This is a genomic window from Azospirillum baldaniorum, assembly GCF_003119195.2.
GTDB lineage: Bacteria > Pseudomonadota > Alphaproteobacteria > Azospirillales > Azospirillaceae > Azospirillum > Azospirillum baldaniorum.
In genome coordinates this window covers 505,001-562,671 of sequence record NZ_CP022262.1, presented here as the reverse complement: position 1 = coordinate 562,671, position 57,671 = coordinate 505,001, and the positions used below count along the sequence as shown (strand labels likewise).

Sequence of the window (57,671 nt, the reverse complement as noted above, 5' to 3'; positions counted from 1 at the left end):
ACCTCTACCGTCGCCTGATCCCGGAATGAGGCGGTTAGGCTAGCCGCAGGCCGGCACCTGCAGGGCCGGCAACCCGTTCCACAGGATGGCGACCAGCGAACCCGCGGCGGCGAGTCCGGTGAACAGGCGGATGAAGCGGCGCGGGTCCTCGCTGGTCCGCCGGCCCGGCGCGGCGCCCCACAGCGCCGCCGCCAGCACGCCCGCGGCCAGCAGCAGAGCGACCGCCGTGGCGCCGAGGATCAGCACCACCGCGACGGGGTGGCCGTACAGGTCCGCCCCGTCCCACTCGCGGGCGCAGATCAGCCCGTTGATGCCGTAGATCGCCGCGAAATGGACCGCCCAGATCAGAAAGGCCGACATCATCCCGGTGAAGGTCGCGGTAAACGCCGTCCTTTCCATGGTCCACCTCACACGGCCAGACGCGGAAACAGATGCACCAGCAGGAGGGACACGATCCCCTGCCCGCAGGTGTAGAGCCACACCAGCATCACATTGTCGAAGGTGACGCGGCGCCGCGCGTGCAGCCGCCCGGCGAAGGAGCGCGCCAGCGTGAAGCCGGTCATCAGGACCAGGATCACGACATGGAAGACCTGCCAGGAGGCCAGCATGTAGACGATGGCGCCATAGGCGCTCTCCGACGCCACGAGACCGCTGGCGATGCGGTTGTAGGGCTCGGCCACCGCGGCGGCCAGCATCAGCAGGACACCGGCGAGCAGGAGGCCCCGCATCGCCCAGGAGCGGTTGCCGGCAACGGCGCGGCTCGCCAGCAGCATCGCCCCCGCCGCCACGATCCAGAGCGCCACCTCGCCGAACAGCCACCCCAGCCCCGGCAGGGAGTCGGTGCCCACCGGCCAGACGTCCGGGCTGACCGTCCACAGGAAGACGTAGGTGAAGCACAGGCAGGCGAAGGCCGTCCCGTCCACCAGCAGCAGGACCGCCGTCCCCCACCAGGAATGGTTCTCCGATCCCTGGAGATAGACCGGCACGCGCCAGCCGCCGCCGACGTCCTGCGGCGGATGGTCGGCCCCCTTGTCGAGACTCCACACCCACCAGAAGACCGAGGCGATGGCCAGCACCCCCGGCACCAGCGACACCCAGTAGAGCTGCACAGCCAGACAGATGAAATGGGCGGCGGTGAACAGCCCGGCCAGGAAATGGCTCCAGTGCGGTCCGGGCATCGGCATCAGATACTGCGGCCGGGCCTCGATCGGGCTGGTCACGATGGTCTCGCGCCGGCGGGTCGGGGCGCCGGGCAGGTAATGGGCGCCCTCCTGCACCTCGCGCGACAGGTTCGGGTTGTCCCACAGCGGGTAGAGCGAGCGGACATGCGGGATGCTGCGCGTCGCGTAGTCGTCGTTCGGAATCCACTCCAGAGTCCCCGCCTTCCACGGATTCTCCGGCGCCGGGCGGCCCCGGCCGAAGGCGTCGCGCGCCATGTCGATCAGCACCAGCAGGACGCCGAAGGCCATCACGAAGGCCCCGACGGTCGAGACCATGTTCAGGACGTTCCAGCCCAGATCCCCCGGGTAGGTGTAGACGCGGCGCGGCATGCCCATCAGGCCGCTGACATGCATGGGGAAGAAGGCGACGTTGAAGCCGATGAACATCATCCAGAAGGCCCAACGCCCCAGCCGCTCCGACAGCATGGTGCCCTTCATCGTCGGCCACCAGTGATACAGCCCGGCGAAGACCGGGAAGACCATGCCGCCGATCAGCACGTAATGCAGGTGCGCCACCACGAAGTAGCTGTCATGGGCCTGCCAGTCGAAGGGAATGACCGCCACCATCACTCCGGTCAGGCCGCCGGCCACGAAGATGAACAGGAAGCCCAGCAGGAACCACGTCGCCACCGTCCATTGCAGCCGCCCCTTGCCCAGCGTGGCGATCCAGGCGAAGACCTGGATTCCGGCGGGCACCGACACGGCCATGCTGGCGGCGGAGAAGAAGCTCAGGCTCAGCGGCGGGATGCCGGTGGCGAACATGTGGTGCACCCACAGGCCGAAGCTGAAGAAGCCGGTGCCGACCAGCGCCACCACCACCCAGTCGTGGCCGACCAGCGGCCGCTGCGCCAGAGCCGGCACCATCATCGACACCAGCCCCGCCGCCGGCAGGAAGATGATGTAGACCTCCGGATGGCCGAAGAACCAGAACAGGTGCTGCCAGAGCAGCGGGTCGCCGCCCCGCTCCGCGATGAAGAAGGGCCAGTCGAAGGCGCGCTCGATCTCCAGAAGCGCGGTCGCGATGATCACCGCCGGGAAGGCGAAGACGATCATCCCGGCCATGACCAGCATCGACCAGCAATAGACCGGGATCTTGTCCAGCGTCATGCCGGGCGGGCGGGTGCGCAGGATGCCGACGATGATCTCGATGGCCCCGGCGATGGCCGAGATCTCGATGAAGCCGATGCCGAGCAGCCAGAAATCGGCGTTGATGCCCGGCGAGAACTTCATGCTGGTCAGCGGCGGGTACATGAACCAGCCGCCGTCCGGCGCCACCTCGAAGATCAGCGAGCAGAAGAAGGCCAGCCCGCCGAACAGATAGGCCCAGAAGGCGAAGGCCGACAGCCGCGGAAAGGGCAGGTCGCGCGCCGCCAGCATGGAGGGCAGCAGGAAGACGCCGATGGCCTCGACGATGGGCACGGCGAACAGGAACATCATGCCCGTGCCGTGCACGGTGAAGAACTGGTTGTAGAGGCTGTGCCCCAGAACGTCGTTCTCCGGCACGGCGAGCTGCGTCCGCATGACCAGCGCCAGCGTGCCCGAGATGACGAAGAACAGCAGCGCCGTGGCGATGTACATCACCCCGATGATGTTGTTGTTCACCTCCTTCAGCAGGCCGAGGCCGGAGGTCGGCTTCCAGGCGCGCTTCAGCGCCTCCAGCTCCTCCTTCGGGCGCGGCAGGCGGTTGGGCAGGGCGGCATCGTCGAGCGGCGGGGTCATTTCAGGCTCTCCAGCCAGACGGCGATGGCGTGCAGATCGTCGCCGCCCAGGATCGGGAAGGACGGCATGCGGTTTTCCGGCTTGATGTGCTGCGCCCCGGCGATCCAGCCGGCCAGCGCCTCCGGCGTGTTGGGCAGCGTCCCGGCGGCCAGCGCGTCGCGCCCGCCGACATGGGTCAGGTCCGGCCCGGCCGCCCCGTTGGCCGACGTGCCGCGCACCGTGTGGCAGGACCCGCAGCCGGCGCGCAGGAAGGCGTCGCGCCCGGCGGCCTGCTGCGGCCCGGCAGGTTCGGCGGCGGGGCGGCGCTCGGCGGCCAGCCACTCCTCGAAGCGGTCGGGCGGCTCCACCACCACGTCGAAGGCCATCAGCGCGTGCTGGGCGCCGCAGTACTCGGCGCACTGGCCGCGGTAGGTGCCGGACCGCTCCCCGACCAGGATCAGCCGGTTCTCGTGGCCGGGGATCATGTCCATCTTGCCGCCCAGGCTGGGCACCCAGAAGCTGTGGATGACGTCCGCCGCGGTCACCACCACCTCCACCGGGCGCCCGGCCGGGATGACGAGGCGGTTGGCGATGCGCAGGACCTCACCCCCTTCCACCCTCACGTCGGGATAGCGGACCTCCCACCACCACATGTAGCCGGTGACCTCGATGCGCAGCGGCTCCACCCCGCCGGTGTCCGACAATTGCCGGGCCACGGCGAACTCGTAGACCTGAAGCGCGGTCAGCGTGACGATGGGAAAGACGAGGCCGCCGCCGATGATCCAGGCGCGGCTTCCGGGGAAGCGCTCCGGCCGGGCGATGACGGCGTACCCCGCCAGCGCCATGACGAAAAGGAAGATGACCCCACCCCCGGCGACGAGAATCAGCGTCAGGTCGAGGATCGCCTCGGCGTTGCGTCCGGCGGGGTGAAGCGCGGATTGCGGCCCTCGCTCGCAGGCCGCCAGGAGCCCCATTCCGCCGGCCAGGGCCGCCCCCCGCCACTTCCGTCTGCGTCCCTCGCTGCGGCCAGACCTGCGGTCCATGCACCCCCCTCGCGGCGTTGGCCCGCGGCGGCGGGCGTCGTCGTTGCACGGCTAAACTCACGGCAAGGCCGCAGGTTCCGCCGGAACTTCGGTCAGCGGGGGAGCATTCATTCGGGGACGAACACTCACAACCGGCGGAGCGTCCCATCCATGCGCAGAGTTCTGACGATCATCGGGCTGGTTCTGGGCGCCCAAGCGGTGGGGGGCTTCCTGTTCGCCTGGTCGGGGCTCTACAGCATCGCCGCCAGCAAGGAGCACTGGCCGCCGGTCCACTGGTTCTTCAGCATGGCGATGCGCAGCTCCATCGAGACGCACGCCGCCTTCGTGAGCGCTCCGCCCGACCTGGACGACCCGGCGCTGATCCGGCGCGGCGCCGGCCATTACGAGGATGGTTGCGCCCCCTGCCACGGCGCGCCGGACGTGGGGCGCAACCCGATCTCGCGCCACATGCTGCCCACCCCGCCCTTCCTGCCGGGCCATGCCGGGGACTGGACGGACACGCAGCTCTATTGGATCACCTACAACGGCATCAAATACGCCGGCATGCCCGCCTGGCCGGCGCAGGCGCGCGACGACGAGCCGTGGGCGGTGGCCGCCTTCCTGCGCCGGCTCGACGGCATGAGCGCCGAGGAGTACCGCCGTCTGGCCTTCGGGGAGACACAGCCGGACGGCGACCGCTCGGCGCTGAGCGATCTGGCGATGCTGGACGGCTCCGCCCGCGAGGTGCTGGACAATTGCGCCCGCTGTCACGGCTATGACGGCGCCGGGGGCGGCGCCGGGGACAGCGCCGCCGCCTTCCCCCGCCTGTCCGGCCAAAACGCCGACTATCTCTTCCACGCGCTGAAGGCCTACGCCGAAGGCGGGCGGCACAGCGGCATCATGCAGCCGGTGGCCGCCGGGCTTGACGATTCGATCCTGCGCACCCTGGCCAACCACTATGCGGGGCAGACGGCGGCGCCCTATCCGCCTCCGCCCGCCGACGCCGCTCCGGCCCTGCTGGAACTGGGCGCCCGGCTGGCCGAGTCCGGCGACCGCGGCACTGGCGTGCCGGCCTGCTCCGGCTGCCACGGCGAGGACCGCGACCCGCGCTACCCCCGCCTCGACGGGCAGCACGCGAGCTACATCGCCGACCAGCTCCGCCTCTGGCAGAAGGACGCGCACGGCGACACGCCGCTGTCCAGGATCATGGGCGCTGCGGTGCGCAACCTGACGGAGGAGCAGATCCGCGCCCTGTCGCTGCACTACGCGCTGAGCCGCCCACGGGAGACGGCGGAGGCGGAGGGAAAGCGCTGAACCCCACCCCTCGAGGAGGCGCCGGCCATTCAAGCGCAACAATGGTTAGTTTTACTGATTTTCCGTATCACGGAATAATTCGCGCATTCCTCTGACGGGCGGGATGAAGCGGGACCTATGGTTTTGCGCCCACGGAGCACAGGCCGCGAAGGCAGTCCGCGGGCGGATCAATCATGGGAGGAACCGATGTCCAAACGCTTTTCCCTGCTGCTGTCCACCGCGGCGGTTCTGACGATGCTCGGCACGCTGCCGGCCTACGCCGCCGATCCCGCCCTGGAAGCCAACGTCCGCAAAACGGTGAGCCCGCAGACCCAGACTTGGCTCGCCGACCCGGCGGTCGTCGACGCCGTCAAGGCCCAGAACGCTCAGAACAAGGGCCTCGACCAGGCCAAGATCGACGCCATGGACAACGACTGGAAGGCGGCGGCCAAGGCCAAGTCCGCCAACCCCACCTACGACAAGATCGCCGCCAACGCCGTGACCAAGCGCCTGAAGGAGGTCACGGACAAGAGCAACGGCCGGATCGTGGAAATCCTGCTGATGGACAACCGCGGCCTCAACGTGGCCCAGACCGGCGGCACCTCCGACTATTGGCAGGGCGACGAGCCGAAGTGGCAGAAGGTCTACAGCGGCGGCTCCGACCTCTACATGACCGACCCGGAGAAGGACGCCGAGACGAACGCCATGCTGACCGAGGTCAGCGTTCCGGTGATCGATCCGGCCAGCAAGGAGAAGATCGGCGTGGCGATGATCGTGCTCGACACCAACAAGCTCGGCAACTGACGGGGCGCGGCTTCCCGTCGGTCCGCTCCATTCGGACAGCGGCCAGCCGGGGAGCCGCTTACCCAGCGTTCTCCACCAGGAAGCGCTGGAAAGCGTCCACGTCCAGCGGGCGGCTGATCAGGAAGCCCTGGATGCGCGTGCAGCGCTGGCGGCGCAGCATGTCCGCCTGCTCCTCCGTCTCCACCCCTTCGGCGATGGTGTCGAAGCCCAGGCTGTCGGCGAGGTTCACGATGGTGTTGACGATGGCCGGGTCGGTGGAGGACTGCACGATGTCGCGGACGAAGCTGCGGTCGATCTTCAGCGTGTTGATCGGGAACCGCTTCAGATAGGCCAGGGAGGAATAGCCGGTCCCGAAATCGTCGATGGACAGGCGGATGCCGATCCCCTTCAGCCCGTGCAGGATGGTCACCGCCTTCTCGATGTCGCCGATCATGGCGCCCTCGGTCAGCTCCAGCTCCAGCCGCTCCGGCGGGACGCCGCTGCGCTCCACCACGTCGCGCACGAAATTCACCAGACGCGCGTCCTGGAACTGGCGCGGCGACAGGTTGACCGACACCGACGCGATGTCCAACCCGGCGGCCAGCCAGCCGGCCAGCCGGCCGCAGGCCTCCCTCAGGGTCCAGGCGCCGATTTCCCAGATCAGGCCGGTCTCCTCGGCCAGCGGGATGAACTCCGCCGGGCTGACGAGGCCGCGCACCGGGTGGTGCCAGCGGATCAGCGCCTCCGCCCCGATCACCCGGTGGAAGCCGCGCTGCGGCATGTCCACCTTGGGCTGGAAATGCAGCGCGAACTCCTCGCCGGTCGCGGCGGCGCGGCGCAGGTCGCTTTCCAGCCCCAACGTGAAGCCGGTGCGCTCCCGCATGCCCGCCTCGTAGAAGACGAACTTGCATTCCGGGTTGCGCTTGGCGTGGTACATGGCGAGGTCGGCGTTGCGCAGAAGCTGGTCCGCCGTCTCGCCGTCGTCGGGGAAGAAGGCGACGCCGATCGAGGCGCCGCAGAAAAGCTCCTGATTGTGGACGGCGAAGGGCTCGCCCATCGAATAGAGCACCTTCTCGACCAGCCGGGCGCCGGCGGCGCGGTCCACCGCGTCGGGCGCCACGATCAGGAACTCGTCGCCGCCGAGCCGTCCCACCGTGTCGGACACGCGGGTGCAGTTGCGCAGGCGCTTGGCCACCAGCTTCAGCAGGTCGTCACCGGCGTGGTGGCCCAGCGTGTCGTTCACCTGCTTGAAGCGGTTGAGGTCGAGGAAGGCCACGGCGACCTTGGTGCGCATGCGCTGGGCGCGCACGATGGCCTCCTCCAGCCGCTCGCAGACCAGCCAGCGGTTGGGCAAGTCGGTCAGCCGGTCGAAGCTGGCCTGATAGCGGATCTGGTGTTCCTGGTACTTGCGCTGGCTGATGTCGGCGAGCGTCAGCACGTAATGCTCCAGCGCCCCGCCCGGCGCACGCACCGCCGTGACCGACAGCGAGGCCGCGAAGGCGTCGCCGGAATGGCGGAAGCTGGTCACCTCGCCCTGCCAGCGCCCCTCCGTGCGCGCGGTGCGCCAGATGTCCTCGATGAAGGCGCGCTCGTGGGAACCGGGGGCGAAGATCACCAGCGGGCGGTGGAGAAGCGCCTCCCGCTGGAAGTCGGTCATCACCTCGTAGGCCGGGTTGACCGCCTGCACCGACAGATCGGGGTCCACGATCAGGATGCCGTCGGCCACGCTGTCGAAGACGGTGGCGAGCAGCCGGATCTTTTCCTCGTGCTGCTTGCGCTCGGTGATGTCCTGGACGGTGCCTTCGTAATAGCGGATGCGGCCCTGCGGATCGCGCACGCAGCGCGCGTTCTCCGAAATCCAGATGATCGAACCGTCGTTGCGGAAGACCCGCGCCTCGAAGCTCTGCACCACGTCGCGCTCGGCCATCAGGCGGGCAAAGGCCTCGCGCTTGCCGGGATCGACGTAGAGCTGGCCGGCGATGTCCGTCAGGTTGTCGATTAGGTCGGCCGGCGACCGGTAGCCGTAGATGCGCGACAGCGCCGGGTTGACCCGCAGATAACGCCCGTCCACCGTGGTCTGGTAAATACCTTCGACCGCGTTCTCGAAAATACTTCTGTATTGCTCTTCCGTCTCTTGGCTCATGGACCGGGCCTCATCTGGCGCGAGAGCGTTGGCCTCAGGAAAAAGCATGCGAAGGACCTGAGCGGGCAATTGCGATGGACGCCTCTTTTGCGCCGCAAAAAAGTAGAAGGCGGATCGCGACGCGCGTCAAGGCGGTTCGTTTTATATTTTTCACAATTGCAATAAAAGAGGCATATGACTCATCCCGCCCGGACGTTGCATCGCCACACCGCCGGGTGGCGGAAAGGCCACAGAATCGAGCTGAACCACCGGTTCGGACCGCCGGCAAACAAAAAGGGCCGGATCGCTCCGGCCCTCGCTGCGCGCGGGATTTCCGCCCTGTAAGAGACTCCGCCGGACTCAGTGCCCGTGCGTGCCCGTCTTCGCGCCTTCCTTCAGGACGAAGTGGCGCGAGCAGTAGGGGCATTCGACCTTCCCCTCGGCGCTCAGCGTCAGATAGACCAGCGGGTGGCCGAGCGCACCGCCGCCGCCGTCGCATCCGACGGTCAGGGTCTCGACTTCGATCGTTTCAACTGGCTGCATGGCAGACATCCTCCACTTTGACACACGCGCGCGTTAACGCCATCGTTAAGATGCCCACCGAATGAGGCACGCGCGCGGGGTCGGATCATACCCAACGCGCCGGACGGATCAAGTGATTGGACAGTGATCGCCCCCGTGGGTTCGGACTCGGGGCACGACCGGAAAGGCCCTTTCAATTCCATGGTTGCGCACGCCCCGCTGAACGCCGCCGCCCTGCCCGCCTCCACCTTGCCCACCCACGCCGTCCCCGCCTACGCCGTGGAGGTCCGCGGCCTCACCAAGACCTATCAGGCCGCCGGCAAGGCCGGCCCGAAACAAGCCCTTAAGGGCATCGATCTGGCGATTCCCCGCGGGGCGGTGTTCGGGCTGCTGGGGCCGAACGGGGCGGGCAAGTCGACGCTCATCAACATCATGGCCGGGCTGGTCAACAAGACCGGCGGCACGGTGTCGATCTGGGGAACCGACATCGACGCCCATCCGCGCCAAGCGCGGGCGTCGATCGGCGTGGTCCCCCAGGAACTGAACATGGACCCTTTTTTCACCCCTCGGGAAATGCTGGAGCTCCAGGCCGGCCTCTACGGCGTGCCCAAGGCCGAGCGGCGGACCGAGGAGCTGCTGGAGGCCGTGGGGCTGCGCGACAAGGCCGACGCCTACGCCCGGTCGCTGTCGGGCGGCATGAAGCGGCGGCTGATGGTGGCGAAGGCGATGGTCCACACCCCGCCCGTCCTGGTGCTGGACGAGCCGACCGCCGGCGTGGACGTGGAACTGCGCATCCAGTTGTGGGAGCATGTGCGCAAGTTGAACCGCGAGGGCTCGACGGTGCTGCTGACCACTCATTACCTGGAGGAGGCGCAGGAGCTGTGCGACTCCATCGCCATCATCAACCACGGCACGGTGGTGGCCTGCGAGCCGACCGCCACTCTGCTCCGCCGGGTGGACGCCAAGGCGCTGACCGTTCTGGTCGACCGCGACCTGGCCGCCGTGCCGGCGGAACTGTCCGCCTTCACCGCCGAACTGGCCGAGCCGCGGCGCCTGATCGTCCGCTACCAGCCGAGCCGCCAGAGGGTGGACGGCATCCTCGCCGCCCTGGCCGGGGCGGGGCTGGGGGTCGTCGATCTCAGCACCGAGGAATCGGACCTGGAGGACATCTTCCTGCAATTGACCGGCGGCGCGCACGCCCGGAAGGAGATCGCACACGATGCGGCGTAGGCCGGCCGGCCGGATGGCGAAACTGATCGTCGGGATCGGCCTTCTGCTGTCCGGCTGCACCGCGGCCTATCAGCCGATGGGTTTGCCCATGACCCAGCCGGCCCTGACCGACAGCGCCCTGATCGCCGCCGACGGCTTCGAACTGCCGCTGCGGCGCTGGCTGCCCGAGGGCGGGGCGCCGCACGCGGTGGTTCTGGCCCTGCACGGCTACAACGACTACTCCAACGCCTTCGACGGGGCTGGGCGCAGCCTCGCCGCGCGGGGGATCGCCGTCTACGCCTACGACCAGCGCGGCTTCGGCGCCACGCGGAACACCGGCATCTGGCCGGGCACCGACACGCTGGTGGCCGACCTGAAGGCGGCCGTCTCCCAGGTCCACGCCCGCCACCCCGGCCTGCCGGTCCATCTGATGGGCGAGAGCATGGGCGGTGCTGTGGTGCTGGCGGCGATGACCAGCGCGACTCCGCCCGACGTGAACGGCACGATCCTGGTCGCCCCCGCCGTCTGGGGCCGCGACGCGATGGGCTTCTTCCCGCGGGCGCTGCTCTGGCTGAGCTACAACACGGTTCCCGGGATGGTGGTGCACCCGCCGAAGGACCTGAAGATCCAGGCGTCCGACAACATCGAGATGCTGCGGGCGCTGGGCCGCGACCCGCTGGTCATCAAGGGCTCCCGCGTCGACGCGCTGGAGGGGCTGACCGACCTGATGGGCACGGCCCTGGCCGCCTGCGGGCATCTGTCGGTCCCGTCCCTGGTGCTCTACGGCGCCCACGAGGAGGTGTTGCCGAAGACCCCGGTCAACCGCGCGGTCGAGGATTTCGAGTCCGGCGGGCGGCATGTGGTGGCGGTCTATCCCGACGGCTGGCACATGCTGCTGCGCGACCTGAAGGGCCAAGTGGTGGTCAACGACATCGCCGCCTGGATCGAGAACCCCAAGCAGCCCCTGGCGAGCGGCGCCGACCGCAACCGCAGCCTCCTGGCCGCGAAATAAGCGTGGATGGGCGGCCCCGGCGGGGTGTGAAAAAATGTCGAAAGGAGTGTTTGCACTGGCCGAGGCTTTTCGCTATGGTGCGCCTCCGCTGATGATGGACCCGTAGCTCAGCTGGATAGAGCGCTGCCCTCCGAAGGCAGAGGCCGATGGTTCGAATCCATTCGGGTCCGCCAGCGATTTCCCAAGCGCCCCAATAGGTTGGGCGCGCTGGGAAATGCTAAAAATCAAACAAGCACTGATTTCGTGCCGCAACATTGGCACCCTGCACCCCCTGCGAAGTAATTCAACAGAAATGGGGCCAGATCATGGATCAAAACCCTATTTCTATTGACTAAAAAATACCAATTTTCTTGAGAGCTCGATTGGTCTCCAATCCCGCAGCTACGTCATAGAAAAGTAACGTTTATAGATGGGGTCTTGTACATTATTCAAAAGATATAATTTTAGTTTTTGCTTTTCATCATAATTAAATTTTCCCGATTGCAAAACATCCATGCATATAAGGAATTTATGCAGCGGAAAGGCTTTGTTTGCTACTTCACCATGTTTAAAGTACGACATTTCTGGCTTCTCAAATTTTTCTCGAGTCCGAATGTCGTCAAGGTTCTTTATCACAGAAGCAGCGTCGTTGAGCCCACGCTCACTAATCCAACGCTCTACCTGCTGGCAAAAGTCAGGTAATAAACGCAATCGAGGAAGCGTCGCCGCGACTTGTCGCGCAAGATAATGAGTTGAAAGCCACCTATTTTTATTATGGTTGATAAAATTTCTAAGCTCTCCTGGCGCTGAGTACTTTGCATTTATCCAGATAGGTCCAACCAAGTTATGCCTGCGCTCTTTCTCCATCTCATTGGCAAGCCAGCGAATACGATCTGCGCCTTCGCTCTCCCAATCCAGTTTCCAACCTATAAGTACTCGTACGGCAGAAAACATTGATACATCATCAATACAATGCTCACTTGTTAGATAATTTACTATTTGTTTCAATCTATTATCTGAATATCCAAGAGATGAATAATAGCTGAATATATTGTCTCTAACTGCTGGAAAATTCGATAGCAAATCCGGGAGGAATGACTCGATATAGTTATCATTAGTTTTAGAGAACAAGCCAATATATCTTTTCAGCACCTTATCCCAACGACCGCTCCTTGATTCACAGAAAAATTTGTCAAACCTTGCCTGGAGCGCTTCATTAGGAACATTCTGATTATCAGCTTTTGTTTCCTTTATAGCCTCTTCGATTAAATCAAGATTTTTATTCTCATCGGAGAAAAGATACTGCTTTGCTAATTCCGCATTTAGAATCTTTGTTTTTGAGCCATTAAGCCTTAATCCTCTGGCATTTAGTATTTCATCTAGCCGACACAGGAGATGTTTGCATGATTCCTCAGAGTCTGCAGGAATATCAATGTCATCCATCCATCTAACAAAGTTATCATCAGTACACTTTGCAATCTCTTTGTCTAGTTCAAACAAAAAAGCATGTCCAAGCAATCGAGGAGCATCAAAATCCACCTGAGGCAGGCCCCTTCCTGGCGCAGGCAGGTAGTCAGAACGCCAACGAAATTCGTCTAATATATTAAAAAGAATATCCATTATCACCTCTTTTATTTCACCCATTGATGAAATAGAGTTGCGAAGAGACGACAATTCAATATTATCAAAATAATTTGCTACATCAGTCACTAAAAGGAAATTACTTGTTGATGCAAATTCTTGAAGGCGGTTTGCAAATTTCTTATATTGGACAAACCATATATAGTCAGCCTCAATATCTATGCGAGGCTTTTTGTTCTTATGACTTCTACTATAATATGCATTTTTTGAAGGGGCTTTCTTTATTATTGAAGGGCTTATGCATTCAACAATTGTTTGCAGAACAACAGCGTCTTCAGCCGATGGAACAGATAACCGTCGACATATTCCATTAGCCTTCTCAAGTCTAATAGACATTGGCGGCTCAGGACGATATTGTCCGTCGAGAATTCTTTGCCTTAAACTAAGAAGTACAGCTCCTCTGTTTCTATGGAAATCATAATGATCATGAAGATCAATCCAATATTGGCTCCTCATTCCGCCCATTACATATTTTTCCCAGGAAGATTTCATTGCGTTCACAGTAAAAACATCACTAAGATCTTCCCTACGCTGGTCAAGACGGGCAGTGTGTGACGAGCTATGTATGACATAGCTTTTCTTTGTTAAATTATTTGTTTGAGAATGGTTTTTAGAGCTGGTCTGTACCTTTTCCAAAGGTTCGGCAGCATTCTGCTCATTAGTATCGTTCATTGCTCAGTCAGCCACATTACACTTGTTGCGAGAGTGTGTTGCCGCTGAAGTTACCACATCTCACAGAAGTTTCTAGAGGTTCTCTTAAATGCCGTTTTAGAATAACCGACGCTCAGAAAAACGGGTGATGCCACAACCATCACGGCGCTTAAATTGTAATCGTAATGCAAGATTACTATTTAGTTATCAAAATTTAAAACCTTTAAATTTCATTAAAATAAAAATAAAAAAACGGGATTACAATGAATTTTTCCTGAAGATTGCTGAATACGGTAGACTGAATATTTAACATTAATAAATGAAATACTTTAGTGTCATTAACAGTTACAACCATTTTGTTTACATTTGCGCCAAATCGGCTCTAGCCTTCCCGCTCATCAAATACGCAGCCGTGACTCCCGTAACCCCTCCCCACACCACATGGGCGGCCAGCATCAGGCTGTTGCGGGCGCGCGGATGGCGGGTCGCGGGGGTGAGGATGCGCATCGCCGGGATCCAACCGAGATAACTGGCACCCCAGACCGCGAGGCCGTAGCCGATTCCCGTCACCGCCGCCGGTCCGCCAACCCGCTGCGCGACCGCCGGATACAGCGCTCCGGCGGCGGCGCCGTAGCCGTAATGCAGGGCGAGCGTCAGGTCGCGGCGCTCCGGTTCGTCCAGCGCGTCCATCAGTCCGGTCGGGCCGACGACGCGGTCCGTGATCAGGCGCGGCGGCAAGGGGTAACGGTCCTTCTCCGGCAGGGCGCGGAACATCGCGCGCATGGCCGCCGTCATGGCGACGGTGCCGGCCAGTCCGGCGATGGCTCCGGCGACAGGGTGGTTCATGGGAAATGGACCAGAGGTTGTTGTGGGGAGCCTTCAATCAACAGGACCCCGCCTTTCAAGGTTCCTGGCGAGGCTTCGGGGAGAGCGGGGAAACCTCTTGCCTGGCCAAGCGTTGACGGACCAGGGCGTGGCATCAGAATCCGTGGCATCAAAAAAAGGTGCAGCACATGCGTCGCTTCCTGCGGGACAACGGGTTGTCGGTCGCCTTGTTCGGGCTGTTCCTCGTCTCGATCGTCGGGCAGGTGCTGGCCGGATGGCGCACCCTGGCGGAGGAGCTTCGCCTCCACGCCCAGCCACCCGTCGGCTTCCTGGATTACCTGACCACCGGCCATTTCCTGTCGGCGACCTTCGAGAACTGGGAGAGCGAGTTCCTCCAGATGTCGGTCTATGTGCTGCTGACCGCCATCCTGGTCCAGAAGGGCTCCTCGGAATCCAAGAAGCCGGGAGAGGCCAACCCGGAGGACGAGGCGCCCCAGCGGCGGCGCGGCGACCCCGACGCGCCCTGGCCGGTGCACCGGGGCGGCCTGCTGCTGCGGCTCTACTCCCACTCGCTCAGCATCGCGCTGGTGACCCTGTTCGTGATGTCCTTCGTCCTGCATCTGGCGGGCAGCACGCGGCGCTCGAACGAAGAGGCGGCGTGGCACCACCAGCCCACCAAGACCATGGGCGAAACCCTGGCCGATCCGGAATTCTGGTACGAGAGCTTCCAGAACTGGCAGAGCGAGTTCCTGTCCATGGGCGTGCTGGTCGTGCTCGGCATCTATCTGCGCGAGCGCGGCTCCCCCGAATCCAAGCCGGTCGCCGCCCCCAACCGCCAAACCGGCGACTGACCGCCCGGCCCTTCACGACCGGCCTTTTCAGGGGCGTCGGGCGCTCGACTCTCGGGCCGCCTTCGGCCATGGTATCGCCCCGAAGGGAAGAGGCCGCACCACATGTCCGACGAAAAGACCACCGACACGCTCCAGACCGCCACCGACGCCCCCGCGCCCGCCGGGGACGGCAGCGGCCTGTATCTGGTGGACGGGTCGGGCTTCATCTTCCGGGCCTTCCACGCCCTGCCGATGCTGAACCGTCCGGACGGCACGCCGGTGAACGCGGTGCTGGGCTTCTCCAACATGCTGCTAAAGCTGCTGGCCGACCTGAAGGCCTCCGCCGTGGCGGTGGTCTTCGATTCCAAGCGGCTGAACTTCCGCAACGAGTTCTATCCCGAATACAAGGCCCACCGCCCCGAGCCGCCGGAGGAGCTGAAGCCCCAGTTCGCCCTGATCCGCGAGGCGACGGAGGCCTTCTGCCTGCCCTGCCTGGAGTTGGAGGGCTACGAGGCCGACGACCTGATCGCCACCTACGCGCGGCTGGCCAACGAGGCCGGGCGCGAGGTCACCATCGTGTCGTCCGACAAGGACATGATGCAGCTCGTCCGCCCCGGCGTGCGCATGCTCGACCCGCTGAAGAACAAGCCCATCGGCCCCGATGAGGTGTTCGAGAAGTTCGGCGTCGCCCCCGACCGGGTGGTGGACGTGCAGGCGCTGGCCGGCGACAGCGTAGACAACGTGCCGGGCGTGCCGGGCATCGGCGTGAAGACCGCCGCCCAGCTCATCACCGAATACGGCGACCTGGAATCGCTGCTGGCCCGCGCCGGCGAGATCAAGCAGCCGGCCCGCCGCCAGAAGCTGATCGACTTCGCGGAGCAGGCGCGGATCTCCCGCCGCCTCGTCCTGCTGGACGACCACGCCCCGCCGCCGAAGCCGCTGGAGGAGCTGCGCGTCCGCGAGCCCGACCACCAGAAGCTGATCGACTTCCTGCGCGCCCAGGGCTTCCGCACCATCGTCAGCCGCGTCGAGGCGGAGATGCGCAAGGACGGCACCATCGCCGACGGCGCGGTCCCCTCCTCCGCCACCCCGGCGGCGGAGGTCGGCGCGCCACGCAGCCGCCCCGCCCCGCCCACCGACGTGGAGCAGCGCTACGAGCTGGTGCAGGACCTCGACGCCCTGGCCGTCTGGCTGGAGCGCGCCCGCACCACCGGCGTCCTGGCCGTGGACACCGAGACCAACTCGCTGACCCCCGCCACGGCGACGCTGGTCGGCATCTCGCTGGCGACCGAGCCGGGGCTGGCCTGCTACATTCCCCTGGCGCATCAGGCCCCCAACGCCGCGGCCAGCGGGGAGCTGTCCTTCGAGACGCCGGAAGCGCCGAAGCAGATCCCGGCGGAGGACGCGCTGAAGGCCCTGAAGGAGGTGCTGGAGGACCCGGCGATCCTGAAGATCGGGCACAATTTCAAGTTCGACCACCAGCTCTTCGCCCGCCACGGCGTGCGCGTGTCGCCGGTCGATGACAGCATGCTGATCTCCTACGTGCTGGAGGGCGGCGCCCACGGCCACGGCATGGACGAGCTGGCGGAGCTGCACCTCGCCCACACGACCATCCCCTATAAGGAGGTCTGCGGCACCGGGAAGAACCAGATCACCTTCGACCGCGTGCCGCTGGACAAGGCGCTGGCCTACGCCGCGGAGGACGCCGACATCACGCTGCGCCTGTGGCGGGCGCTGAAGCCGCGGCTGGTCGACGAGCGGATGGTCACCGTCTACGAGACGCTGGAACGCCCGCTGGTCCCGGTGATCGCCGACATGGAATCCTGCGGCATCCGCGTGGACCGGGCGGCGCTGGCCCGCCTGTCCCAGGACCTCGCCGTCCGCATGGCGGAGATCGAGAAGGAGGTCCACCAGCACGCCGGGCGCAGCTTCAACATCGGCTCGCCCAAGCAGCTCGGCGAGATCCTGTTCGACGAGATGAAGCTCGGCACCGGCAAGAAGGGCAAGACCGGCGCCTACTCCACCGATTCCAGCGTGCTGGAGGAGCTGGCGGAGCAGGGCCACGTCATCGCCCAGCGCGTGCTCGACTGGCGGCAGCTCGCCAAGCTGAAGAACACCTACACCGACGCGCTCCAGGCCCAGATCGTCGAGGGATCGGAGCGGGTGCACACCGCCTTCGCCATGGCGGCGACCAACACCGGCCGCCTGTCCTCGACCGACCCGAACCTGCAGAACATCCCGGTCCGCACCGAGGAGGGGCGCAAGATCCGCCGCGCCTTCGTCGCGGCACCGGGGCACAAGCTCATCTCCATCGACTATTCGCAGATCGAGCTGCGGCTGGTGGCGGAGATGGCCGACATCGCGGCGCTGAAACAGGCTTTCCAGGACGGCATCGACATTCACGCGGCGACCGCCAGCCAGGTCTTCGGCGTGCCGCTGGACCAGATGACCTCAGAGATCCGGCGCAAGGCCAAGGCGATCAACTTCGGCATCATCTACGGCATTTCCGGCTTCGGGCTGGGCCGCCAGCTCGGCATCGCGCCGGGCGAGGCCAACGCCTTCATCAAGGCCTATTTCGAGCGCTTCCACGAGCTGAAGTTGTGGATGGAGGCGACCAAGGCCTTCGCCCGCCAGAACGGCCATGTGGTGACTCTGTTCGGGCGGCGCTGTTACATCCCCGGCATCCACGACAAGAACGCCGCCCGCCGCGCCTTCGCGGAACGGCAGGCGATCAACGCGCCGATCCAGGGCACCGCCGCCGACATCATGAAGCGCGCCATGGCCCGCGTGCCCGGCGCCCTGAAGGAGGCCGGCTTCGACGAGGTCCGCATGCTGCTCCAGGTGCACGACGAACTGCTGTTCGAGGCGCCGGAGGATCAGGCCGAACGCGCCGCCGCCCTGGTGCGGCAGGTCATGGAGGGGGCCGCGACGCTCGGCGTGCCGCTGGTGGCGGAGGCCGGCATCGGCGGCAACTGGGACGAGGCACACTGAGATGTCCAGCAAGGAAACCAGCGCCAAGGACCCCGTCGACCCCGAATTCGAGGCGCTGATCCGCTACATCCAGGAAAGCCGCGGCCTCGATTTCCGCGGCTACAAGCGCACCAGCCTGCAACGGCGCATCCGCCGCCGGATGGAGGAGGCCGGCTGCGAGGATTTCGCCGCCTATCACGGCCTGCTGGAAGCCGACCCGCAGGAATTCATCCATCTTCTGAACACCGTGCTGATCAACGTGACCTCCTTCTTCCGCGACACCGACTCCTGGGACGTGCTGCGGAAGGACGTCGTCCCGCAGATCCTGGCGCAGCGTTCCGACCGCGATCCTATCCGCATCTGGAGCGCCGGCTGCGCCTCGGGGGAGGAGCCCTATTCCCTCGCCATGCTGCTCGCCGAGGCGTTGGGCAAGGACGCCTTCATCAACCGGGTGAAGATCTATGCCACCGATCTGGACGACGCGGCGCTGAACACCGCCCGGCACGCCATCTACTCGCCGCGTGACGTGGAAAGCGTGCCGCCCCCGTTGCTGGAGCGGTATTTCGAGCGCACCAACAACCACTACGTCTTCCAGCGCGAGCTGCGCAAATGCGTGATCTTCGGGCGGCACAATCTGGTGACCGACGCCCCGATCTCGCGCATCGACCTGCTGGTCTGCCGCAACCTGCTGATCTATCTGGAAAGCGACACCCAGAACATCGTGCTGCCGCGCCTCCACTACGCGCTGACCAGCGATGGCGTCCTGTTCCTCGGCAAGGCGGAGACCCAGCTCGCCCGCTCCAAGATGTTCGAGCCGGTGAACCTGAAGAGCCGCATCTTCCGCAAGGTGCCGCAGGAATGGCGGCGCAGCCTGGGCGGCAGCCTGACCATCGCGCCGGAGCACAACAACCACCGGCAGAGCTTCCAGAGCCGGCTGATGGAAGGCATCGTGGACAGCAGCGCCACCGCCTATCTGTCGGTCAACAGCGACGGCATCCTCGTCTTCGCCAACGCCATGGCCCGGCGCCTTCTCGACGTGGGCGAGATCGACATCGGCCGCCCGTTCCAGGACCTGTCGATCTCCTACCGCCCGGCGGAGCTGCGCTCGCGCATCGAGGAGGTGCAGAAGACGGGGCGCGTGGTGCGCATCGAGCATCAGGAATTCGCCCGTCCGCCGGGCGAGCCGATGCGCCTGAGCATCGAAATCTCCCTGCTCTACGGGCGTGACGGCAAGCCCTTCGCCACGCTGCTCGGCTTCACCGACACCAGCCGGCACTTCCAGGTGCAACAGGAGCTGGAGGCCGCCCAGGAGAGCCTGGAGACGACGATCGAGGAGCTGCAAAGCTCCAACGAGGAGCTGGAGACGACCAACGAGGAGCTTCAGTCCACCAACGAGGAGTTGGAAACCACCAACGAGGAACTCCAGTCCACCAACGAGGAGCTGGAGACCATGAACGAGGAGCTGCGCTCCGCGAACGAGGAGTTGGAGGTCGCCAACGAGGAGCTGCGCCGCCAGGGCGAGGAGTCGGGGGAGTTCCGCCGCTACTCGGAATCGGTTCTGCGCAGCATGGACGTGGGCATCATCGTTCTGGACCAGAATTTGCGCGTGCGCTCCTGGAACCGCTGGGGCGAGAACATGTGGGGCCTGCGCGCCGAGGAGGTGCAGGACGAGGAGTTCCTCGACCTCGACATCGGCCTGCCGGTGCACCGGCTCCGCCTCGATCTGGAGAGGGTCCTGCACAGCGAGGCGCCGCAGACGCCCGTCATGCTGAACGCCGTGGACCGGCGCGGCCGCGCGGTGACCTGCCGGGTCCGGCTCTCCCCGCTGCTGTACGAGGCGCGGGAGGCCCGCGGCGTCGTCCTGATCATCGAGGACGTGACCGAACAGACCCGGACCGAGGCCTTCGCCGGCTATCTCGGGCGGATCATCGGCGAATCCCTGAACGAGGTCTATTTCCTGGACCCGTCCAGCTTCCATTTCCTGCTGGTGAACCGCGGCGCCGAGACCAAGCTGGGCTACAAGCTGGAGCATCTGAAGCAGCTGGCCGTGCACGACCTGATGCCCGAGGTGCCGGCGGAGCGGTTCCGGGCGCTCGTGGCGCCTCTTCTCTCGGGCGACAAGGAGGAGGTGGTCTTCGAGACGGTGATGCAGGGCAGCCAGCGCGGCCCCCATCCGGTCGAGGTCTGCCTTCAGCATTTCGGCGGGGAACAGCCGCCGATCCTCGTCGCCATCGTGCACGACACCACTGAACGCCAGCATCTCGGCGCGGAGGGCGGCGAAAAGGCGGAGGTAGAGTAAGGGGCCGAGTATAAAGGGCGGGTCAGAACCGGTCGGGCGCGCCGCCGCTTCCGGGGTGGAAAGGTGGGCGAATCCACTCCTCGCCCAGGAAGCGGATCAACAACTCCGCGCGCTCGCGCGCCTCGCGCCCGGCCTCGTCCCACCGCTTGGCGGACAGCCCCTGCCCCATGCCCTGCGCCGTCTCGGCAAGGCGCAGGCACAGGGCGGCGCGTTCGTTCAAGGCCCGCAACGCCACCTCGAACGCCTGCTCAACCATGTGAAGCTGCGCCTCCTCCATGCTGTCGGCGCCGTAGCGGTGGCCGATGTGGCAGGTGAAGTAGGGCAGCGTGTCCACCTTGGTCTCCCGGAGCGCCCCTCCGCAATCCGGGCAGGTCAGGGCGGCCGGCCTGTTCAAATTGTACATGCCTTCCATAGGCGCCTCCTTGGATGCCGCGGGCGGTGCGGCGTCCGCATCGCGTTCCGCGGCCAGCCGGCCGAGCAGCGCACCCATGGCCGCCGCCGGCACGCAGTGATCGACCGCGACGTGGTCGAGCGCGCTGCGCGGCATGCCGGGATACCGCGCGTCCGTGGGGTCCTGCACCACGGCGACGCCGCCCCGCCGCTTGATTTCGGCAAGGCCCGCCGTGCCGTCGTTCAACGCCCCCGACAGCACCACGCCGATGACCGCCGGTCCGCAAGCCCGCGCGGCGGACCGGAACAGCGGATCGACGGCAGGCCGGGTGCTGTGCTCGCGCGGCCCGCGCAACAGGCGCAGGCACCGGGGCGCTTCCACCACCAGATGGCAACCCGGCGGCGCCACATGGATGTGGCCGGCGCGGAGCGGCTCCCGGTCGCGGGCGTGGCTGGCCGGAAGCGGCCCGGCCCGGTCGAGGATCGACGGCGCCGCGGTGGGCCGGTCGCCGATGTGCAGGACGATGCACACCGCCGCCGGCAGATCGGGCGGCAGGTCCCGGACCAGGGCTTCCAGCGCCTCCAGCCCGCCCGCCGACGCGCCGATCACGATCAGGGGGCCATCCGTCATGGGACCCCAGCCTTTGCCCGTTCCGCATCGGCTGGAGTTCGTCCCATCAATCCTCTCCTTCCTCGGCCAGGCTGCCCGCCAATTCCTGCCCCTGTTTCGACAGCACCTCCTTCAGCATCGCCACGGTCCGCTCGGCCTCCTGCGCCGACCGGGTCCAGTTGGCCTCGACGGTGGGGTGTCCATGTTCGCGGGCCCGCCCGGCCAGGCGCCGGAACATGATGGCGCGGTCCTGATGGGTGCGCAGGGCGACCCAGATGGCCTGCTCGATCGACTCCCGATGGGACTCGGCCAGCGCCGCGGGACCGTAGGCGTGGCCGACCTTGCAGCGGAAGCGCAGCAACGGCCCGTCCTCGATCTCCACCAGATTGCCGCCGCAATCAGGGCAGCTCAGCGTGCTCGGCTTGCCGACGGAGGCGGTGAGTTCCGGCACCGCGTCGAACTCGTTCTCCGGGACGCGCGCCTCCATCGCGATGTCGTCGGGAACCGGCACCGGGGGGCCGCAAGGTTCGGCCAGCCGGCGGGCCAGCAGCGCCGGCAGGTCGGACAGCGGGGCGCAGGCGTCCACGGAGACATTCCGCATGGCGTTGCGCGGCATGTCCGGCCATTCGGCGTCGTCCGGGTCCTGCACCATCGCCAGCCCGCCGCAGCGCTTCACGGCGCGCAGCCCGGCGGTTCCGTCGTCCAGCGTGCCGGTCAGGATCAGCCCCACCGCCCGCACCCCGTAGGCGACCGCCACCGACCGGAACAGCGGGTCGATGGCCGGACGGCAGCGGTTCTCCCGCGCGCCGCGGCGCACCAGCGCGCAACCGTCCTTGACGAGAAGATGGTGATCGGGCGGGGCGACATGGATCCAGCCCTCCCGCACCGGCTCCCCATCCTCGGGATGGAAGGCGGGAAGCCAGCCGGCGCGCGACAGCAGGACCGGCAGCACGCTGTGCGTGGCGCCGACATGCTGAACGACGAAGACCGTGGCCGTCACATCGCGCGGCATCGCCGCGAACAGCCTCCGCAAGGCGGTGATTCCGCCGGCAGAGGCCCCGATGGCCAGGATGTCCCTCTTATCCATGGGTCGGAAACAACAGTTTGTGTATGCGCTGTGACAACAGGGCGTTGACCAAGAAATTCCGGCTTTGGTCCTATAACTTTTCCACGCGCGCAGTGTTGTGCGGTCTGTGCAATCATTCGTTCCCAGCGAGGGGGAAGCTTGGACAGATCGGCATCCATCCGCGCGGGGAGTGAGACTCGCGAGTCCGAGCGCGAAGTGTTGCTCCAGCGCGTTGCAGAGCTGGACCGGAGCCTGGAACAGGCCCTGGTGACGGCGGAGGACGCCCAGGAGGAAGCCCGCCTTCTCGCGGCCGACCGGATTCAGATCGAAGAGGAAATGACCGCGCAGCGGCATGAGATCGCCGCGTTGCGCGAACGCCTCACCGCGTCGGAAACCCGCCGGGCGGAGCTGCTCGACGCCCTGGCGGATTCCGACCAGCGCTTGAACACGCTCCGCCGGGACGAAACCCATCTGTCGGAAGAACTCCAGACTTCCTACGAGGAGCTTCAGGTCCTCACCGAGGAGCTGGAGGAGGCCAACGCCGCTCTGGAACAGCGGGTCGAGGAGCGCACCGCCCAGCTCACCGAGAGCGAGCGGCGGTTCCGCACCCTGTTCGAGGCGATGGACGAGGGGTTCCTGCTCGCCGATGTCCTGTTCGATGGCGACCGGCCGGTGGACGTCCTCTATCTGGAGATGAACCCCGCGGCACGGCGCATGGCCGGGGAGGATTACGTCGGGCGGCGGATGCGCGAGATCAGCCCGGCCTTCGAGGATTTCTGGTACGAGGTGTTCGGCCGCGCGGCGCGCGACGGGGAACCGACGCGGACGGAGCTGTATGCCGGGCCGCTGGAGAAATGGCTCAGCTTCTACGTCTTCAAGGTCGGCGCCCCCGAGCAGCGCCGCATCGCCGTGATCTTCCGCGACGTGACCGAGCGCAAGCGGACGCAGGAGCAGCTCAGGCAAGCCAAGGAGACGGCGGAGGCGGCGAACCGGGCCAAGACCAAGTTTCTCGCCGCGGCCAGCCACGACCTGCGCCAGCCGATCCAGGCGGCGGCCCTCTACGCCCATGTCCTGCTCGGGTCGGTCGGCTCTGACCCGATCGCCCAGGAATCGCTCAACCGGCTGAAGGCGTCCATCGACAGCCTGAACGGCATGCTGAGCGGCCTTCTCGACCTGTCCCGGCTGGAGGCCGGCGTCATCGAGGTGTCGGTCAGCGACTTCTCGCCCACGGCCCTGATGACCCGTCTGGCCGAGGAGTTCCGCGGCGTGGCCGAGGCCTCGTCCATCGACCTGCGCTGCCGGCCCAGCCGCCTGGCGGTGTGCACCGACCCGCATCTGCTGGAACGGCTGCTGCGCAACCTGCTGTCCAACGCCATCGCGCACGGCCACTCCAAGGAAACGGGCGCCAAGGGGCGGGTGCTGGTGGGCTGCCGCCGCCGGGCGGACGGGGTGGAGTTCCAGGTGTGGGACAACGGGCCGGGCATCCCCGAGGACGCCCGCGAGGCCATCTTCGAGGAGTTCCGCCAGCTCAACAACCCGGAGCGCAACGCCACCCAGGGCTTTGGGTTGGGCCTGTCCATCGTGTCGCGCATCGCCCGCCTGCTGGGAACGGAGGTGACGCTGCGCTCCTGGGTCGGGGTGGGTTCGGTCTTCTCGGTGACGGTGCCCTACGCCCGCAAGCCGGAGGCCGGCGCCGTGGCGGTCCCGGTCGCCAACCGGGAGCCGCGGCTGAAAGGGCGCACGGTGCTGCTGGTGGAGGACGACGAGCAGGTCCGCCGCAGCATGACCATGATGCTGAAACGCTGGGGTCTGAAGGTGGTCGCCGTGTCCTCGGCGGGAGAACTGGCCGCGGCGCTGCCCGGCCTGCGGCGCCCCCATGTGGTGCTGACCGACTACCGTCTGCCGGGCGGCGATTCAGGGCGCTCGGTGGTCGAGCTGGTGCGCCAGCGCTGGCCGGTGCCGGGCATCATCATCACCGGCGACACCGCCCCGGAACGGTTGCGCGAGGCGATGTCGCTCGGTTGCCGCCTGCTGCACAAGCCGGTGCTGCCCGCGGATCTGGCCGGGGCGCTCGGCGAGGTTTTGCCCTCCTGATTTTGCCCTCCTGGGGTTGCGCGCCGACGCGGGGGTGCGACCAATGGTCCCTTGTTCCTTCGGCTTAGCCCGATTAGCCTAACCCCTTGCTCGGATAAAGGGGTTCGCCCGGAACATGCCGGCTTTGTTAGGAAGCATCGGACGCAGGCTGGGCCGCGCCGCCGTGATGGCGGGCGGGGTCGCTTTGCTTCTGCAGCTTCTCGGCTGGGCCTTCCTGATTCCGGTGGCCAACGCCGCGACCGGCGAAACGGTCATGATCTGCACGCCGCAGGGCATGGCCTCCATCGCCCTGCCCGACGGCCCTCCTCCTCAATCCCTGCTTCCGGACGGCAAGCCCACGCTGTCCATGGGCGAGGACTGCCCGGTCTGCGGGCTGGTCGCTGGCCTCACCGCGCCGCCGCCGCTTCTGACGGTGGTGCTGCCGGTCTCCGTCGTCGCCCACAGCTCCATCGGGCTGCCCGGCCAGCACATCGCCGCCGGCTGGTTCCTGTCGCGGCTGAAGGCCCGGGCGCCCCCGGCCCTCGTCTGACCACCCTCGGCACGCGCCTTGTGATCGCCGCGCCCGGCTGTTGAGCCCGGCGGCGCGGCCCTCCCGGCCGTGCCCACACCATTCCTCACGCCAGCCTCCGCACCGCAACCCGCCGGTTCCGATCCCCTGCGCCGATTGTCGCGGGATCGACGGCCGGGCGGAACGGCACGGCTGTGCCGATCTCCCCTCGTCCGATTCGAGAACGAGCGCCTTATGATTTGCCTGTCCACCGCCGCCTCCGCGGCGAACGCCCCCCGCTTGTCCAACCGCCTCCTCGCCTCCACCGCCCTTCTGACGGCGGTCCTCGCCGCGCTGAGCGCGCTGCCGGCCCAGGCACAGACCCCGCAGGCCCTGCCCGCCGTCCCGGTCGAGACGGAGACAGCACCCGCCGCCACGGTGCCGGAGAAGGGGCTGTCCCGGCCGCTCGGCGCCGGCACGCTCGACGCCGCCGAGATCGCCAGTCGCAAGCTCGCCAGCCCGGACGCCGCGGCGCTTCTGCGCAGCCTGCCGGGCGTGTCGCTCTACAGCGCGGGCGGCTTCTCCAGCCTGCCGGCGCTGAACGGTCTGGCCGACGACCGCGTGCGCGTCCAGCTCGACGGCATGCCGATGACCGCCGCCTGCGCCAACCACATGAACGCGCCGCTGTCCTACGCCGACCCCGCCGTCATCGGCGCCATCGAGGCCATCGCCGGCGTCACCCCGGTCAGCAAGGGCGGCGACAGCATCGCCGGCACCGTCGCGGTGACCAGCAAGCCCCCCGTCTACGCCCAGCCCGGCGAGCCCATCCACGGCGAGGGCAGCCTGTCCACCGTCTACCGCTCGAACGGCAACGGCACCACCCTGTCCGGCACCGCCACCGCGGCGACCGAGCGGTTCAGCCTGCGCTACACCGGCGCCTGGAGCCGTGCGGACGATTACGAGGACGGCAATGGGGACAAGGTCCGCTCCACCCTCTACAACGTGCAGAACCACGCGCTGTCGGCCAGCGCGCGCAGGGACGGGCACGAGATCACCCTGTCCGGCGGCTATCAGTATTCGCCCTATTCCGGCTTCGCGAACCAGCGCATGGACATGACGCTGAACCGCGGCACCACCCTGAACGGCCATTACAAGGGTGAATTCGACTGGGGCACCCTGGACGGCCGGGCCTTCTGGCAGCGCACCGTCCACGCCATGAACTTCCTGCACGACAAGGGCGGCGCCGACCGCGGCGGCATGCCGATGAACACGGACTCGCACGAGATGGGCTACGCCGTCTCGGCGGAGGTGCCGCTGTCGGCGCAGGACACGCTGCGCGTCGGCAACGAGCTGGTCCGCTACCGCATCGACGACTGGTGGCCGCCGGTCGCCGGGGCGGCGATGATGTCGCCGCTGACCTTCGTGAACCTGAACGACGCGCGGCGCGACCGGCTGGGCACCTTCGCCGAGTGGGAGAAGCGCTGGACCCCGGCCTGGACCTCGCTGCTCGGCGTGCGCAACGACGTGGTGTGGATGGAGAACGGACCGGTACAGCCCTATTCCTGGGCCAACACAATCGGCATGGGCATGATGGGCATGGCAAACCCGGACGCGGCGGCGGCGCGGGCCTTCAACCGGGGAGACCGCTCCAAGACGGACGTGAACATGGACGCCACGGCGCTGCTCCGCTTCGCGCCGTCCGCCTCGGAACGCTACGAGCTGGGCTTCGCCCGCAAGACCCGCTCGCCCAACCTGTACGAGCGGTTCGCCTGGGGCACCGGGGGCATGTCCTCCACGATGATCGGCTGGTACGGCGACGCCAACGGCTATGTCGGCAACCCGGACCTGAAGCCGGAAACCGCCTACACGGTCGGCGCCACCGCCGCCTGGCAGGACGCCGAGGCCAAGCGCTGGTCGGTCAAGGTCACGCCCTATTATTCACACGTCGAGAACTTCATCGACGCCGACCGCATCGGCACCCTGTCGAACGGCTTCGTCCAGCTGCGCTTCGCCAACCACACGGCGGAGCTGTACGGCATCAACGCCGAGGGCCGCAGCATCGTCCACCAGGACGAGCGCCTGGGCGAGTTCACGGTGGGCGCCGTGGTCAGCTACGTCCGCGGCCGCAACCTCGACACCGGACGCGACCTCTATCACATCATGCCGCTGAACGGGACGATCGACCTCGGCCACCGGCTGGGCGACTGGAGCAGCGTCCTGGAGTTCCAGATGGTCGGGCGCAAGTTCCTGGTCGATTCCGGGCGGAACGAGCCGGAAACCCCCAGCTACGCCCTGGTCAACCTGCGCACCAGCTACGTCTGGGGCAACCTGCGCGCCGACGTCGGGATCGAGAACCTGTTCGACGCCCAGTATTACCTGCCGCTGGGCGGCGTCGATTACGGCGATTTCCGCGCCAGCGGCAACCGCCAGCCGATCGGCGCGCTGGCCGGCATGGGGCGGTCCTTCAACCTCGGCCTGACCATGGCCTTCTGATGGAGGCCGGCTGACGAGGCCCCCGCCTTGCGCGCGATCCGCCTGCATGAGCGTCCCCAGCCGGCCCGCCGGCCGCTGGGGGCGCTCGCCCTGTCCGGGACGCTGCACGCCGGCGTCCTGGCCGTCCTCCTGTCCGCCGCCGGAGCGGCCCCCGGCACGGTCACGGAGGAGACCGGCGCCGTCAGCCTCAACGACACCATCACCCCGGTGATCGAGGTGATGTTGGTGGCGTCCGAGGCGGACAGCAGCCCGCCGCCGGCAGCGGCCGCCGAACCCGAGAGCGAGCCGGAAAGCGAGCCGCAGCAGGACCCCGTGTCGGAACCGGAACCGGAGCCCATCCCCGAACCGGCCCCCCCGGTGGCGGAACCGCCCCCGGACCCCGCACCGGAACCTATCCCTCCACCACCACCCAAGCCGCTGCCAAAGCCAGCGCTGAAGCCGCCCGTCAAGGCGGCGCCGAAACCGCAGGCCGCTCCCGGTCCGAACCCATCACCGACGCCGCCCGCCGAAGCCGGAGCCGGCCGCAACGCGGCGGCGGCGGTCGAGCCAGTCTCGGCGAGCCGGGGCGCGATGGTGGATTACGGGGCGCAGGTCTGGGCCTGGATCGGGCGGCACAAGCCGGAGAAGGTGGTCGGCGGCGGGCAGGCCACCGTCAAGCTGACCCTCGGCACGGCGGGCGAGGTGCTCGACGCCTCCATCCTGGCGTCGAGCGGCGACGAGGCGCTGGACCGGGCGGCCCTGGCCGCGGTGCGCAAGGCGTCGCCCTTCCCCACCCCGCCGCCCGGCCTGACGGCGGAGGACCGCGTGTTCTCCGTGCCCTTCCTGTTCCGGCCGCGGTGACTCCCGCACGCCGGAAGCGGCGCTCAACCCTGCCCACCCCCACTTCCCGTTTGCGCTTTGCGGCTCCACGTAGGATAAAGCGCCCCAATTCCCGAGATTTCCGACGGCGAGCACCCCCATGGGCTTCAATTGCGGCATCGTCGGCCTGCCGAACGTCGGCAAGTCGACCCTGTTCAACGCGCTGACCGCCACCCAGGCGGCCGAGGCGGCGAACTTCCCCTTCTGCACCAAGGAGCCGAACGTCGGCCGCGTCGGCGTGCCCGACCCGCGGCTGGACAAGCTGGCGGCCATCGCCAAGTCGCAGAAGATCATCCCGACCCAGCTCGAATTCGTCGACATCGCCGGCCTGATCCGCGGCGCCTCGAAGGGTGAAGGGCTGGGCAACCAGTTCCTCGCCAACATCCGCGAGGTGGACGCCATCGTCCACGTCCTGCGCTGCTTCGAGGACGACGACGTCACCCACGTGGAAGGCAACGTCGATCCCCTGCGCGACGCCGAGGTGGTCGAGACGGAGCTGATGCTCGCCGACATGGAGAGCCTGGAGCGCCAGCTCACCAGCCTCCAGAAGAAGGCCAAGGGCGGCGACAAGGATTCCAAGATCAAGGCCGATCTGATGGAGCGCGCGCTGAAGGTCCTCCAGGACGGCAAGCCGGCCCGCGTCGTCGAGGTCAGCGAGGAGGAGAAGCCGGTCTTCAAGCAGTTCATGCTGCTGACCGCCAAGCCCGTCCTCTACGTCTGCAACGTCGAGGAGGCGTCTGCCGCCACCGGCAACAGCCTGACCGCCAAGGTCGCCGAGAAGGCCAAGGCCGAGAACGCCGGCATGGTCGTCATCTCCGCGGCCATCGAGGCGGAGGTCGCCCAGCTCTCCGACGCCGCCGAGAAGCAGGAATTCCTGGAATCCCTCGGCCTGGAGGAGACCGGTCTCAACAAGCTGATCCGCGCCGGCTTCCAGCTTCTCGACCTCATCACCTTCTTCACCGTCGGCCCGAAGGAAGCCCGCGCCTGGACCGTGCGCCGCGGCGCCAAGGCCCCGGAAGCGGCGGGCGTCATCCACACCGATTTCGAGCGCGGCTTCATCCGGGCCGAGACCATCGACTTCGACAGCTACGTCACGCTGGGTGGCGAGCAGGGCGCCAAGGACAACGGCAAGATGCGCCAGGAAGGCAAGGAATACGTCGTCAATGACGGCGACATCTTCCATTTCCGCTTCAACGTTTGATTGGGCAGCCGCGAAACCCTTCTCCTCTCCGGGGGAGAAGGGTTAACGCCTCCCAATCTTATCACCGCCGAGAAATCCGTTAACTCTTTCGTAAATCTAGAAAAACCGCTTAAATACCCCTGAGATATGGTTAACAAGCCTCGCTTCGGCTGTTAAGTCCACTGGAATGGGCGACAACCGAGGGCTGGACCGGAGGGGATATGGCGGTGAACCAGAACGCGACCGCCGCGCCGGGTGCCATCGCGCCGGGTGCCGGCACCTTCTCCGACCGCGTGCGCGACGCCATCCGACACGGCGAGCTGCGCTTGGCCTTCCAGCCGCAGGCCGACACCCACAGCGGGCGGCTGACCGGGTTCGAGGCGCTGTCGCGCTGGCGGCTCGACGACGGCACGGTGATCCCCCCTGACGTCTTCATCCCGATGGCGGAAACCAGCGACGCCATCAACATCCTGGGCGAATGGACGGTGCGCCGCGCCTGCGAGACCGCCGCAGGCTGGATGCAGGACGGCGTCGCCGATGTACCGGTGGCGGTGAACCTGTCGGCGCGGCAATTGGAAGACCCCGGCTTCGCCCGCACCGTTCTGGGCATCCTCGCCGAAACCGGCCTGCCCGCCGCCAACCTGAAGCTGGAACTCACCGAAACCGCCCTGTTCGAGCACAGCGAGTCCTCGCGCGAGGTGTTGACGCAGTTGCGCGGCGCCGGGGTGCGGCTGGTGCTGGACGATTTCGGGACGGGCTATTCCTCGCTGTCCCTGCTGCGCCGCGTGCCGGTGGAGGCGCTGAAGATCGACAAGCACTTCACACAGGCGATGGTGCAGGACCGCGACGCCGCCGCCATCGTGCGCGCCATCATCGACCTCGCCCACGCGCTGGGGATGCAGGCGATCGCCGAGGGGGTGGAGACCAACGACGAGCTTCTCTACCTGCGCGCCTACCGCTGCGACCGCATCCAGGGCTATCTTCTGGCCAAGCCCCTGGACACGGCGCAGGTCCCCGACTTCATCCGACGGCTCGCCGCGACGCCGACAGGCGGATGACCCGCTCCGTCTCGTCCCATTCGGTCAGCTCCGCGGCCTCGTCGATGGTGACCCAGCGCGCCTCCAGGGCATCGTCGGCGCACACCGCCTCGCCCTCCGGGCTCTCCGCCGCCACCTCGACGATGGTGTAGTGGTACTGGACAACCCCGGTATCGTCGAGCGTCATGGCGTCCACCACCGTGACCACCTCCGTCGGCACGACGTGCAGGCCGGTTTCCTCCAGCACCTCGCGCACCGCCGTCTCGAACACCGTCTCGCCCACCGACTGGGCGCCGCCGGGCAGGCTCCACTGACCCATCCGCGGCGGGCGGCCCCGGCGGATCAGCAGCACCCGGTCGCCGCGCCACACCACGGCGCCCACCCCCACCCAGGGACGGTCGGGGTATTCGCGGCCGGAACGGTCTGCGGGGGGAGTGGTGCACATGGTTGCTCCTCGTTGCGCTTGACCCGACGCTAACCCAGGGGGACAGTCGGATACCAGTGGCCAAGAGGCCGAGCGACCCGCCACCCTGGACAGCGAGCCCCGGACGCCGCCATGAAGCTCAACGAGATCCGCACCTTCGTCGCCGTGGCCGAGGCCCAGTCGGTGCAGGAGGCCGCGCACCGGCTGGGGCTGACCCAGTCCGCCGTCTCCCGCCTGATCCAGCGGCTGGAGGCGGAGCTTGGCGTGTCCCTGTTCGACCGCCAGACCAAGCCGCTGGCCCTGACCCGCGACGGCGAGATGGCGCTGGCCCACGCGCACCGGGTGCTGAAGGCGACGGACGAGCTGTCGGACGCCTTCGCCGGGGCCGCCCAGCCCCAGGGGCTGCTGCGGCTGGGGGTGGCCCATGTGCTGACCTCCATCGCCGCACACCATCCGCTGGACCGGCTGCGCGCCGCCTTCCCCGGCCTGACCGTCCGCCTGCATTCGGACTGGAGCACGCCGCTGGTCGAGCAGGTGCGCAACGGCACGCTGGACGGCGCGCTGGTGCTGACCCACGACGCCCAGACGCCCCCGGACGACCTGGACGCCGTCTGCATCTCGCGCGAGCCCGTGCGGGTCGTCGCGTCGGCCGAGCTGGCCGGGCAGCGGGACTGGACGCTGCCGGCGATGAACGCCGTGGGCTGGGTGCTCCAGCCCGATGGCTGCCAGTACCGGACCGCCATGAGCCGCGCGATGGCCCAGCACGGCCCGGCGCTGAACGTCACGGTGGAGGGGTTCGACCAGTCGCTTCTGCTGTCGCTGGTCGCCCGCGGCGTCGGATTCGGGCTGGCCCCGCTGCGGCTGATCGCCCCGACCCTGCACGCCGCCCAGGTGCGGCCTCTGGAGACCCCCGACTTTGCGCTGACCGTCGCGGTGTGGCTGCTGCGCGGCCGCTTCACCGGGCGCATCGGTCCCGTCTTCGACGTGCTGGAGGACAGCCTGCTGGACCTGCTGCCCCCGGCGGAAGAGGCGCCTTTGCCCCTGCCCTGCCATTCCGCGGCCGAATAACCTTCTTTCCCATTGTGAATTTGATGCACGCCCGGCGCACGCTTATCGTGTGACCCTGATGAGACGCGGGCCAGCGTTGCCGCACCGGCCACAGCCCGCGCTGAGGGAGGAAAACTTGGACACCAGCAACCGGGTGGGCGGGGCGCCTTCGCCCCGCTCCTGGCGGACGCCGGGATTCGTCGTCGCCTGCGGCTGCCTGATCGCCATGCTGGCGTTCGGCCCGCGGTCCAGCATGGGCCTGTTCACCGCACCGCTGTCGGAGGCGCACGGCTGGGGCCGCGACGTCTTCGCCCTGTCGATCGCCATCCAGAATCTGGTCTGGGGCATCGGCACCCCCTTCGCCGGGGCGCTGTGCGACCGCTACGGCCCGGCGCTGGTGCTGGGGATCAGCGGCGTTCTCTACGCGCTCGGCCTGGCTCTGATGCCCTACGCCGACACGCCGCTGATGCTGCATCTCAGCTCCGGCCTGCTGATCGGTCTGGGTCTGGCCGGGGCGTCCTTCGGCATCGTCATCGCCGGCTTCAGCCGCATCGTCCCGCCGGAGAAGCGGAGCTGGTCGATGGGCGTCGCCACCGCCGCCGGCTCGATGGGCCAGTTCCTGTTCGCCCCCACCGGCCAAGCCTTCATCGCCGCCTACGGCTGGCAGACGGCGCTGATCCTGTTCGGCGCCTCGATGCTGGTGATCCCGGTGCTCGCCTCCTCCTTCGCCGGGGCGGGCGGGTCGAAGAGCGCGCAGGCCGTCACCGGGGCCGACATCGGCTTCGCCGCGACGATCCGTCAGGCCTTCAAGCATCGCAGCTACGTCCTGCTGGTCACCGGCTTCTTCGTCTGCGGCTTCCAGCTCGCCTTCATCACCACGCACCTGCCGCCCTACCTGACCGCCGCCGGGATCAGCCCCGGCCTCGCCTCCTGGGCGATGGCGCTGATCGGGCTGTTCAACGTGGTCGGCTCCTACATGTCGGGCGTGCTGGGCGGCAAGATGAGCAAGCGCCTGCTGCTGTGCGCCAACTACACGCTGCGCGGCCTGTGCACGGCGCTCTTCATCCTGCTGCCGGTCACCCCGGTTTCGGTGATCCTCTACGCCGCGGCGATGGGCCTGCTGTGGCTGTCCACCGTGCCGCCGACCTCCGGCCTCGTCGTTCTGATGTTCGGCACCCGCTATCTCGGCATGCTCTACGGCTTCGCCTTCCTCAGCCATCAGGTGGGCGGCTTCCTCGGCGTGTGGTTGGGCGGCGTGCTCTACGAGCGCGTCGGCTCCTACGACGTGGTGTGGTGGGCCAGCGTGGCCTTGGCCTTTGCCGCCGCGGTGGTGAACTGGCCGATCACCGAGAAGCCCGCCCCCGCCCTGGCGGCGGAAGCCAAGGCCTGACGGTCATGACGAACCCGGTGCCCGTCTCCTCTCCAGGCTTCGGTCATGGCTTCGCGCTGGCGCTCGGCGCGCTGGCGCTGGTCGTCTGGGCGGTGGTGACGGGGGTGGCGCTGACCCAGGCGGCGCTCAACGAGGAGGACGGCGGCACGGTGCTCGCCGTCTTCCCGCCGGGCACCCCGACCGCCGAGGCCTTCACCGCGGTGGTCCGCGCCGGCGGCCAGCCGGTGCGCCAGACCTGGATCCCCTTCGCCTGGGTCGCCCGCAGCGACGGCAGCGGCTTCGTCGGCCGCCTGAAGGAGGAAGGGGCGGTCACCGCCTACGGTGAGCTGTCGGTCGGCCCGGCGCTGGGCGGCTGCGCGGTGGTCTCCCTGGATGACAAGAGGCCGGTCGGCTTCCAGTTCAAGTGACGTCACAAACCCGTCATCAAGCGGCAACGGGACCGCAGTTCGGGTATTGACAACCCCCGCAAGGAAGAGCAGGCTACCTCTCAGAGCAACACTGGTTGAGGTGAAGACGCGGTGGACACCGCATCAAGTTGGCCCAAAAGCCAGCTTCTCATCACAGCAAATGTTCCCGTAGCCAGGAGGGTGTGATCATCATGAGTCCACCTGCGCTTACTTGAGGAAGCCGACCTGTTCGGCCACACATTTCTGAACATTGCCGTTGAGACGGCTCAACCATTGCGGATGTCCTGGCACAACCGCTGAAACCCCCGCCCCCCGCGCGGGGGTTTCGCTTTTTCGGCCCTCCATGCCACGCGCCATATCCTCGACGATCCATCTTTTTTGACGGCCCCAAGAAAAACCCCTCCCCCGCGGGTGCGGGAGAGGGGCGAAGGCGTCGTGTCGCTTCAAACGGGTCCGCAGACCCGGGAGTCAATGCACCGGCCGGTCAGTACATGTGCTGGCCGCCGTTGATCGACAGGGTCGAGCCGGTGATGAAGCCGGCGTCGTCGCCGACCAGGAACAGCACGCCGCGGGCGATCTCCTCGGCCTTGCCGAGACGGCCGACCGGGATGCGGGCGACGATCTTCTCCAGCACGTTGGGCGGCACCGCGCGCACCATGTCGGTGTCGATGTAGCCCGGCGCGATGGCGTTGACGGTGACACCCTTGGCCGCGCCCTCCTGGGCCAGCGCCTTGGTGAAGCCGTGGATGCCCGACTTGGCGGCGGCGTAGTTCACCTGACCGTACTGGCCAGCCTGGCCGTTCACCGAGCCGATGTTGACGATGCGGCCGAAGCCGCGCTCGCGCATGCCGTCGATGACGTTGCGGCAGAGGTTGAAGCAGGAGGTGAGGTTCGTCGCGATGACGTCGTTCCACTGCTGCGGGGTCATGCGGTGGATCACGCCGTCGCGGGTGATGCCCGCGTTGTTCACCACCACATCCACCGGCCCGAGTTCGGCCGAGATCTTCGCGATGCCATCCTTCACGGCGTCGAAGTCCGACACGTCGAACTTGTAGACCGCGATGCCCGTGCGGGCCGAGAATTCCTTCGCCTTCTCATCGTTGCCGGCGTAGTTGGCGGCGACGACATAGCCGGCGTTCTTCAACGCGACGGAGATGGCTTCGCCGATACCGCGCGTTCCGCCCGTGACGACTGCAACTCGAGCCATTGGCTCCTCCCCCAAAGCTTGGTGTTGGATTCTTTATCGGTTTCTGTAGGCGCACATACGAAACGGGCCGCACCCCGGAGGGAACGGCCCGCTTTTCATCAGCCCCGCTCGACGGTGAGGGCGATGCCCATGCCGCCGCCGATGCACAAGGTGGCGAGGCCCTTCTTGGCGTCGCGCTTCTGCATCTCATAGAGCAGGGTGGTCAGGACGCGGGCACCGGAAGCGCCGACCGGGTGGCCGAGCGCGATGGCGCCGCCGTTGACGTTGACCTTGGAGGTGTCCCAGCCAAGGTCCTTGTTGACGGCCAGGGCCTGCGCGGCGAAGGCCTCGTTCGCCTCGATCAGGTCCAGGTCATCGTGCTTCCAGCCGGCCTTCTCCAGCGCGAGGCGGGAGGCCGGGATCGGGCCGGTGCCCATGATCGCCGGATCGACGCCGGCGGTCGCCCAGGAGACGATGCGGGCCAGCGGGGTCAGGCCGCGGCGGGCGGCGTTCTCGGCGGTCATCAGGACCAGCGCGGCGGCGCCGTCGTTGATGCCCGACGCGTTGCCCGCGGTCACCGTGCCCTCCTTGGAGAAGGCCGGGCGCAGCTTGGCCAGCGATTCCGCGGTGGTGCCGTGCTTCGGATACTCGTCGTCGGCGACGATGATGTCGCCCTTGCGGCCCTTGATGGTGACCGGGATGATCTCGTCCTTGAAGCGGCCCGACTTCTGGGCGGCCTCGGCCTTCTGCTGCGAGGCGGCGGCGAAGACGTCCTGCTCCTCGCGGGTCAGCTGCCACTTCTGGGCAACGTTCTCGGCCGTCGTGCCCATGTGGTAGCCCTTGAAGGCGTCCATCAGGCCGTCCTTCAGCATGGTGTCGAGCATCTCGGCGGCGCCCATCTTCACGCCGTTGCGCAGATGCATGACGTGCGGGGCCTGGCTCATGCTCTCCTGGCCGCCGACGACCATCACCTCGGCGTCGCCGTTGCGGATCGCCTGATAGCCGAGCGCCACCGAGCGCAGGCCCGAGCCGCAGAGCTGGTTGATGCCGAAGGCGGTGGCGGAGGCCGGGATGCCGGCGTTGACGGCGGCCTGGCGGGCCGGGTTCTGGCCCTGACCGGCGGTCAGGATCTGGCCCAGGATGACCTCGGTCACCTCCGCGGCGTCGGTCTTGGCGCGGCTCAGCGCTTCGCGGATGGCGATCTCACCCAGGTAATGGGCCGGCACGCTGCTGAGCGCCCCGTTGAAGCTTCCGATGGGAGTACGCGCTGCGCTGGCGATCACAACCTCGGTCATGTTGACGCTCCTCAGATTTTGTCAGTTTTATTATCGTGTCAGTGGGCCGCACGGAGTGGGAAAAACCTTATGCGCGGATTTCCCGCAATGCAAGACACCTGACTGGCTGCGGTTATCCTGCCGCACTAAGCCATTCGGCCAGGGGGCGCCAGACGCCTGTTTCGGCACCGGCGCTGACCACCATGCCAATATGACCGAGCGGCGGCCTGATCATTTGCGCGCTGTCGATTGATCTTGCCAAGGCCACCGCGGAGGACGGCGGAACAATACGGTCGCGCTCCGGGATCAGCGCCAGGACCGGCATGCGCAACCGCGCCGGCTCCACCGGCTGGCCGGCGACCAACCACGCGCCGCGCGCCGTGTCGTTGCGCCCGTACCAGCCGGCCAGCGTGTCGCGCGCCACCCCGGCGACCAGCGGCACCCCGTCGTTCAGCCAGTCCTCCAGCGACACGAAGGCGAGCGCGGCGCGGCTGTCCGGATCCATGCGGGCGAACTGCGAGAACTTCTTCAGCGCCAGCAGCGGGTCGAGCTGGGCGAACAGCCCCTGGAGAACGTCCACCGGCAGTTCCCCCCAGGCGTCGAGCAGCGGGCCGAAGGGTTGGAAAAAGCTCGCGGCGCGGCGGGCCATGCCCGCGTCCTCGGCGTGGAAGTCCCAGGGGGTGGCGAGCAGGCCGAGCGCCGCGACCTCCTTGGGGCGGCGCTGCGCCAGCGCAGTGGCGAGCAGCCCGCCCATGCAATAGCCGACCACCGGAACCGGCCGGCCCACCGCCTCCACCACCGCGGCGAGCGCGCGCTCCAGCCGCCCGGCGATGTAGTCGGTCAGACTGTAGCGCCGCTCCAGCGGGCCGGGCATGCCCCAGTCGATCAGGAAGGGGCGCAGCCCCTGCGCGGCCAGCCAGCGCATCAGGCTTTTGCGCGCCGACAGGTCGAGGATGTAATGGCGGTTGACCAGCGACGGCACGAACAGCACCGGCGCGCCGGTCGCCGGGCCGAGGGCGCCGTAGTCGAGCAGGCGGGACGCCCCTTCCGTCCACAGCACGGGCGGGTCGGGAAGGTCGCGGCGGTAGGGGTGATGTCGGTAGCGCTCGATCCCCGTCAAGGCGAGGGAGAGCTGGCGGCGGACCTCGCGGTCAACCGCTTGGGCGAACGCGTCCCCGTCGGTTGCGGCGATCCGTCGGCGCAGGTCCTCCGCCCGCTCCCGCAGATGCGGCTTCCATGGCAGCGAGCCGTTCCTCAAGTGCGGCAATGCGGCGGAGGAGCTGAGCAGTGTCGCCGCCACCGTCGCCAGATGCAGCGCCAGGGGCCGCGGCCCCAGCCTCGGAACGGGCCGCGGGGCGGCTTGCGGGGGGATCGTGGCGTTGTCCCCGGTCACGCGGCTCTCCCTCGCAGGACGGGTGAGATGGAGCCGGCGTCGGATTCCAGCCGGTGCCCGGCGGGCTGGTGTAGGCGAAACCGCCCGGCCCCAGGACGAAGGGCGCCATCGCCGCGGCGCCCTGCGCCATCATCTGGAACAGGCGGGCGGCGGCATCGGCCATCTCGGGATCGGCGGCGCAGGCCGCCCATTGTTCCTGCCACAGGTCGAGGTACCGTTGCGCGAGCGTTTCCAGGGATGGGGTGTCGGATTCGGACGATTCGGCCATGGCCGGGAGTATATGAGGGAGGCGGTGCCCTTGACCAGAGCCGCGAAGGACCGATCGAAAATGCCGCAAATCCCGAATTATCGGGGCGGCGCCCACCTGGGGTCGCAGCGCTGCGGCACAGCACTGGACAGGGTGCATTCCTTCGAGTAGTCCTTATATCTGGAACATTCTCGCCGCACGACCCTTCTTGAAAGAAACAGCGATGGCCGACAAGGAAGACCAGAAGTCCGCGACGATCACGATCAAGAAGTACGCCAACCGGCGGCTCTACAACACGGCGACCAGCAGCTACGTGACGCTCGACCATCTCTGTCAGATGGTCAAGGACGGGCTCGACTTTGTGGTCTATGACGCGAAGACCGGGGAGGACATTACCCGCTCGGTGCTGACGCAGATCATCGTGGAGGAGGAGAGCAAGGGCCAGAACCTGCTGCCGATCAGCTTCCTGCGCCAGCTCATCGGCTTCTACGGCGACAACATGCAGTGGATGGTGCCGCGCTACCTCGAATATTCGATGCAGTCCTTCTCGCGCAACCAGGAGCAGATGCGCGACTATTTCCAGAACACGCTGGGCGGGATGTTCCCCTTCGGCCGGCTGGAAGAGGTCGGCAAGCAGAACATGGCGATGTTCGAACGGGCCATGCGCATGTTCTCGCCCTTCGGCGGCGCTGAGGACGGGCAGCCCGGCGAGCACCCCGCCGCCCCGCCCCGCCCGGCGGCCCCCGGCCCGTCCGCCGTTCCGCCCAACGGCGCGGCCGCGGCGGCCAGCCACACCTATGAAGAGCTTCAGAAGCAGATCGACGACCTGCAGAAGCAGATCGCCAGCATCGCCAAGCCGGCCCGCCCGGCGAAGCCCGAAGGGAAGTGAGCGGCGGCGCCGCCACTCGCATCGACGGCCATCGCGTTCACGGCGTTGCAGCGCAGGGCGGGGAAAGTTCCCCGCCCTTTTCTGTTTTTTCGGCACCAGTGGCCCCCCCGGCTGTTTGTCCAACGGAACGGTCCAGAGGAGGAACGCCATGAAGACCGAGCTGCAGATGTCGATGGAACTGGAGGTTGCGGACGCCCAGGACGCCCAACGGTTCGAAGAAAAGCTGCGCGGCTGGCTGCGCCACCAGAGTCAGGTGGTGTCGGTGTCGGCCACCCACAGCGGCGTCGGCAATGACGTCGCGTGGCGGGACGCCCGCCGGGCGGCGTTCGGCTCGCCGTTGCCCAATCCCTTCGCGCCGGGCCGCGGCCGCTGAGGACTGCCGGTTGATCGCTGCCGAAGCGCCCGCCCTGCGCCTCGTTGGAACAGGGCGGGCTCCTTCCACCCCGTGAATGCGCGTCAGCTGCGGAAGATGTGCGGCACCATCGCCGCGTCGGAGCCGACCCGCGGTTCCGCCGATTCACGGACCGACATGCCCAGGCACTTGTCCCCGATGATCCAGCAGTGCAGGAGCGCGTGGACGCCCTCCTCCTCGAAGATCGGCGGGGTTTCCAGCCAGACCCGCCCTCCCGGATACTCGGCGCTGCCGGTGTCCGAAATGGCGCGTCCGTGCGCCGTCATGCGCTGGGCCGCGTCGTCGAGCCCGAACAGGCTGCGCTCGGTCACCGCGTCGCAGCCGGCCAGTTCCTCAGGGTCGAGCGCGGCGCGGCACAGGTTCGGGTGGCGCGGGTAGAGCGACCAGAGCGTCGCCAGCAGCCCGTGGTTCGACATCGGCCAGCACCACAGCGGCGACAGCATGCTCATGCCGCCCATCCGCAGCTTCTGCAGGAAGGCGTCGTCGGCCAGCCCCTGCCAGGGGTAGATCTTCGCCAGCCAGGAGGCCGCCCGCCCCTCGTCGTCAACGAAGCGCTGGCCGTCCCAGCCCAGGCTCTGCAGCGGCAGCAGATGCGTGGCGATCCCGGCCTCCGCCGCGGTGGCGGCCAGATAGACCAGCTCGCTCTCGCGCATCGGGTCGGGGGTGGCGCAGGCCAGATGGACGAGCCCGCGGCCCGGCATGCCCGCCGCCAGCTCCTCCCAGCGCTCCACCAGCCCCTCGTGCAGACCGTTGAACTGGTTGGCGTCGCCCATCAGGGCCTCGCGCCAGTTGCGCTGGATGATCGAGGCGGCGAACAGCCCCTCCGGCGTGTCGTAGTTGCAGGCCAGCAGCTTGACCGAATCGCGCCCGTCATAGGCCAGCGTCAGCCGCCCGATCAGCGCGCCGGCCCGCTCGTTCAGCCGCCCCGCGGCCCAATAGTCGTTCCAGGAGGCCTCCAGCAGACGCGCCACGCCGCCGCGGACTCCCAGCCGGGCCAGCGCCCGCCCGTCCACCATCGCGCGCAGCGCCTCGCGCAGCATGGTGTGCAACTCGTCGGCGACGCTTTCGATCAGGTCGATCTGATGGGCGGAGAACTCGTACCGCACATCCTCGCGCCAGAAGGCGCCGGCGCTCATGGCGCGGACGCCGTAGGGGTATTTGCGGAGCCCCGGACGCCAATCCGCACGGGGTTTCATGACTGCTCTGCGCATCGTGTGCTTACCGGGCCGCCGGATTCAATCCATGGTTTTGCCCCGCTGCGGCGCGCCGCTTGCGGCCGTCCGGGATTCGGTGGGGGCGGATCATTGCGGCGCAAACGCGCCAACACAAGCGCCTTGCGCGCCTGCCCTTCCGTTTTTCCACGCTTGCTCTCTTCGATCTCACAAGCGGGCGCGGTCGGCCAGCCAAGCCGCGATGGCGCTTTCCATCGCCTCGGCAGTCGGGGCGCCGTGCTCCGGACCGGTTCCCACCATGGGAAGCTTGGCCGCCATGGCAATGTCCTCCACCGGGGCGCCGGTCCCGACGAACAGGTCGCAGCGCCGCAGCAGGGCGCACAGCCCGTCGAAACCCAGCCGCCCCACCGCGTTCAGGCAGGCGCCACCGGTTTCCCCGGCGATGCGCGCCGCGGCCCCCCTGGCGGCCTCCTCGCCGACCAGGACCAGGGCGGTGTCTCCCCGCGCGGCAAGGCGGCGGCACAGCTCCGACAGGCCGCCGGTGCCGACGGACGCGGACAGGCCGACCGCACAGCGCCAGCGCGCCGGAACGCCCGCGGCCAGAAGCGCGGCGGCCGCCCGCTCGCCGGCGGGGGAGGTCCAGACCTCCGTGGCGGGGTCCGCCTCCCCGGCGGTCAGCGCCCCCAACAGGACAGCGGGAGCTGGCGCGACGTGGGTCAGGAAGGCGTCGGCGTAATAGCCACGCACCGGCCGGCCGACCCTGCAACCGAGGCGGAGCGGCGCCCCCGTATCCTGCATCAGGCGGTTGGCGAAGCTGGCATCCTCACCCCGGACCGGGTTGATCGTCAGGTCGAAGGCACCGCTGAATTGTTGGCCGATCTCCTCGCGTACGGCGGTCACCAGCGCGTCGTCGGGCGCCCGCCCCGTCAGCGACGGCAGGGTGACGCGCTGGTTGACGTAGGGGCAGAGGGCGAGCGCCGCCTCCGCGTCCGGCGTCGCGAAGACGGTGATGCGGGCCAGCGGCAAAGCCCGCCGCAACTCCCGCAGGACACCCGACGCCCGCAACGCGGCGCCGGCCCCGTCCAGCAGGAACACGCCGACGCTTTGGATCAGGTCGGTCGGGAAGGGCGGCGGCTCGCCGGGGACGAGCGTGCGGCGGCGGACGGCGGGTCCGGAATTCCGCAGCAGCGCCACCGCCGGGGCGGTCGAGGCGCCCCGCGCCGGCGGCACGAAGCCCCAGCTTCCGTCGGCGTCCGGGCGCGCCAGCGGTTCCACCAAGGCATGCTCGGCGCGGGCGACGGTCGCTGCGTCGGTCACCCAGGGGAAGAAATCGCGCAACGGAAGGGTGCCGTTGCCCACCGACCGCCCGGCCGCCTGGAGGGACTCCCACCGCCCGACCGCGCCGTCGTAGCCGTAATAGATTTCCTTGAACGCGACCTGCTGGCGCGTCGCGTAGGCGAAATGCTGGAAGACGAGCCCGCTCACCGCCGTTTCCTCATGCAGGAAGGGGTTGGCCGCGCCGAGGTCGCGTTCGGACCCGTCGGGCTGCGGCCGCACCAGCCGGGGCGGGACATGCGAGTGCCAGTAATCGCCCGGCCGGTACCGCCAAGTGCGCAGCCATTCGTAGGCGCGGTAATTGCCGTACTGGTCCAGCCGGTCAAGAACCAGGGACGGGCCGACGAAGAAGTGGCAGAGGTACAGCGCCGCCGTGCGCGACGGCGAGTCGAGGAACATCCGGCGCGCGCGGGCGATCTGCTCCGCCGTCCACAGCTCGTCCGCATCGACCTGCCAGAGCAGGCATTCCTCCGTCATGGCGGCCAGCGGCGCGGTCACCATCTCCACCTTGCCCTGCCAGAAGACGCCCGGCGGCTTGCGGTAGACCGACACGCGCCCGGGCTCCTCCGCCGCGATGCGGTCGAGATACTCCGAGGTTCCGTCGCTGCTGCGCCCGTCGCGGTGAAGGTCCTGCGGGACCCGCCCGCCCCGTTGCGCGCACCAGGAGGAATCGCGGACCTGCTCCGCCACCCCCTCCACGACGTGCCAATGCCAGGGGAAGGGCAGTTGGCGGAACACCTCCAAGTGGTAACGGATGAAGGGATCGCCGTTCAGCACGATGGTCAGGAAATGAACCGGTAGCATGCCCGCAACCCCGTCCTTCGCCCATTGATCCGGCCTCGCGCAGTCAGCCGGACCTTGTCGGTTCCGCGGGAGTGGTGTCAAGGAAGCCGTGCGACTCCCCCGATGGGTCGCCATCCCCCTCTTGACGGCGGGGGACCCCGCCCCTACCCTGGCGCCGGTTATGGTTCCCCGCGCCCTCCGGTCGCGGGGCTAAGAGGGAAGCCGGTGCGCCGCCCCGCAGGGGGAGAAACGGCAAATCCGGCGCTGCCCCCGCAACTGTGAGCGGTGAGCGGCCTCGTCCTTTCCGTGTCACTGGCGCCGCCTGCGGGAACGGGCGCCGGGAAGGCCGGACGATGCCGCCTTGACCCGCAAGCCAGGAGACCTGCCGTAACCGAACGTACGTCCTCGGGCGGGGTGCCCCGGTGGTCGCTTGCCGATGTCCGGCCCGACGGCCGCCCGTCTTCCGCAAGCCGTCCCCCGGTGCGCCCATCCAGGGGGCCAAGGGGGTTGCGATGCCGGTGCCTGCCAGCAACGACGCCCTCCCAACGCATGGCAGACTCGGAAAGGGCATAGAGCATGCACATCGAACCCGGCGTCGTCGACGGCGCCAAGATCGCTCTCAGCTACGCGACGGCCGCCGGCGGCTTCGCGATGGCCGGAAAGCTGGCGCACAACGACGTCCGCAACAACGGCGGGGTCGCACCGCTGGTGCTGCGCAGCCTGATCGCCACCGCGCTGGTCTTCAGCTTCTTCGAGGTGTTCCCGCACCACCCCGTGGGCGTGTCGGAGGTTCACCTGATCCTCGGTTCGACGCTGCTCCTGCTGTTCGGCGCCGGTGCGGCCTCCATCGGCCTCGCCGCCGGCCTGCTGATCCAGGGCCTGTTCTTCGCGCCGTTCGACCTGCCGCAGTACGGCATGAACGTCACCACGCTGCTGGTCCCGCTGTGGGGCATCAGCCTGCTGGCGAAGCGGATCGTCCCCGACGCCACCCCCTATGTCGACCTGAAGTACTCGCAGGCGCTGGCCCTCTCCACCGCCTACCAGGGCGGCATCGTCGCCTGGGTGGCCTTCTGGGCCCTCTACGGCCACGGCTTCACCGCCGAGACCATGACGGAGGTCGCCTCCTTCGGCGCCGCCTACATGACCGTCATCATCGTCGAGCCGCTGGCCGATCTCGCCGTGCTGGCCGTCGCCAAGGCGCTGCGCCGCCAGAGCCAGGGCCCGCTGTTCAACATCCGCCTTCATCAGGGCGCCTGACCGGGCCTCTGGACCAGATGGTTCGCAGGAAGGGTGGCGGGGATGTCCCCGCCGCCCTTTTTTGTTCAGATCACCAGCTCGCCCTTCCGGATCGCCGCGTAGCGACGGTTCACCGCGCCCCAGTCGACGACGTTCCACCAAGCCGCCAGATAGTCGGCGCGCCGGTTCTGGTACTTCAGGTAATAGGCGTGCTCCCACACGTCGTTGCCCATCAGCACGGGCACGCCGTCCATGGCCGGGGAATCCTGGTTCGGCCGCGCGGCGATGGCCAGCTTGCCCGACGACGGGTCGGCGGTGACGAAGACCCAGCCGCTGCCGAACTGCCCCGCCCCCGCCGTGTTGAAGCGCGTCTTGAAATCGTCGAAGCTGCCGAAGTCGCGCGTGATGGCAGCCCCCACCTCGCCGTCCGGAGCGCCGCCAGCGTTCGGCCCCATGATGCTCCAGAACATGCTGTGATTCGCGTGACCGCCGCCGTTGTTGCGCACCGCTGTGCGGATGCTTTCCGGCAGTTCCGGCACGCGCTTCAGCAAGTCGGCCAGCGGCATCGCCTGAAGGTCGCCGTGGTTGGCGAGCGCCTTGTTGAGGTTGTCGACGTAAGCCTGATGGTGCTTGTCGTGATGCACGCTCATGGTCGTCGCATCGATGTGCGGTTCCAGCGCGGCGGGCGCGTAGGGCAGCGGCGGCAGCGTGAATCCCTTGCCGCCCGGAGTTTGGCCAGCCGGCGTTTGGCCCCCTGTTGTTTGGGCCAGGACGAAGCGCGGCGCCACGGCCAGCACCAGCGCGGCGGCTCCGGCGGAGAGCAGCAATTGGCGGCGATCCAGGCGAACGGACATGAGACCTCCCATTGTGTGTTTCGTGCCGAACAGCGGGGAAGCGACAGCCTCAGTGCGCCCCGCGCCTCACTCAACAGGGCAATGGGCGTACTCACTCGGTACCGGCGGACCGCGCACCGCCCGTTTCTTACAAGCGCGCCTTTCCAGCCAGTCCGGCGGACGCCGAGAGGGCCATGCCCATCGCCACGGTCCGCCAGCGCCCCAGGCGGAACCGGGACGGGGCCGCCACCGGCTTCCGGACCGGCACGACTGGTGCGGTTCCCATCGCCTCATGAATCTTACGGGCGCGGCGCTCCCGAAGCAGCAGGCGCATCACCTCCTCCTCCGTGACGAGGCGTCCAGCCTTGGCCGAGGCGAGGCTGGCGGTGTCCTGGAGGGCGGCGACCTGCGCCAGGGTGCCGGTCAGCCCCTTCGCCGCGGCGGTTTCCAGCGCTTCGCGATGAATGGCGAGGATGAACGGCTTCAGCCCTCGGTCAGGCGATCCGTGCGGCGATGTCGGCATGGCGGAATGGCTCCGGGGATTCGTTCGATCGGGTAAGCCATCATCCAACCGATAACCCCATGGCGGCAAAGCCCCCTAAGGATTAGCCCCCCGAATCCGTTCGGGGAGGCTGGCGCAGAACGGCGTTTATGCCCGCTCAGCCGAACCAGCCGGCGACGTTTCCGGTCTGGCCGAGGATGGTGATGCGGTTGCCCCCGCCGACGTCGAGCGTGGTGTTGCCGCCCTCCACCCGCGCCGAGCGGATCACCGCGCCGAGGTCCATGCTGGCGTCATAGAGCGCCAAGCGGTCCACCCCCACCTGGAAGTCCATCACCACCGACCCGCCCGAGGCCCGCCCGAAAGCGAAGACGTCCGCGCCGGCGCCGCCCCACAGCGTGTCCGCGCCGCCGTCGGCGAACAGCACGTCGTTGCCCGCCCCGCCGTTCAGCAGGTCGTTGCCCGCCCCGCCGAACAGCGTGTCGTTGCCCTCCTCGCCGAACAGCGTGTCGTCGCCCTCGCCGCCGCTGGCCAGGTCGTCGCCCGCGCCGAGCCCGATCAGGTCGCGCCCCGCCCCGCCCAGCGCCACGTCGTTGCCGTCGCCGCCGCTCAGCGTGTCGTCGCCGTCGTCGCCGATCAGGAAGTCGTCGCCCGACCCGCCGAACAGCAGGTCGTTGCCCGCCCCGCCGGACAGCGTGTCGTCGCCCGCCTCGCCAGTCAGCGTGTCGTCGCCCGCCTCGCCGAACAGGATGTCCTGGCCCGTCCCGCCGAACAGCGCGTCGTTGCCGACCCCGCCGCCGATCAGGTCGTTGCCCTCGCCGCCGAACAGCCAGTCGTCGCCCTCGCCGCCCATCACCACGTCGTCGCCATCGTCGCCGTACAGCGTGTCGTTGCCGCCGGCGCTGGCGATCGTGTCGTTGCCGCCGCCGCCGTGCAGGAGGTCGTCGCCGGCACCCAGGTACATGTACTGCTCGTGGTCGTCGCCGTAGACGATCTGCTCGCCGTCGCCGCCGACCAGCGTGGCGTTGCCGACCACCGCCGCGAACTCGACGTTGTCGAGCTGGATGGTCACCGGACCCGCCGCCGCCGTGGTATTGAGCACCACCGCGGTCGGCGCCGTGCTGGCGACCCCGGTGCCGCCCAGCGTGTTGCCGGTCACCCTGGTCTGCACCGCCTGGCCGGCGGCCACCCCCGGCGTGCTGAAGTCGATGGCGCGCACCAGGAGCTGGGCCTGGGCGGAGAGCACCGAGAGGAAGCCGTCGCCGCCGCCGGTCAGGTTGCCACGCGAGGCGGTGCCGGCGTCGGTGCGCGCCTCGATGGCGGCGATCAGCCCGGTCAGCCCGCTCTGCGCCTGCGCGGCGGTCTGCCGCTCGGCGCTGCCCGAGGTGGTGACGGCCACGCCGGTGGAGACGCTGACCGTCAGGGTGGTGACGGTGGACACCGCGCCGGTCTGGCGGTCGACCACCTGCTCGCGCACCACCGGCACGTCGGCGAGGTCGGCGTTGGCGGTGCTGGTGTCCTCGACGCGGTTGCTGTTGCTGGCCGCGATGGTCACGGTGGTGACGCGCTTGCCGTCGCCGCCGGTGGTGACCGAGCCGTTGACGGTGGCGCCGTCCACGGTGGCCGTCGGCGGCGGGGCGACCGGGGCGGGCTTCTCCACGGTGGCGGTGAGCTTCTGCGTCGTCGCGGTGAAGGGCGGCGCGGCGTTGCCCGCCGGGTCGGTCAGGCCGAGGGTCAGGGTGAGCGTGCCGTCGCCCAGGGCGGAGAGGTCCAGCCCGGTCACCCGCATGGTCGGGCCGCTCATCACGCCGCCGCCGGTGACCTGGCCGCCGCCGGCCGAGGTGATCGTCCAGGTGAAGCTGGTCCCGGCCTCGCCGCCGCTGATGGTGAAGGCGGCGCTGGACTGCTCGATGGCGTCGATGCTGTCGTCCTCGAACAGCACGCTGGCCGTCGGCGCGGTGGTGTCGACGGTCAGCGACTGGGTGCCCAGCGCCGAGATGTTGCCAGCGGCATCCGTGGCGGTGGCCGAGACCGGGTTGGCGCCGTTGGCGTTGAGGCTGAGCGTGCCGGCGGTCGGCGTCGCCGTGGCGAGGTTGAGGCTCCAAGTCCCGTTGGTCGCGGTGGTGGTGTAGGTCGCTCCACCGATGGTGACGGTGACGGTGCTGCCCGCTTCGGCCGTGCCGGTGAGGGTGGGCGTCGTGCTGTTGGTCAGCGCCGTGGCAACGGTCGGGGCGTCGGGCAGCGTGGTGTCGATGACCAACGACTGGGTGCCCGGTGCCGAGACGTTGCCCGAGGCGTCGGTGGCGGTGGCCGAGACCGGGTTGGCGCCGTTGGCGTTGAGGCTGAGCGTGCCGGTCACCGGTGTGGCGGTGGCGAGGTTGAGGCTCCAGGCGCCGCCGTTCGTGGCGGTGGTGGTGTAGGTGGCGCCGCCCACCGTGACGGTGACGGTGCTGCCCGCTTCGGCCGTGCCGGAGAGGGTCGGCGTCGTGCTGTTGCTCAGCGCCGTGGCGACGGTCGGGGCATCGGGCAGCGTGGTGTCGATGGTCAGCGACTGGCTGCCGGCCGAGGAGGTGTTGCCCGCGGCGTCGGTCGCCGTGGCCGAGACCGAGTTGGCGCCGTTGGCGTTGAGGTTCAGCGAACCGGCGGTCGGCGTCGCGGTGGCGAGGTTGAGGGTCCAGGCCCCGTTGGTCGCCGTGGTGGTGTAGGTCGCTCCACCGATGGTGACGGTGACGGTGCTGCCGGCCTCCGCCGAGCCGGTGAGGGTCGGCGTCGTGCTGTTGCTCAGCGCGGGGCTGGTCACCGCCGGCGCGGTGGGCGCGGTGGTGTCGACGGTCAGCGACTGCGTGCCGGGGACCGAGGTGTTGCCGGCGGCGTCGGTGGCGGTGGCCGAGACCGGGTTGGCGCCGTTCGGGTTGAGGCTCAGCGTGCCGGCGGTCGGCGTCGCCGTGGCGAGGTTGAGGCTCCAGGCGCCGCCGTTCGTGGCGGTGGTGGTGTAGGTGGCGCCGCCCACCGTGACGGTGACGGTGCTGCCGGCCTCGGCCGTGCCGGTGAGGGTCGGCGTCGTGCTGTTGGTCAGCGCCGCGCTGGTCACCGAGGGCGCGCTCGGCGCGGTGGTGTCGATGGTCAGCGCTTGCGTGCCGGGGGCCGAGACGTTGCCCGCCGCGTCGGTTGCCGTGGCGGAGACCGGGTTGGCGCCGTTGGCGTTGAGGCTGAGCGAGCCGGAGGTCGGCGTCGCGGTGGCGAGGTTGATGGACCAGTTTCCGTTGGACGCCGTGGTGGTGTAGGTGGCGCCGCCCACCGTGACGGTCACCGTGCTGCCCGCTTCCGCCGTACCGGTGAGGGTTGGCGTGGTGCTGTTGCTCAATGCCGCACTGGTCACCGCCGGAGCGTTGGGCAGTGTGGTGTCGATGGTCAGCGACTGCGTGCCGGCGGACGACGTGTTGCCCGCCGCGTCGGTGGCGGTGGCCGTAACGGGGTTGGCGCCGTTGGCGTTCAGGTTCAGGGAGCCGGCGGTCGGCGTCGCCGTGGCGAGGTTGAGGCTCCAGGCGCCGCCGTTCGTGGCGGTGGTGGTGTAGGTCGCTCCACCGATGGCGACGGTGACGGTGCTGCCGGCTTCCGCCGTGCCGCCGATCACCGGGGTGGCACTGTTGGTCAGTGCCGCCGAGGTCACCGCCGGGGCGTTTGGCGCCGTCGTGTCGATGGTCAGCGACTGGGTGCCCGGCGCCGAGACGTTTCCGGCAGCGTCGGTGGCCGTGGCCGTGACGGGGTTGGCGCCGTTGGCGTTCAGGTTCAGGGAGCCAGCGGTCGGCGTCGCCGTGGCGAGGTTGAGGCTCCAGGCGCCGCCGTTCGTGGCGGTGGTGGTGTAGGTCGCTCCACCCACCGTGACCGTCACCGTGCTGCCGGCCTCCGCCGTGCCGGTGAGGGTCGGGGTCGTGCTGTTGCTCAGTTCCGTGGTGACGGTCGGGGCGCTAGGCGCGGTGGTGTCGATGGTCAGCGTCTGGGTGCCGGCCAACGAGATGTTGCCGGCGGCGTCGGTCGCCGTCGCCGACACCGGGTTGGCGCCGTTGGCATTGAGGCTGAGCGAGCCGGAGGTCGGCGTCGCCGTGGCGAGGTTGATCGACCAACTGCCGTTGGTCGCCGTCGTGGTGTAGGTCGCCCCACCCACCGTGACGGTCACTGTGCTGTCCGCTTCCGCCGCGCCGGTGAGGGTCGGTGCGGCGTTCTTGGTCAGCGCCGCCGAAGTCACCGACGGAGCGTTCGGTGCCGTGGTGTCGATGGTCAGCGATTGGGTGCCCGCGGACGACGTATTGCCCGCCGCGTCGCGCGCCGTGACGGAGACGGCGTTGCTGCCGTTGGCGTTGAGGCTCAGCGACCCGGAGGTTGGCGTCGCCGTGGCGAGGTTGACGCTCCAAATCCCGTTGGTCGCCGTCGTGGTGTAGGTCGCCCCACCCACCGTGACGGTCACCGTGCTGTCCGCTTCCGCCGCGCCGGTGAGGGTCGGTGCGGCGTTCTTGGTCAGCGCCGCCGAAGTCACCGACGGAGCGTTCGGTGCCGTAGTGTCGATGGTCAGCGATTGGGTGCCCGCGGACGACGTATTGCCCGCGGCGTCGGTTGCCGTGACGGAAACGGTGTTGGTCCCGTTGGCGTCGAGGCTCAGCGTGCCGGAGGTTGGCGTCGCCGTGGCGAGGTTCACACTCCAGGCGCCGGTTCCCGACGCGGCGGCCGTGTAGGTGGCCCCACCCACCGTGACGGTGACGGTGCTGTTCGCCTCCGCCGTGCCGCTGATGGTCGGCTTCAGCGCCTTCGTCAGCGCCGCACTGGTCACCGCCGGGGCGTTCGGCGCCGTCGTGTCGATCGCCAGTGTCTGCGTCCCCGCCGACGAGAGGTTGCCCGCGGCGTCGGTCGCCGTGACGGAGACGGTGTTGGTCCCGTTGGCGTCGAGGCTCAGCGTGCCGGCGGTCGGTGTCGCGGTGGCGAGGTTCACACTCCAGGCGCCAGTTCCCGACGCGGCGGCCGTGTATGTCGCCCCACCCACCGTGACGGTGACGGTGCTGTTCGCCTCCGCCGTGCCCGCGAGGGTCGGCGTCGTGTTGTTGGTCGCCGCTGCCGAAGTCACCGCCGGAGCGTTCGGCGCCGTCGTGTCGATGGTCAGGGTGAAAGCGGTGGATGCCTGGGAGGTGCTTCCCATCCGGGTGGCCGTGGCGGTCAGGGTGTGGCTGCCCTGGGCGAGGGTGCCGGTCGGTGTGATGGTCCACTGCCCGTTGACCGCGGTGGCGGTGCCGATCGCCGTGGCGCCCCGGTACAGCACCACTGTGGCTCCGGACGCGGCGGAGCCGGTGATGACGGGAGTCGTGCTGTTGGTGATCCGGTCGCCGGCCACGCCGCTGTCGGACGCGGCGGCAAGGCCAAGGCTGCTTGGCGCGCCGGGCGGCGGCGGCTCCTGCAGGTAGACGACCATGTTGCCGCCGTTCCCGATCACGATGTCGAGATCGCCGTCACCGTCGATGTCCAGGAGGGTTGGCCGGACTTGGTAGTTGTGGGATTTGAGGCCGAATGGGTTGGTGCCGACCAGCGTGAAGCTGGGCGCCGCCGTCGTTCCGACGTTGCGGAAGACCACATCGTCGCCGTTTGTGTTTCCGATGATGGCATCGAGGTCGCCGTCACCGTCGATGTCCGCAAAGACCGGCCGGACTTGGCCGCCGATGTTCTCGAGGCCGAACGAATTGTTGCCGACCAGCGTGAAGCTGGGCGCCGCCGCCGTCCCGACGTTGCGGTAGACGTTGACGTTGCCGAACATGTTGCCGACGAAGAAATCGAGGTCGCCGTCGCCGTCGATGTCCGCGAATGTCGGAGTTGCATAACTGGTCTGGTCGATGCCGAACAGGTTGGTGCCGACCAGCGTGAAGCTGGGCGCCGTCGCCGTCCCGACGTTGCGATAAAAGATCGTGTTGCCGTAGGCGTTGCCGATGAAGACGTCGAGATCGCCGTCGCCGTCGATGTCGGCGAAGGTGGGCACGGCGTTGGCGTAGGAGCCGACGTTTCCGAGTCCGAAGGGGTTGGTGCCTTCCAGCGTGAAGCTGGGCGCTGTCGCCGTGCCGACGTTGCGATAGAGGATCGAGTCGCCGCTCTGGATGCCGATCAGCATGTCCAGGTCGCCGTCGCCGTCGATGTCGGCAAAGGTCGGCGTGGCATTCGCTCCGGCGTTGGCGAGACCGAAGGGGTTGGTGCCCAGAAGGTTGAAATAGGGGTCGGTCTGGTTGCTCACCGGCTGGTTGGTGAGCGTGGCGGTGCCGTTGCCCGCAAGGTCCCGCGCCGGCGCCGTTTGCGGCGGGGTGTAGTCCACGGTCACCGTGTCGGTGCGCAGGACCGCGTATTCCAGGGTCAGGGTGACGACCGAACCGGTGATGGCGACGTTGGTCACGCCCACCGTCGCGCCGCCTGCCTTCACCGTGAAGGCCGAGGCCGCGGGCTTGGACACCAGGTCCAGCGCCTCGGAGTAGCTCAGCGTCAGGATGGCGCCGTTCACCGTCGCCGAGGACAGGACCGGCAGCGTGGTGTCGATGGTGACGACCAGGGTCTTGGACGGCGCCGAGGTGCCGTCGCTGTTCGTCGTCTTCGCGGTCAGGGTCCGCGGGCCGTCGGCCAGCGCGGTGGCCGGCGTGATCGTCCACAGCCCGTCGCTGCCGGCGGTGGTGGTCCCCAGCGCCGTCGCGCCGTCGTACAGCACCACCGTCAGCCCGGCCAGCGCCGTGCCGGTGATCGTCGGGGTCGCGTCGCCGGTGATCCGGTCGCCGGCCACGCCGAGATCCGATGCAGGGTCGAGGGTCAGCCCTTCCGGCGCGTCGGGCGGCGGCACCTGCCGCGACACGATCAGGTCGCCGTTCGCGTTGCCGGTCAGCGCGTCGAGGTCGCCGTCGCCGTCGATGTCGGCGAACACCGGCGCCGCCCGGTTCCCGACGTCCTCGAGCCCGAAGGGGTTGGTGCCGACCAGCGTGAAGCTGGGGTAGTTGCTGTAGCCGACGTTGCGGTAGACGATCGTGTTGCCGTCCGGGGTGCCGATCAGCAGATCCAGGTCGCCGTCGCCGTCGAAATCCACGAAGGACGGCAAGGCGCCGCCGGTCACGCTGCCCAGCCCGAAGGGATTGGTGCCTCCCAGCGTGAAGCTGGGCGCCGCCGAAGTGCCGGTGTTCCAATAGAGAACCAGGTTGCCGGCGCCGTTGCCGATCAGGACGTCGAGGTCGCCGTCGCCGTCGATGTCCGCGAAGGTGGGCGCCGCGGCGGTGCCGACCCCGCCGAGGCCGAAGGGATTGGTGCCGACCAGCATGAAGCTGGGCGACGTCCGGGTGCCGACGTTGCGGTAGACGACGATGCCGCCGTTCTGGTTGCCGATCAATGCGTCGAGATCGCCGTCGCCGTCGATGTCCGCGAAGCTGGTCGAGGCGCTGGTGCCGACGCGGCCCAGGCCGAAGGGGTTTGTGCCGGCCAGGGTGAAGGTCGGGTTCGTCGCCGTGCCGATGTTGCGGTAGTAAAGCGTGTCGCCGGCGGCGTTGCCCACCAGAACGTCGGGGTCGCCGTCGCCGTCCAGGTCGGCGACCGCCGGCCGGGCGTCGGTTCCGCTGTTGCCCAGCCCCAGCGGGTTGGTGGAGGGCGGCAGGAAGTTCGGATCGGCCGGCGAGTTGTTGACAACCGCCTGCCCGGTCAGCCCGCCGGCGGAGTTGGTGCTGGCGTCCTGGATCAGGTTCGACGAAGGCGGCGTGTAGTCCACCGTCACCGTCTTGTAACGGACGACCTCCTTGGCGAGGGTCACGTTGACTGTCGAACCGCTGATGTAAAGGCTGCTGATCTCGACCGCAACGCCGTTCACCTTCACCGTGAAGGCGGACTTGTCCAAGGCGACGTTGAACAGCGTCTCCGAATAGGTCAGCGTCAGCGCGGTCCCGTTCACCGCCGCCGACACCAGCGTCGGAGCGGACAGGTCGATGGTCACAACCAGCGCGCTGGAGGCGGAGGAGGTGCCGCCGTTCTGGCTGGTCTTGGCGGTCAGCGTGTGGGCGCCGGTGCCCAGCGTGCCCGTCGGGGTGATCGTCCACTGCCCGCCACTGCCCGCCGTCGCGGTGCCGATCGCCGTGTTGCCGTCGTACAGGACCACGGTCGAGCCGGCGACCGCCGTGCCGGTGATGGAAGGCTTGGTGTTGTTTGTGATGCGGTCGCCCCGCACGCCGCTGTCCGTATCCCAGCCCAGCGTCAGCCCGGTCGGCGGGGCGACGGGCGCCGGGCCGTTCCAATAGGCGACGAGCCGTCCCCCTTGCTCGCCGACGATCGCGTCGATGTCGCCGTCGCCGTCGAGGTCGACGAAGACCGGCCGGGCGTAGCTGCCGCTGTCGGCAAGACCGAAGGGGTTGGTGCCGACCAGCGAGAAGTTCGGGTTCGTCCGGGTACCGATGTTGCGGTAGACCACCGTGTCGCCGGCGTTGGTGCCGATGATGGCGTCGAGGTCGCCGTCGCCGTCGATGTCCGCGAAGGTCGGCGAGGACATGTTGATGCTTTCGCTGCCGACTTTCCCAAGGCCGAAGGCGTTGACGCCGACCAACGAGAAGCTGGGCGCCGTCCGGGTGCCGACGTTGCGGTAGACGTACAGATCGCCGCTGCCGCTGCCGATGACCGCGTCGAGGTCGCCGTCACCGTCGATGTCGACGAAGGTCGGCTTGGCGTAGAAGCCGGTGCTGTTGAGGCCGAAGGGGTTCGTGCCGGCCAGCACGTAGCTGGGGGCGGTCGCCGTGCCCACATTCCTGAAATAGAACAGGTAGCCGCGCCCGGTGAGCGGGGAGCCGTTGGTGCTGTTTGCGGAATCGCTGCCGATCAGCAGATCGAGGTCGCCGTCGCCGTCGAGATCGGCGAAGGCCGGCGACGACCAGCCGCCGACATTGCTCAGACCGAAGGGGTTCGTGCCGGCCCACGTGAAGGAGGGCCAGCCGCTTGTCCCGACGTTCCGATAAAGCGTGAGGCCGCCGTTCACATCGCCGATCAGGGCGTCGAGATCGCCGTCGCCGTCGATGTCGACGAACACCGGGGTGGCCTGTCCCGCCACGCCGGAGGGGCCGACTTTTCCGATGCCGAACAGGGCGGTGCCAAGCAGCGTGAAGTTCGGATCGGCCATGGTCGTGTTCCCCTCGGTTAGGACGGTCAGGATGTGCGAGGGCGCTCCGAGCGGCGGAGGCCCCGGTCAGTGTTCAAAGTCTGGAATTCTCAGGCGCTGGGAACGGGTCCGTTCCGCTTATGCCGCCGGGTTCCTGCGTAACAAGAGCGCAGGCTTCAAAGTAAAACTGGACGGGTTGCGAGATGGGTGTTTTAAAAAAGCCGGCTTCATTTCACTTATTCTCTGATATTTGTAGAGAATTATGCCAAATTCACGACTCTCGGCTGCATGGCGCACACCAAAAGTGGTGGTTTTGGACGATAGTGAAGAAGCCGCAGCAATCACATGGACAAAAGGTGACGTGGATCTGACCGGTTTCTGACCGGTTCGGCGGAAGGGGCCGCGACGGCGGCCCCGCAGGCTCATGCCCTTAAAGCGGATTGCAATCCGCTTTGGACCGCGCCGGCGGTCCCGGTCGCACATGCGACCGGAGCCCGTCGGCGAATGAGGCGATATGAGTCTAAAGCGAACGGAAGTTCGCTTTAAAGGGCGGGCGCGGCGGGAACCCGGTGATCCGCCACGATGCGGAGGCGGGCGGCGAGCCGGGCGATGACCGGATCCCAATCGCCGGGGCGCTCCTGCCGGAACAGGCGCATGGTCGGGTACCAGGGCGTGTCGTCGCGGCCGATCAGCCAGCGCCAGCAGGCGTCGAAGCGCGACAGCACCCAGACCGGTTTTCCCAGACCGCCGGCGAGATGGCACACCGACGTATCGACCGAGATGACGAGGTCGAGTTGCGTGATCAGGGCGCCGGTGTCGGCAAAGTCCGTGACCTCGTCCATCCAGTCGATCAGGTCCATGCCGGGCGGCGGCGTCCCGGCCTGGGCCGCCGGAGCGCCCTTCTGGAGGCTGATCCAGGCGATTCCCGGCACGGAGGCCAGCGGAGCGAGCGCCGCCAGCGGCAAGCTGCGCCGCCCGTCCACCGCGTTGGCGCTGAGGTGCGCGGCGTGCGAATCCCCGGCCCAGACCAGCCCAACCTTCAGTCGGCGCTCTCCGACCCGGTGTTCTCCCGCCAAGCGATCCCGCCAGCGCGCCTCGTCGGCCGGCGCCGCGCGCAGATAGGGGATGGCGGCCGGGATGGTGTCCAGCGTCGTCCCGAACAGGCGCGGCAGGCTCAACAGCGGGATCACGGCATCGCAGAGCGGCGGCGGTTCGTCCGACCGATGGACCGCGGAGACGCCGGGCATCAGGGAGACCAGCCGGACCAGCGACGGCTGCACCTGCGCCTCCACCCGCGCGCCGCGCGTCGCCAGCAACGGGGCGTAGCGGATGAAGTGCAGCGTGTCCCCCTGTCCCTGTTCCGCGGTCAGCAGGATGCGGCGGCCCGCCGGGTCGCTGCCGTCCCAGAGCGGAGCGTGATCCGGCGTCCTGGCGCCGCCCATGCGCCAGCGCGCCTCGTAGAGCCGCCAGCCGCGCGCCAGCTCGCCCATCGCCAGCAGGTTCAGCGACAGATTGAAGCGGCCCACCGCCCCGCCCGGGTCCAGCCGCGCGGCACGCCGGTTGTAATGGGCAGCGATCTCCGGGTGCTGCAGCGCGTGCAGGCCGAGCGCCAGATTGATCCAGGGCGTGGCCTCCCCCGGCGCCAGAAGCACGGCGCAACGGCCATGGGCGATCGCCGCGTCGAAGTCGCCCAGCATGGTGGCGACCACGCTGCGCATGGCGTAGGCGTTGGCGCTCTGCGGATCGATCCGGTGCAGCCGGCGGATCAGACGCAGCACCTCCGGAAAATGGCTGAGGCGGAAGGCGGTGCCGGCCAGCGCTCCGATCACCTCCGGGGAGGCCGGATCGAGCGCCAGAGCCCGCAGCAGAATGCCGACTCCCTCCTCCCGAGCCCGCGCATCGCCACGCACCCGGTCCCCGTCCGTCAAGGCCGTGCCGAAGGCGACCAGCGCCTCCGGGCGGGCCGGGGTCAGCCGGACGGAGCGGAGCATCGCCCGCAGCCGAACCTCGTCAAGCGATTCGGCGCCGGCCAGCCGGGCGAGCCAGTCCCAGCCGGCGGGAAAGGCCGGGTCCACCGCCAGCGCCCGCAAGGCCAGACGCAGGGCCGCCCGGGGACGGCGCTGCCCGGAGAAGAGGACCGACCGCGCGCAGAGCGCCTGGGGATAATCCGGGCGCAGCGTCAGGGCCCGGGCATTGATCACCGCCGCCGCGTCGTCCTGGCCGAGCGTGCGCAGCCCCTCACCCAGATTCATGTAACCGGCGGCGTGGTCGGGCGCCTGGACGACGGCGCGGCGGTGACGGCGGACCAGGGACAGCGCCCATCGGTCATCCTCCCATCGTTTTTCCGCCCATCGTTTGTCCGTCGATGGGACGGGAATGCCGGTCTTCGAATCGGCCGTATGGTTCGCCGGCATGGCTTGGTCCACCGTTGGGAAAGGAGGGGAGCGCTCAGTTCGGATCGAGAACGATGCCGTCGCGCAACGCGTAACCCACCCGCGGGATTGTGGTCACGGCGAGAGGAATGCCGGTGGAGAGCTCGACGGTGCGACGCAGGCGGCGAATCGCGGAGTCCAGGATCTGCCGGTCGCTGAATTCCGGATTGTGCCCGAGCGCGGCCAGCAGGTCGTCCCGCGGCGCGGCGTTGGGCGCGTGCAGGGCGAGCGCGGCCAGGAGTCTGGTTTGCTGATCGGCGAGACGGACGACCTGCAGGTCCGGGCCGACCAGCAGGTGGGAGCGCTGCTTCAGCAGCCAGACCGGTGCGGCGCCCTCGGACGCCGGGGCTTCCACGCTCTTCCCGGCGGCTTCCTGGCGGCGACGCCCCTTGACGGCGAGCCCGCGGATCGCGGCGATCAGCTCGTGCGTGTCCACGGGCTTGACGAAATAGATGTCAGCCCCCGCCTCGTACCCCGCCACCCGGTCGCTGGTGGTGCCGCGCGCGGTCAGCAGGATGGCTCCGACGCCCAGGGCGGTGACGTGTCCAAGCACCTCCAGCCCGCTTTCATCCGGCAGATTGACGTCGATCACCGCAACGTCCGGTCGCACCGACAAAGAACCTTTGTAGAAACTGAGCGCATCCGCAAAAGCACGGACATGAAAGCCGGCCCCATCGAGACAATCGGTAAGTGCGTCTCGGAAATCTTCATCGTCTTCCACGAGGAAAACCGAAACGCCATCGGGCTTCATAACCGTCCTTTACGCGGCTAGCACCTTGTGGAAGAAAGTGCGGAGGAAAGACGATACTGTCTCTACGGCATTGCTCGCGAAAGGGGCAATAGGAATTAAAACGAGACACGGGTCAACAACCGCCCGGGTGTGCCACGCCCGAGGACATGGAACGCACCGATACGGCACAATCCCGATGTGGCACAACTTCGACACGGTATGGCGGCCGGCACAGCAGGCGGTATAGAGGGCGGGGCCATGCATCTGGACGGCAACACACTTTTCGCCATGACCGGGGGGATGATCTTCCTGTCGGCTCTGGTGGCCACGCTTCTCTACAAGCTCAACACCTCGGTGCCCGGTCCGCGGGGCTGGGCGTGGGGCAACATCCTGGTGGGCGTCTTTTTCCTGCTGCGGATGCTTCCCGCCCCGGCACCGGAGTGGCTGAGCATCGCCGTCGCCAACGGCATTCTCCTGCTGGGCCAGGGCTTCACCTACATGGGGATGCGGCAGTTCGTCGGTCTGCCGCCCCTGCCGGCCGTTCCGTATCTGGCG

41 protein-coding genes, 1 tRNA gene and 1 riboswitch (2 of these 43 running past the window's edge) are annotated in these 57,671 nt (G+C 68.0%); of the genes, 22 read left to right on the top strand and 20 right to left on the bottom strand.

The genetic code is table 11. The features are described 5' to 3' along the window. On the top strand, positions 1-29 hold the final stretch of the coding sequence (locus Sp245p_RS33930; protein WP_014199839.1) for a DUF2189 domain-containing protein. It extends 835 nt beyond the left edge of the window; the window shows 29 of its 864 coding nt (coding positions 836-864); the start codon falls outside the window, past its left edge; its stop codon occupies positions 27-29. Positions 30-39: 10 nt separating this feature from the next. Here the strand turns inward: Sp245p_RS33930 and Sp245p_RS33925 are convergent, their stop codons facing one another. Genes Sp245p_RS33925 through coxB form a run of 3 tightly spaced genes read right to left on the bottom strand, consistent with a single transcriptional unit; the run spans position 40 to position 3,961 of the window. Next, on the bottom strand, positions 40-399 hold the full coding sequence (locus tag Sp245p_RS33925; RefSeq protein WP_014199838.1) for a hypothetical protein: 360 nt from the start codon (positions 397-399) through the stop codon (positions 40-42). 8 nt (positions 400-407) lie between these two features. After that, positions 408-2,939, bottom strand: coding sequence for a cytochrome c oxidase subunit I (gene ctaD, locus Sp245p_RS33920; protein ID WP_014199837.1), 2,532 nt, complete (start codon positions 2,937-2,939; stop codon positions 408-410). Then, entirely contained in the window at positions 2,936-3,961 is a 1,026-nt protein-coding gene (gene coxB, locus Sp245p_RS33915; RefSeq protein ID WP_014199836.1) for a cytochrome c oxidase subunit II, read from the bottom strand. The genes ctaD and coxB overlap by 4 nt, the downstream gene beginning before the upstream one ends. 150 nt (positions 3,962-4,111) lie before the next feature. Here coxB and Sp245p_RS33910 point away from each other — a divergent pair, with 150 nt between their 5' ends. Continuing rightward, positions 4,112-5,254 (top strand): c-type cytochrome, encoded by a 1,143-nt coding sequence (locus Sp245p_RS33910; RefSeq protein ID WP_014199835.1) that lies wholly within the window; start codon positions 4,112-4,114, stop codon positions 5,252-5,254. Positions 5,255-5,440: 186 nt separating this feature from the next. After that, positions 5,441-6,037, top strand: a complete 597-nt coding sequence (locus Sp245p_RS33905) for a PDC sensor domain-containing protein (protein WP_014199834.1) — start codon at positions 5,441-5,443, stop codon at positions 6,035-6,037. A gap of 58 nt (positions 6,038-6,095) precedes the next feature. Here Sp245p_RS33905 and Sp245p_RS33900 read toward each other — a convergent pair whose 3' ends face one another. Both Sp245p_RS33900 and Sp245p_RS33895 read right to left on the bottom strand, forming a co-directional pair. Beyond that, complete coding sequence (locus Sp245p_RS33900) at positions 6,096-8,159, bottom strand: putative bifunctional diguanylate cyclase/phosphodiesterase (RefSeq protein WP_014199833.1); 2,064 nt, start codon at positions 8,157-8,159, stop codon at positions 6,096-6,098. A 339-nt stretch (positions 8,160-8,498) separates the two neighbouring features. Further along, the gene (locus tag Sp245p_RS33895; protein ID WP_014199832.1) at positions 8,499-8,681 is read right to left on the bottom strand and encodes a zinc-finger domain-containing protein; all 183 of its coding nucleotides are present in this window, start codon (positions 8,679-8,681) and stop codon (positions 8,499-8,501) included. Between the two features lie 180 nt (positions 8,682-8,861). Between Sp245p_RS33895 and Sp245p_RS33890 the strand changes: the two genes are divergently transcribed. The 3 genes from Sp245p_RS33890 (at position 8,862) to Sp245p_RS33880 (ending at position 11,054) form a co-directional block, all read left to right on the top strand. Next, positions 8,862-9,890 carry an ABC transporter ATP-binding protein gene (locus Sp245p_RS33890; protein WP_014199831.1) on the top strand — a complete coding sequence of 343 codons (1,029 nt, stop codon included), beginning with the start codon at positions 8,862-8,864 and terminating at the stop codon, positions 9,888-9,890. After that, complete coding sequence (locus Sp245p_RS33885) at positions 9,880-10,881, top strand: alpha/beta hydrolase (RefSeq protein WP_041814310.1); 1,002 nt, start codon at positions 9,880-9,882, stop codon at positions 10,879-10,881. Before Sp245p_RS33890 ends, Sp245p_RS33885 begins: the two co-directional genes overlap by 11 nt. Positions 10,882-10,977: 96 nt before the next feature. Next, positions 10,978-11,054 (top strand) — tRNA-Arg (locus tag Sp245p_RS33880). A gap of 208 nt (positions 11,055-11,262) precedes the next feature. On the opposite strand, the gene Sp245p_RS33875 is transcribed toward Sp245p_RS33880, so the two are convergent. Together Sp245p_RS33875 and Sp245p_RS33870 are read right to left on the bottom strand one after the other, a co-directional pair. Next, entirely contained in the window at positions 11,263-13,173 is a 1,911-nt protein-coding gene (locus Sp245p_RS33875; protein ID WP_109139344.1) for an RNA-directed DNA polymerase, read from the bottom strand. A 339-nt stretch (positions 13,174-13,512) separates the two neighbouring features. Continuing rightward, on the bottom strand, positions 13,513-13,998 hold the full coding sequence (locus tag Sp245p_RS33870; RefSeq protein ID WP_014199825.1) for a conserved membrane protein of unknown function: 486 nt from the start codon (positions 13,996-13,998) through the stop codon (positions 13,513-13,515). A gap of 167 nt (positions 13,999-14,165) precedes the next feature. Between Sp245p_RS33870 and Sp245p_RS33865 the strand changes: the two genes are divergently transcribed. From Sp245p_RS33865 to Sp245p_RS33855, 3 genes are all read left to right on the top strand, one after another. After that, positions 14,166-14,828: a DUF6766 family protein gene (locus tag Sp245p_RS33865; protein ID WP_014199824.1), complete on the top strand. Its 663-nt coding sequence runs from the start codon at positions 14,166-14,168 to the stop codon at positions 14,826-14,828. Positions 14,829-14,930: 102 nt separating this feature from the next. Continuing rightward, on the top strand, positions 14,931-17,798 hold the full coding sequence (gene polA, locus Sp245p_RS33860; RefSeq protein ID WP_014199823.1) for a DNA polymerase I: 2,868 nt from the start codon (positions 14,931-14,933) through the stop codon (positions 17,796-17,798). Between the two features lies 1 nt (position 17,799). Continuing rightward, positions 17,800-20,076, top strand: coding sequence for a CheR family methyltransferase (locus Sp245p_RS33855; protein ID WP_014199822.1), 2,277 nt, complete (start codon positions 17,800-17,802; stop codon positions 20,074-20,076). 22 nt (positions 20,077-20,098) lie between these two features. On the opposite strand, the gene Sp245p_RS33850 is transcribed toward Sp245p_RS33855, so the two are convergent. After that, the gene (locus Sp245p_RS33850) at positions 20,099-21,097 is read right to left on the bottom strand and encodes a chemotaxis protein CheB (protein ID WP_014199821.1); all 999 of its coding nucleotides are present in this window, start codon (positions 21,095-21,097) and stop codon (positions 20,099-20,101) included. Between the two features lie 46 nt (positions 21,098-21,143). Then, a complete protein-coding gene (locus Sp245p_RS33845) occupies positions 21,144-22,163 on the bottom strand; it encodes a chemotaxis protein CheB (protein WP_014199820.1) in 1,020 nt (339 codons plus the stop codon). Positions 22,164-22,358: 195 nt separating this feature from the next. On the opposite strand from Sp245p_RS33845, the gene Sp245p_RS33840 reads away from it, so the two are divergent. The 6 genes from Sp245p_RS33840 (at position 22,359) to Sp245p_RS33815 (ending at position 30,312) form a co-directional block, all read left to right on the top strand. Beyond that, positions 22,359-24,236 (top strand): ATP-binding response regulator, encoded by a 1,878-nt coding sequence (locus tag Sp245p_RS33840; RefSeq protein ID WP_420867255.1) that lies wholly within the window; start codon positions 22,359-22,361, stop codon positions 24,234-24,236. Between the two features lie 115 nt (positions 24,237-24,351). Continuing rightward, the gene (locus Sp245p_RS33835; RefSeq protein ID WP_109139310.1) at positions 24,352-24,765 is read left to right on the top strand and encodes a DUF2946 family protein; all 414 of its coding nucleotides are present in this window, start codon (positions 24,352-24,354) and stop codon (positions 24,763-24,765) included. Between the two features lie 213 nt (positions 24,766-24,978). Then, positions 24,979-27,216 (top strand): TonB-dependent receptor, encoded by a 2,238-nt coding sequence (locus Sp245p_RS33830; RefSeq protein ID WP_014199817.1) that lies wholly within the window; start codon positions 24,979-24,981, stop codon positions 27,214-27,216. Positions 27,217-27,243: 27 nt separating this feature from the next. Next, complete coding sequence (locus Sp245p_RS33825; protein ID WP_014199816.1) at positions 27,244-28,056, top strand: energy transducer TonB family protein; 813 nt, start codon at positions 27,244-27,246, stop codon at positions 28,054-28,056. A gap of 118 nt (positions 28,057-28,174) precedes the next feature. Beyond that, entirely contained in the window at positions 28,175-29,275 is a 1,101-nt protein-coding gene (ychF, locus tag Sp245p_RS33820) for a redox-regulated ATPase YchF (RefSeq protein ID WP_014199815.1), read from the top strand. Positions 29,276-29,475: 200 nt separating this feature from the next. Next, on the top strand, positions 29,476-30,312 hold the full coding sequence (locus Sp245p_RS33815; RefSeq protein ID WP_014199814.1) for a putative bifunctional diguanylate cyclase/phosphodiesterase: 837 nt from the start codon (positions 29,476-29,478) through the stop codon (positions 30,310-30,312). On the opposite strand, the gene Sp245p_RS33810 is transcribed toward Sp245p_RS33815, so the two are convergent. After that, complete coding sequence (locus tag Sp245p_RS33810; RefSeq protein ID WP_014199813.1) at positions 30,275-30,736, bottom strand: NUDIX hydrolase; 462 nt, start codon at positions 30,734-30,736, stop codon at positions 30,275-30,277. The genes Sp245p_RS33815 and Sp245p_RS33810 overlap by 38 nt on opposite strands. A 111-nt stretch (positions 30,737-30,847) precedes the next feature. Here Sp245p_RS33810 and Sp245p_RS33805 point away from each other — a divergent pair, with 111 nt between their 5' ends. The 3 genes from Sp245p_RS33805 to Sp245p_RS33795 all read left to right on the top strand — a co-directional run bounded on the left by Sp245p_RS33805 (position 30,848) and on the right by Sp245p_RS33795 (position 33,559). Then, complete coding sequence (locus Sp245p_RS33805) at positions 30,848-31,783, top strand: LysR family transcriptional regulator (protein ID WP_014199812.1); 936 nt, start codon at positions 30,848-30,850, stop codon at positions 31,781-31,783. 115 nt (positions 31,784-31,898) lie between these two features. After that, complete coding sequence (locus tag Sp245p_RS33800) at positions 31,899-33,152, top strand: MFS transporter (protein WP_014199811.1); 1,254 nt, start codon at positions 31,899-31,901, stop codon at positions 33,150-33,152. 5 nt (positions 33,153-33,157) lie between these two features. Then, on the top strand, positions 33,158-33,559 hold the full coding sequence (locus tag Sp245p_RS33795) for a hypothetical protein (protein WP_014199810.1): 402 nt from the start codon (positions 33,158-33,160) through the stop codon (positions 33,557-33,559). 484 nt (positions 33,560-34,043) lie between these two features. Here the strand turns inward: Sp245p_RS33795 and phbB are convergent, their stop codons facing one another. The 3 genes from phbB to Sp245p_RS33780 all read right to left on the bottom strand — a co-directional run bounded on the left by phbB (position 34,044) and on the right by Sp245p_RS33780 (position 37,412). Further along, the gene (gene phbB, locus Sp245p_RS33790) at positions 34,044-34,766 is read right to left on the bottom strand and encodes an acetoacetyl-CoA reductase (protein ID WP_014199808.1); all 723 of its coding nucleotides are present in this window, start codon (positions 34,764-34,766) and stop codon (positions 34,044-34,046) included. A gap of 98 nt (positions 34,767-34,864) precedes the next feature. Then, positions 34,865-36,040, bottom strand: a complete 1,176-nt coding sequence (locus Sp245p_RS33785) for an acetyl-CoA C-acetyltransferase (protein ID WP_014199807.1) — start codon at positions 36,038-36,040, stop codon at positions 34,865-34,867. Between the two features lie 112 nt (positions 36,041-36,152). Further along, entirely contained in the window at positions 36,153-37,412 is a 1,260-nt protein-coding gene (locus Sp245p_RS33780) for an alpha/beta fold hydrolase (RefSeq protein WP_014199805.1), read from the bottom strand. A gap of 470 nt (positions 37,413-37,882) precedes the next feature. Here Sp245p_RS33780 and phaR point away from each other — a divergent pair, with 470 nt between their 5' ends. Together phaR and Sp245p_RS33770 are read left to right on the top strand one after the other, a co-directional pair. Further along, on the top strand, positions 37,883-38,548 hold the full coding sequence (gene phaR, locus Sp245p_RS33775) for a polyhydroxyalkanoate synthesis repressor PhaR (RefSeq protein WP_109139309.1): 666 nt from the start codon (positions 37,883-37,885) through the stop codon (positions 38,546-38,548). A gap of 148 nt (positions 38,549-38,696) precedes the next feature. Continuing rightward, complete coding sequence (locus Sp245p_RS33770) at positions 38,697-38,921, top strand: hypothetical protein (RefSeq protein ID WP_014199802.1); 225 nt, start codon at positions 38,697-38,699, stop codon at positions 38,919-38,921. 83 nt (positions 38,922-39,004) lie between these two features. On the opposite strand, the gene Sp245p_RS33765 is transcribed toward Sp245p_RS33770, so the two are convergent. Continuing rightward, complete coding sequence (locus tag Sp245p_RS33765) at positions 39,005-40,156, bottom strand: glutathionylspermidine synthase family protein (protein ID WP_014199801.1); 1,152 nt, start codon at positions 40,154-40,156, stop codon at positions 39,005-39,007. Positions 40,157-40,339: 183 nt separating this feature from the next. Beyond that, positions 40,340-42,271: a glycosyltransferase family protein gene (locus Sp245p_RS33760; RefSeq protein WP_109139308.1), complete on the bottom strand. Its 1,932-nt coding sequence runs from the start codon at positions 42,269-42,271 to the stop codon at positions 40,340-40,342. A 144-nt stretch (positions 42,272-42,415) separates the two neighbouring features. Continuing rightward, positions 42,416-42,654, top strand: a riboswitch (cobalamin riboswitch). 172 nt (positions 42,655-42,826) lie between these two features. On the opposite strand from Sp245p_RS33760, the gene Sp245p_RS33755 reads away from it, so the two are divergent. Further along, a complete protein-coding gene (locus Sp245p_RS33755) occupies positions 42,827-43,507 on the top strand; it encodes an energy-coupling factor ABC transporter permease (protein WP_014199797.1) in 681 nt (226 codons plus the stop codon). 65 nt (positions 43,508-43,572) lie between these two features. On the opposite strand, the gene Sp245p_RS33750 is transcribed toward Sp245p_RS33755, so the two are convergent. The 5 genes from Sp245p_RS33750 to Sp245p_RS33730 form a co-directional block, all read right to left on the bottom strand. Next, on the bottom strand, positions 43,573-44,340 hold the full coding sequence (locus tag Sp245p_RS33750) for a superoxide dismutase (protein WP_014199796.1): 768 nt from the start codon (positions 44,338-44,340) through the stop codon (positions 43,573-43,575). A 127-nt stretch (positions 44,341-44,467) separates the two neighbouring features. Further along, entirely contained in the window at positions 44,468-44,842 is a 375-nt protein-coding gene (locus Sp245p_RS33745; RefSeq protein WP_014199795.1) for a hypothetical protein, read from the bottom strand. Between the two features lie 136 nt (positions 44,843-44,978). Then, positions 44,979-53,975 (bottom strand): Ig-like domain-containing protein, encoded by an 8,997-nt coding sequence (locus Sp245p_RS33740; protein WP_109139307.1) that lies wholly within the window; start codon positions 53,973-53,975, stop codon positions 44,979-44,981. Positions 53,976-54,496: 521 nt separating this feature from the next. After that, positions 54,497-56,368, bottom strand: a complete 1,872-nt coding sequence (locus Sp245p_RS33735; protein ID WP_109139306.1) for a tetratricopeptide repeat protein — start codon at positions 56,366-56,368, stop codon at positions 54,497-54,499. A 34-nt stretch (positions 56,369-56,402) separates the two neighbouring features. Next, complete coding sequence (locus tag Sp245p_RS33730) at positions 56,403-57,137, bottom strand: response regulator transcription factor (RefSeq protein WP_082188309.1); 735 nt, start codon at positions 57,135-57,137, stop codon at positions 56,403-56,405. Positions 57,138-57,374: 237 nt separating this feature from the next. Here Sp245p_RS33730 and Sp245p_RS33725 point away from each other — a divergent pair, with 237 nt between their 5' ends. Continuing rightward, positions 57,375-57,671 carry the 5' portion of a sensor histidine kinase gene (locus Sp245p_RS33725; protein WP_052584558.1) on the top strand. Its footprint extends 1,614 nt past the window's final position, so the window shows 297 of its 1,911 coding nt (coding positions 1-297); it begins with the start codon at positions 57,375-57,377; its stop codon lies beyond the right edge, outside the window.

Bases quoted from the DNA above. Each gene is read 5' to 3' on its own strand.
- Sp245p_RS33765 (WP_014199801.1), bottom strand. From the start codon at position 40,156: ATGAAACCCCGTGCGGATTGGCGTCCGGGGCTCCGCAAATACCCCTAC.
- Sp245p_RS33760 (WP_109139308.1), bottom strand. From the start codon at position 42,271: ATGCTACCGGTTCATTTCCTGACCATCGTGCTGAACGGCGATCCCTTC.
- polA (WP_014199823.1), top strand. From the start codon at position 14,931: ATGTCCGACGAAAAGACCACCGACACGCTCCAGACCGCCACCGACGCC.
- phbB (WP_014199808.1), bottom strand. From the start codon at position 34,766: ATGGCTCGAGTTGCAGTCGTCACGGGCGGAACGCGCGGTATCGGCGAA.
- Sp245p_RS33815 (WP_014199814.1), top strand. From the start codon at position 29,476: ATGGCGGTGAACCAGAACGCGACCGCCGCGCCGGGTGCCATCGCGCCG.
- Sp245p_RS33795 (WP_014199810.1), top strand. From the start codon at position 33,158: ATGACGAACCCGGTGCCCGTCTCCTCTCCAGGCTTCGGTCATGGCTTC.
- Sp245p_RS33905 (WP_014199834.1), top strand. From the start codon at position 5,441: ATGTCCAAACGCTTTTCCCTGCTGCTGTCCACCGCGGCGGTTCTGACG.
- Sp245p_RS33845 (WP_014199820.1), bottom strand. From the start codon at position 22,163: ATGGATAAGAGGGACATCCTGGCCATCGGGGCCTCTGCCGGCGGAATC.
- Sp245p_RS33770 (WP_014199802.1), top strand. From the start codon at position 38,697: ATGAAGACCGAGCTGCAGATGTCGATGGAACTGGAGGTTGCGGACGCC.
- Sp245p_RS33740 (WP_109139307.1), bottom strand. From the start codon at position 53,975: ATGGCCGATCCGAACTTCACGCTGCTTGGCACCGCCCTGTTCGGCATC.
- Sp245p_RS33810 (WP_014199813.1), bottom strand. From the start codon at position 30,736: ATGTGCACCACTCCCCCCGCAGACCGTTCCGGCCGCGAATACCCCGAC.
- Sp245p_RS33870 (WP_014199825.1), bottom strand. From the start codon at position 13,998: ATGAACCACCCTGTCGCCGGAGCCATCGCCGGACTGGCCGGCACCGTC.
- phaR (WP_109139309.1), top strand. From the start codon at position 37,883: ATGGCCGACAAGGAAGACCAGAAGTCCGCGACGATCACGATCAAGAAG.
- ctaD (WP_014199837.1), bottom strand. From the start codon at position 2,939: ATGACCCCGCCGCTCGACGATGCCGCCCTGCCCAACCGCCTGCCGCGC.
- Sp245p_RS33735 (WP_109139306.1), bottom strand. From the start codon at position 56,368: ATGCCGGCGAACCATACGGCCGATTCGAAGACCGGCATTCCCGTCCCA.
- ychF (WP_014199815.1), top strand. From the start codon at position 28,175: ATGGGCTTCAATTGCGGCATCGTCGGCCTGCCGAACGTCGGCAAGTCG.
- Sp245p_RS33805 (WP_014199812.1), top strand. From the start codon at position 30,848: ATGAAGCTCAACGAGATCCGCACCTTCGTCGCCGTGGCCGAGGCCCAG.
- Sp245p_RS33895 (WP_014199832.1), bottom strand. From the start codon at position 8,681: ATGCAGCCAGTTGAAACGATCGAAGTCGAGACCCTGACCGTCGGATGC.
- coxB (WP_014199836.1), bottom strand. From the start codon at position 3,961: ATGGACCGCAGGTCTGGCCGCAGCGAGGGACGCAGACGGAAGTGGCGG.
- Sp245p_RS33755 (WP_014199797.1), top strand. From the start codon at position 42,827: ATGCACATCGAACCCGGCGTCGTCGACGGCGCCAAGATCGCTCTCAGC.
- Sp245p_RS33750 (WP_014199796.1), bottom strand. From the start codon at position 44,340: ATGTCCGTTCGCCTGGATCGCCGCCAATTGCTGCTCTCCGCCGGAGCC.
- Sp245p_RS33855 (WP_014199822.1), top strand. From the start codon at position 17,800: ATGTCCAGCAAGGAAACCAGCGCCAAGGACCCCGTCGACCCCGAATTC.
- Sp245p_RS33865 (WP_014199824.1), top strand. From the start codon at position 14,166: ATGCGTCGCTTCCTGCGGGACAACGGGTTGTCGGTCGCCTTGTTCGGG.
- Sp245p_RS33830 (WP_014199817.1), top strand. From the start codon at position 24,979: ATGATTTGCCTGTCCACCGCCGCCTCCGCGGCGAACGCCCCCCGCTTG.
- Sp245p_RS33910 (WP_014199835.1), top strand. From the start codon at position 4,112: ATGCGCAGAGTTCTGACGATCATCGGGCTGGTTCTGGGCGCCCAAGCG.
- Sp245p_RS33925 (WP_014199838.1), bottom strand. From the start codon at position 399: ATGGAAAGGACGGCGTTTACCGCGACCTTCACCGGGATGATGTCGGCC.
- Sp245p_RS33875 (WP_109139344.1), bottom strand. From the start codon at position 13,173: ATGAACGATACTAATGAGCAGAATGCTGCCGAACCTTTGGAAAAGGTA.
- Sp245p_RS33730 (WP_082188309.1), bottom strand. From the start codon at position 57,137: ATGAAGCCCGATGGCGTTTCGGTTTTCCTCGTGGAAGACGATGAAGAT.
- Sp245p_RS33850 (WP_014199821.1), bottom strand. From the start codon at position 21,097: ATGACGGATGGCCCCCTGATCGTGATCGGCGCGTCGGCGGGCGGGCTG.
- Sp245p_RS33885 (WP_041814310.1), top strand. From the start codon at position 9,880: ATGCGGCGTAGGCCGGCCGGCCGGATGGCGAAACTGATCGTCGGGATC.
- Sp245p_RS33745 (WP_014199795.1), bottom strand. From the start codon at position 44,842: ATGCCGACATCGCCGCACGGATCGCCTGACCGAGGGCTGAAGCCGTTC.
- Sp245p_RS33785 (WP_014199807.1), bottom strand. From the start codon at position 36,040: ATGACCGAGGTTGTGATCGCCAGCGCAGCGCGTACTCCCATCGGAAGC.
- Sp245p_RS33835 (WP_109139310.1), top strand. From the start codon at position 24,352: ATGCCGGCTTTGTTAGGAAGCATCGGACGCAGGCTGGGCCGCGCCGCC.
- Sp245p_RS33900 (WP_014199833.1), bottom strand. From the start codon at position 8,159: ATGAGCCAAGAGACGGAAGAGCAATACAGAAGTATTTTCGAGAACGCG.
- Sp245p_RS33890 (WP_014199831.1), top strand. From the start codon at position 8,862: ATGGTTGCGCACGCCCCGCTGAACGCCGCCGCCCTGCCCGCCTCCACC.